The 57,200-nt window shown below is 58.1% G+C and carries 51 protein-coding genes, 2 tRNA genes and 1 other RNA gene (2 of these 54 cut by a window edge); 19 read left to right on the top strand and 35 right to left on the bottom strand.

What is annotated here, in order from left to right; genetic code table 11:
• Positions 1 to 474 carry the 5' portion of a TonB system transport protein TonB gene (gene tonB, locus ACOI7D_RS09410; protein WP_032428890.1) on the bottom strand. It extends 273 nt beyond the left edge of the window, so 474 of the gene's 747 nt are visible here — the first part of the coding sequence; it begins with the start codon at positions 472 to 474; the stop codon falls past the left edge of the window.
• A 210-nt stretch (positions 475 to 684) separates the two neighbouring features.
• Between tonB and ACOI7D_RS09405 the strand changes: the two genes are divergently transcribed.
• The gene (locus ACOI7D_RS09405) at positions 685 to 981 is read left to right on the top strand and encodes a YciI family protein (RefSeq protein ID WP_002910042.1); all 297 of its coding nucleotides are present in this window, start codon (positions 685 to 687) and stop codon (positions 979 to 981) included.
• 753 nt (positions 982 to 1,734) lie between these two features.
• Entirely contained in the window at positions 1,735 to 2,313 is a 579-nt protein-coding gene (locus ACOI7D_RS09400) for a YceI family protein (RefSeq protein ID WP_109547204.1), read from the top strand.
• A gap of 277 nt (positions 2,314 to 2,590) precedes the next feature.
• Here ACOI7D_RS09400 and ACOI7D_RS09395 read toward each other — a convergent pair whose 3' ends face one another.
• Positions 2,591 to 2,764 carry a YciY family protein gene (locus tag ACOI7D_RS09395; protein WP_023290120.1) on the bottom strand — a complete coding sequence of 58 codons (174 nt, stop codon included), beginning with the start codon at positions 2,762 to 2,764 and terminating at the stop codon, positions 2,591 to 2,593.
• 143 nt (positions 2,765 to 2,907) lie between these two features.
• On the opposite strand from ACOI7D_RS09395, the gene cls reads away from it, so the two are divergent.
• Together cls and ACOI7D_RS09385 are read left to right on the top strand one after the other, a co-directional pair.
• Positions 2,908 to 4,368 carry a cardiolipin synthase gene (cls, locus tag ACOI7D_RS09390; protein WP_023290121.1) on the top strand — a complete coding sequence of 487 codons (1,461 nt, stop codon included), beginning with the start codon at positions 2,908 to 2,910 and terminating at the stop codon, positions 4,366 to 4,368.
• 34 nt (positions 4,369 to 4,402) lie between these two features.
• Complete coding sequence (locus ACOI7D_RS09385) at positions 4,403 to 4,732, top strand: HI1450 family dsDNA-mimic protein (protein ID WP_002910079.1); 330 nt, start codon at positions 4,403 to 4,405, stop codon at positions 4,730 to 4,732.
• Positions 4,733 to 4,795: 63 nt separating this feature from the next.
• Here ACOI7D_RS09385 and ACOI7D_RS09380 read toward each other — a convergent pair whose 3' ends face one another.
• The 8 genes from ACOI7D_RS09380 to ACOI7D_RS09345 all read right to left on the bottom strand — a co-directional run bounded on the left by ACOI7D_RS09380 (position 4,796) and on the right by ACOI7D_RS09345 (position 13,058).
• A complete protein-coding gene (locus tag ACOI7D_RS09380) occupies positions 4,796 to 5,623 on the bottom strand; it encodes an ion transporter (protein WP_050533297.1) in 828 nt (275 codons plus the stop codon).
• 54 nt (positions 5,624 to 5,677) lie between these two features.
• Positions 5,678 to 6,682, bottom strand: a complete 1,005-nt coding sequence (gene oppF / locus ACOI7D_RS09375; protein WP_002910083.1) for a murein tripeptide/oligopeptide ABC transporter ATP-binding protein OppF — start codon at positions 6,680 to 6,682, stop codon at positions 5,678 to 5,680.
• Complete coding sequence (locus ACOI7D_RS09370; RefSeq protein WP_023290123.1) at positions 6,679 to 7,692, bottom strand: ABC transporter ATP-binding protein; 1,014 nt, start codon at positions 7,690 to 7,692, stop codon at positions 6,679 to 6,681. The genes oppF and ACOI7D_RS09370 overlap by 4 nt, the downstream gene beginning before the upstream one ends.
• A gap of 11 nt (positions 7,693 to 7,703) precedes the next feature.
• On the bottom strand, positions 7,704 to 8,612 hold the full coding sequence (gene oppC / locus ACOI7D_RS09365) for an oligopeptide ABC transporter permease OppC (RefSeq protein WP_061154210.1): 909 nt from the start codon (positions 8,610 to 8,612) through the stop codon (positions 7,704 to 7,706).
• A gap of 14 nt (positions 8,613 to 8,626) precedes the next feature.
• Entirely contained in the window at positions 8,627 to 9,547 is a 921-nt protein-coding gene (gene oppB, locus ACOI7D_RS09360; RefSeq protein ID WP_002910089.1) for an oligopeptide ABC transporter permease OppB, read from the bottom strand.
• 85 nt (positions 9,548 to 9,632) lie between these two features.
• Positions 9,633 to 11,267, bottom strand: coding sequence for an oligopeptide ABC transporter substrate-binding protein OppA (gene oppA / locus ACOI7D_RS09355; protein WP_023290124.1), 1,635 nt, complete (start codon positions 11,265 to 11,267; stop codon positions 9,633 to 9,635).
• 744 nt (positions 11,268 to 12,011) lie between these two features.
• Positions 12,012 to 12,659, bottom strand: a complete 648-nt coding sequence (locus tag ACOI7D_RS09350; RefSeq protein WP_002910095.1) for a YchE family NAAT transporter — start codon at positions 12,657 to 12,659, stop codon at positions 12,012 to 12,014.
• Between the two features lie 183 nt (positions 12,660 to 12,842).
• Positions 12,843 to 13,058, bottom strand: coding sequence for a hypothetical protein (locus tag ACOI7D_RS09345; RefSeq protein WP_032428896.1), 216 nt, complete (start codon positions 13,056 to 13,058; stop codon positions 12,843 to 12,845).
• Between the two features lie 77 nt (positions 13,059 to 13,135).
• Here ACOI7D_RS09345 and adhE point away from each other — a divergent pair, with 77 nt between their 5' ends.
• The gene (gene adhE, locus ACOI7D_RS09340; RefSeq protein WP_109547202.1) at positions 13,136 to 15,811 is read left to right on the top strand and encodes a bifunctional acetaldehyde-CoA/alcohol dehydrogenase; all 2,676 of its coding nucleotides are present in this window, start codon (positions 13,136 to 13,138) and stop codon (positions 15,809 to 15,811) included.
• Between the two features lie 147 nt (positions 15,812 to 15,958).
• On the opposite strand, the gene tdk is transcribed toward adhE, so the two are convergent.
• Positions 15,959 to 16,576 carry a thymidine kinase gene (gene tdk, locus ACOI7D_RS09335; protein ID WP_032429180.1) on the bottom strand — a complete coding sequence of 206 codons (618 nt, stop codon included), beginning with the start codon at positions 16,574 to 16,576 and terminating at the stop codon, positions 15,959 to 15,961.
• 7 nt (positions 16,577 to 16,583) lie between these two features.
• On the opposite strand from tdk, the gene ACOI7D_RS09330 reads away from it, so the two are divergent.
• Positions 16,584 to 16,715, top strand: a complete 132-nt coding sequence (locus tag ACOI7D_RS09330; protein ID WP_032428897.1) for a hypothetical protein — start codon at positions 16,584 to 16,586, stop codon at positions 16,713 to 16,715.
• Between the two features lie 422 nt (positions 16,716 to 17,137).
• The gene (gene hns, locus ACOI7D_RS09325) at positions 17,138 to 17,545 is read left to right on the top strand and encodes a histone-like nucleoid-structuring protein H-NS (protein ID WP_002910103.1); all 408 of its coding nucleotides are present in this window, start codon (positions 17,138 to 17,140) and stop codon (positions 17,543 to 17,545) included.
• Between the two features lie 122 nt (positions 17,546 to 17,667).
• Here hns and galU read toward each other — a convergent pair whose 3' ends face one another.
• The 3 genes from galU to rssA all read right to left on the bottom strand — a co-directional run bounded on the left by galU (position 17,668) and on the right by rssA (position 20,773).
• On the bottom strand, positions 17,668 to 18,570 hold the full coding sequence (galU, locus tag ACOI7D_RS09320; protein WP_023290127.1) for a UTP--glucose-1-phosphate uridylyltransferase GalU: 903 nt from the start codon (positions 18,568 to 18,570) through the stop codon (positions 17,668 to 17,670).
• A 197-nt stretch (positions 18,571 to 18,767) separates the two neighbouring features.
• The gene (gene rssB / locus ACOI7D_RS09315; RefSeq protein WP_023290128.1) at positions 18,768 to 19,781 is read right to left on the bottom strand and encodes a two-component system response regulator RssB; all 1,014 of its coding nucleotides are present in this window, start codon (positions 19,779 to 19,781) and stop codon (positions 18,768 to 18,770) included.
• 89 nt (positions 19,782 to 19,870) lie between these two features.
• Positions 19,871 to 20,773, bottom strand: coding sequence for a patatin-like phospholipase RssA (gene rssA, locus ACOI7D_RS09310; protein ID WP_109547201.1), 903 nt, complete (start codon positions 20,771 to 20,773; stop codon positions 19,871 to 19,873).
• A gap of 112 nt (positions 20,774 to 20,885) precedes the next feature.
• Between rssA and ACOI7D_RS09305 the strand changes: the two genes are divergently transcribed.
• From ACOI7D_RS09305 to ACOI7D_RS09285, 5 genes are all read left to right on the top strand, one after another.
• Positions 20,886 to 21,344 carry a YchJ family protein gene (locus ACOI7D_RS09305; RefSeq protein WP_117140825.1) on the top strand — a complete coding sequence of 153 codons (459 nt, stop codon included), beginning with the start codon at positions 20,886 to 20,888 and terminating at the stop codon, positions 21,342 to 21,344.
• A 42-nt stretch (positions 21,345 to 21,386) separates the two neighbouring features.
• Complete coding sequence (gene purU / locus ACOI7D_RS09300) at positions 21,387 to 22,229, top strand: formyltetrahydrofolate deformylase (RefSeq protein ID WP_004203178.1); 843 nt, start codon at positions 21,387 to 21,389, stop codon at positions 22,227 to 22,229.
• A 159-nt stretch (positions 22,230 to 22,388) separates the two neighbouring features.
• Positions 22,389 to 22,473, top strand: a tRNA-Tyr gene (locus ACOI7D_RS09295).
• Between the two features lie 39 nt (positions 22,474 to 22,512).
• A tRNA-Tyr gene (locus ACOI7D_RS09290) sits at positions 22,513 to 22,597 on the top strand.
• 44 nt (positions 22,598 to 22,641) lie between these two features.
• Positions 22,642 to 22,773, top strand: a non-coding RNA gene (locus ACOI7D_RS09285) — RtT sRNA.
• Positions 22,774 to 22,889: 116 nt separating this feature from the next.
• Here the strand turns inward: ACOI7D_RS09285 and ACOI7D_RS09280 are convergent.
• Complete coding sequence (locus ACOI7D_RS09280) at positions 22,890 to 23,333, bottom strand: Lrp/AsnC family transcriptional regulator (protein ID WP_023290130.1); 444 nt, start codon at positions 23,331 to 23,333, stop codon at positions 22,890 to 22,892.
• Positions 23,334 to 23,440: 107 nt separating this feature from the next.
• Here ACOI7D_RS09280 and ACOI7D_RS09275 point away from each other — a divergent pair, with 107 nt between their 5' ends.
• Positions 23,441 to 24,337 carry a DMT family transporter gene (locus ACOI7D_RS09275; RefSeq protein ID WP_109547199.1) on the top strand — a complete coding sequence of 299 codons (897 nt, stop codon included), beginning with the start codon at positions 23,441 to 23,443 and terminating at the stop codon, positions 24,335 to 24,337.
• On the opposite strand, the gene narI is transcribed toward ACOI7D_RS09275, so the two are convergent.
• The 5 genes from narI to ACOI7D_RS09250 form a co-directional block, all read right to left on the bottom strand.
• Positions 24,334 to 25,011 carry a respiratory nitrate reductase subunit gamma gene (gene narI / locus ACOI7D_RS09270; protein ID WP_002910189.1) on the bottom strand — a complete coding sequence of 226 codons (678 nt, stop codon included), beginning with the start codon at positions 25,009 to 25,011 and terminating at the stop codon, positions 24,334 to 24,336. The two genes, ACOI7D_RS09275 and narI, sit on opposite strands and share 4 nt — an antisense overlap.
• Positions 25,011 to 25,721, bottom strand: a complete 711-nt coding sequence (gene narJ, locus ACOI7D_RS09265) for a nitrate reductase molybdenum cofactor assembly chaperone (protein WP_109547198.1) — start codon at positions 25,719 to 25,721, stop codon at positions 25,011 to 25,013. Before narJ ends, narI begins: the two co-directional genes overlap by 1 nt.
• A complete protein-coding gene (gene narH / locus ACOI7D_RS09260) occupies positions 25,718 to 27,253 on the bottom strand; it encodes a nitrate reductase subunit beta (RefSeq protein WP_023290133.1) in 1,536 nt (511 codons plus the stop codon). Before narH ends, narJ begins: the two co-directional genes overlap by 4 nt.
• Positions 27,250 to 30,993 carry a nitrate reductase subunit alpha gene (locus tag ACOI7D_RS09255; protein WP_023290134.1) on the bottom strand — a complete coding sequence of 1,248 codons (3,744 nt, stop codon included), beginning with the start codon at positions 30,991 to 30,993 and terminating at the stop codon, positions 27,250 to 27,252. Before ACOI7D_RS09255 ends, narH begins: the two co-directional genes overlap by 4 nt.
• 405 nt (positions 30,994 to 31,398) lie before the next feature.
• Positions 31,399 to 32,787: a NarK family nitrate/nitrite MFS transporter gene (locus ACOI7D_RS09250; RefSeq protein ID WP_023290135.1), complete on the bottom strand. Its 1,389-nt coding sequence runs from the start codon at positions 32,785 to 32,787 to the stop codon at positions 31,399 to 31,401.
• 311 nt (positions 32,788 to 33,098) lie between these two features.
• On the opposite strand from ACOI7D_RS09250, the gene narX reads away from it, so the two are divergent.
• Together narX and narL are read left to right on the top strand one after the other, a co-directional pair.
• Positions 33,099 to 34,877: a nitrate/nitrite two-component system sensor histidine kinase NarX gene (gene narX / locus ACOI7D_RS09245; RefSeq protein ID WP_109547197.1), complete on the top strand. Its 1,779-nt coding sequence runs from the start codon at positions 33,099 to 33,101 to the stop codon at positions 34,875 to 34,877.
• A 10-nt stretch (positions 34,878 to 34,887) separates the two neighbouring features.
• The gene (gene narL, locus ACOI7D_RS09240; RefSeq protein WP_002910198.1) at positions 34,888 to 35,538 is read left to right on the top strand and encodes a two-component system response regulator NarL; all 651 of its coding nucleotides are present in this window, start codon (positions 34,888 to 34,890) and stop codon (positions 35,536 to 35,538) included.
• Here the strand turns inward: narL and ACOI7D_RS09235 are convergent.
• The 7 genes from ACOI7D_RS09235 to nasR form a co-directional block, all read right to left on the bottom strand.
• Positions 35,535 to 36,917 (bottom strand): YchO/YchP family invasin, encoded by a 1,383-nt coding sequence (locus ACOI7D_RS09235; protein ID WP_044524070.1) that lies wholly within the window; start codon positions 36,915 to 36,917, stop codon positions 35,535 to 35,537. The genes narL and ACOI7D_RS09235 overlap by 4 nt on opposite strands.
• A 153-nt stretch (positions 36,918 to 37,070) precedes the next feature.
• Complete coding sequence (locus tag ACOI7D_RS09230; protein WP_109547196.1) at positions 37,071 to 39,677, bottom strand: nitrate reductase; 2,607 nt, start codon at positions 39,675 to 39,677, stop codon at positions 37,071 to 37,073.
• The gene (gene nirB, locus ACOI7D_RS09225) at positions 39,677 to 43,744 is read right to left on the bottom strand and encodes a nitrite reductase large subunit NirB (protein WP_109547195.1); all 4,068 of its coding nucleotides are present in this window, start codon (positions 43,742 to 43,744) and stop codon (positions 39,677 to 39,679) included. The genes ACOI7D_RS09230 and nirB overlap by 1 nt, the downstream gene beginning before the upstream one ends.
• A gap of 10 nt (positions 43,745 to 43,754) precedes the next feature.
• The gene (locus tag ACOI7D_RS09220) at positions 43,755 to 44,543 is read right to left on the bottom strand and encodes an ABC transporter ATP-binding protein (protein ID WP_032453294.1); all 789 of its coding nucleotides are present in this window, start codon (positions 44,541 to 44,543) and stop codon (positions 43,755 to 43,757) included.
• 9 nt (positions 44,544 to 44,552) lie between these two features.
• Positions 44,553 to 45,437, bottom strand: coding sequence for a nitrate ABC transporter permease (gene ntrB, locus ACOI7D_RS09215; RefSeq protein WP_109547194.1), 885 nt, complete (start codon positions 45,435 to 45,437; stop codon positions 44,553 to 44,555).
• Between the two features lies 1 nt (position 45,438).
• Complete coding sequence (locus tag ACOI7D_RS09210; protein ID WP_109547193.1) at positions 45,439 to 46,695, bottom strand: CmpA/NrtA family ABC transporter substrate-binding protein; 1,257 nt, start codon at positions 46,693 to 46,695, stop codon at positions 45,439 to 45,441.
• A gap of 244 nt (positions 46,696 to 46,939) precedes the next feature.
• Positions 46,940 to 48,121: a nitrate regulatory protein NasR gene (gene nasR, locus ACOI7D_RS09205; RefSeq protein WP_044523872.1), complete on the bottom strand. Its 1,182-nt coding sequence runs from the start codon at positions 48,119 to 48,121 to the stop codon at positions 46,940 to 46,942.
• Positions 48,122 to 48,189: 68 nt separating this feature from the next.
• On the opposite strand from nasR, the gene ACOI7D_RS09200 reads away from it, so the two are divergent.
• Entirely contained in the window at positions 48,190 to 48,543 is a 354-nt protein-coding gene (locus ACOI7D_RS09200) for a DsrE/DsrF/TusD sulfur relay family protein (RefSeq protein ID WP_002910380.1), read from the top strand.
• Between the two features lie 238 nt (positions 48,544 to 48,781).
• Positions 48,782 to 49,024, top strand: coding sequence for a DUF1883 domain-containing protein (locus tag ACOI7D_RS09195; protein ID WP_002910387.1), 243 nt, complete (start codon positions 48,782 to 48,784; stop codon positions 49,022 to 49,024).
• Between the two features lie 56 nt (positions 49,025 to 49,080).
• Here ACOI7D_RS09195 and ACOI7D_RS09190 read toward each other — a convergent pair whose 3' ends face one another.
• A complete protein-coding gene (locus tag ACOI7D_RS09190) occupies positions 49,081 to 49,761 on the bottom strand; it encodes a gamma-glutamylcyclotransferase (RefSeq protein WP_023290144.1) in 681 nt (226 codons plus the stop codon).
• Positions 49,762 to 49,897: 136 nt separating this feature from the next.
• On the bottom strand, positions 49,898 to 50,128 hold the full coding sequence (gene chaB / locus ACOI7D_RS09185) for a putative cation transport regulator ChaB (protein ID WP_023290145.1): 231 nt from the start codon (positions 50,126 to 50,128) through the stop codon (positions 49,898 to 49,900).
• Between the two features lie 263 nt (positions 50,129 to 50,391).
• Between chaB and chaA the strand changes: the two genes are divergently transcribed.
• Positions 50,392 to 51,492 carry a sodium-potassium/proton antiporter ChaA gene (gene chaA / locus ACOI7D_RS09180; RefSeq protein ID WP_004203207.1) on the top strand — a complete coding sequence of 367 codons (1,101 nt, stop codon included), beginning with the start codon at positions 50,392 to 50,394 and terminating at the stop codon, positions 51,490 to 51,492.
• Between the two features lie 87 nt (positions 51,493 to 51,579).
• Here chaA and kdsA read toward each other — a convergent pair whose 3' ends face one another.
• The 6 genes from kdsA to hemA are packed head-to-tail and all read right to left on the bottom strand — an operon-like array spanning position 51,580 to position 56,911.
• Entirely contained in the window at positions 51,580 to 52,434 is an 855-nt protein-coding gene (kdsA, locus tag ACOI7D_RS09175; protein ID WP_002910393.1) for a 3-deoxy-8-phosphooctulonate synthase, read from the bottom strand.
• A gap of 39 nt (positions 52,435 to 52,473) precedes the next feature.
• Entirely contained in the window at positions 52,474 to 53,286 is an 813-nt protein-coding gene (sirB1, locus tag ACOI7D_RS09170) for an invasion regulator SirB1 (RefSeq protein ID WP_017899847.1), read from the bottom strand.
• A 3-nt stretch (positions 53,287 to 53,289) separates the two neighbouring features.
• Positions 53,290 to 53,682, bottom strand: coding sequence for an invasion regulator SirB2 (gene sirB2 / locus ACOI7D_RS09165; RefSeq protein ID WP_008804389.1), 393 nt, complete (start codon positions 53,680 to 53,682; stop codon positions 53,290 to 53,292).
• A complete protein-coding gene (prmC, locus tag ACOI7D_RS09160) occupies positions 53,682 to 54,530 on the bottom strand; it encodes a peptide chain release factor N(5)-glutamine methyltransferase (protein WP_050533460.1) in 849 nt (282 codons plus the stop codon). The genes sirB2 and prmC overlap by 1 nt, the downstream gene beginning before the upstream one ends.
• Positions 54,530 to 55,612, bottom strand: a complete 1,083-nt coding sequence (gene prfA, locus ACOI7D_RS09155) for a peptide chain release factor 1 (protein ID WP_004203214.1) — start codon at positions 55,610 to 55,612, stop codon at positions 54,530 to 54,532. Before prfA ends, prmC begins: the two co-directional genes overlap by 1 nt.
• A 42-nt stretch (positions 55,613 to 55,654) precedes the next feature.
• Positions 55,655 to 56,911 (bottom strand): glutamyl-tRNA reductase, encoded by a 1,257-nt coding sequence (gene hemA / locus ACOI7D_RS09150; RefSeq protein ID WP_023290148.1) that lies wholly within the window; start codon positions 56,909 to 56,911, stop codon positions 55,655 to 55,657.
• 271 nt (positions 56,912 to 57,182) lie between these two features.
• Here hemA and lolB point away from each other — a divergent pair, with 271 nt between their 5' ends.
• Positions 57,183 to 57,200 carry the beginning of a lipoprotein insertase outer membrane protein LolB gene (gene lolB / locus ACOI7D_RS09145; RefSeq protein WP_023290149.1) on the top strand. Its footprint extends 594 nt past the window's final position, so 18 of the gene's 612 nt are visible here — the first part of the coding sequence; it begins with the start codon at positions 57,183 to 57,185; its stop codon lies beyond the right edge, outside the window.

Below are 57,200 nucleotides of genomic sequence, written 5' to 3'. Positions count from 1 at the left end.
AGTGACGGTGGGTTTGGCCGCTGCGGTGGAGGTGCTCGGCGCGGTGCGCGCTGGCGTCGTATTGTTGTTTTCAAACGGTGAAGCCGGACGCGGCTCCGCTGCCGGTTTGACGTCCCGCTTCGGCTGCTCAACCTTTTTCTCCGGCCTGGGCTTCGGTTTAGGTTTGGGCTTCGGCTTAGGTTCTGGTTTATGGATCACCACCGGCGCCTCTTTCGGCGGCTCCGGGACCACCTCAGGTTCCGGCTCCGGTTCAGGTTCAACAACGGGCTGCACGACGGGTTGCGCCGCCGGGGGCGGCTCAAGATCGGCCGGCGCCACCATCGTGATCTCTATCGGCTGCGTCGGGGAAGGCTGTTCAATAACCTGATGTACCGAGGTATAAAGCAGCCCCGCCACAACGGCACCGTGGATAGCCACGGATAACAGCGTTGGCCACGGGAAGCGGCGAGGTAAATCAAGGGTCATTGCGCTCATAGTCGTTTCTGTTGAAAAATGATGCTCCGATTTTAAATGCAAATAGCAATCATATTCAATAAGCCGTCTTAACCTGAGTCAATTTTTGCCACCATTTGCGGAAAAAAGCCGCGGCGGCGGGGCATTCGACGCCGGGGCGCATCTTTGCATTGCAGTCCATCGTCGTTTAACTTAACGTAATTCGCCTGTTTAATGATAAGGAGCTTTGCCGTGCTTTACGTTATCTACGCTGAAGATATCGCCGATTCTCTGGAAAAGCGGCTCTCGGTTCGCCCCGCGCATCTTGCGCGTCTACAACTTTTACATGATGAAGGTCGGCTGCTTACCGCCGGGCCAATGCCGGCCGTTGACAGCAACGAACCGGGCGCAGCCGGATTCAGCGGCTCAACGGTGATCGCTGAGTTTGAATCGCTGGAAGCGGCTCAGGCCTGGGCTAATGACGATCCGTATATCGCCGCCGGCGTCTACCGCCAGGTCTCTGTTAAACCATATAAGAAGGTATTTTGAAAATACCCTTTTCTTTTTCTGGTTAACGGCAACAACGCACCAGGCCATCAGATGAAAGGGCGCATTTTGCTACATCACATTAAAATGTCGCCCTTTTAACCGCACGCAAGCGTTGTCTGTTATCCGCCTGAGACGCCAGGAAGATGAGCACATCCCTTCTCCTTCGACAACATCATCGACCCTCAACTCGCCTTCTGCGGCCATAGAAATTGCTGACCAAACGTCGACGCCGGGCATGATTTTGAATTGTAAATGTATTGAATCAGTCTGCAACAGAGGTCTTGCATTGGATTTAGCGCTTGCTTTACAAGCCAGCACATCCTGACATCGCCCGGTAAATCCAAAATACAGTTGAAAGAAGATCGTTAAAGAGAGATAGATGCTGACCAACAGATATAAAGGCCTGGAATAAATAAGCATGCATATCCCGTTCCGCAGGTATGGGACCCCATATCACCATCTTACTGCATTCAGAAACGAGGTGGCTTGAAAGTGTCTGAAAATAAACGGAGTGCGCTGATACAGGCATATATCAATATGGAATGAACGTCTAAAAACTACGCAACCAGATTTACGTTGCAGATGATCATTTTTTAAAGTCGATTAATTTCGCTGGGTAAACTTCACGCAGAGTAATTGTAGGGTGATTTTTGGTTGATTAAAAAATTTGAACGGGAATAACAAATGTTTTCAATAAGTGCCACATTTTTTTGGACTACCATTTATGTACCTGACGCTTATGAGGATTTTTAAGTGATTACCCTGAAAAAAACCGCATTGCTTTCTCTGCTTGCCTTATATATTCCTGTGTCACAAGCCGCAGCGACAGAATATAGCCTGGATCCGCAGCATACTTCCGTTGTTATTGCCTGGAACCATTTTGGCTTCTCTAATCCTACAGCGTATATCTCTGATGTTTCAGGGAAACTGTCTTTTGACAAAGACAACCCGGAGCAATCCTCTGTGCACGTCACGCTGCCAGTCAAAACCATTGACACTCACGTCAAAGCGTTAACGGATGAGTTTTTAGGCAAAGAGTACTTCGATGTCAACACGTATCCTGAGGCCACTTTTCAGAGCACCCGGGTGGAAAGTAAAGGCGGCAATAAATATGATGTTGAAGGTAACCTGACCATTAAGGGCATCACCAAACCGGTTGTATTGCATGCCACTTTGAATAAACAGGATATGCATCCGATGGTGAAAAAAAAGGCCATTGGTTTTGATGCCACAGGGGTAATAAAACGTTCAGACTTCAAGCTTGATAAATATGTTCCGGCGGTGAGTGATAACGTGACTATCACGTTATCCACGGAAGCCTATGCCAAATAAATTACCGCCCGCAAAAGCGGTGCGTTTTATTCAGGGTGGGTATCCTGATAGTGAGCATGACATTGAAAAACGATCGACGACCCCACGCCCTGTCCGGACTTCCACACGGCGGTGAATGCCTGTTGCGGAAAAAGGCGTTCTGTCGATAATCCCCCGTCATACCCTGACAGGCATCGCATAGATATTTCAATAGGCGATCTGGCGATGTTAAAAGGGAATGCCGCGCAGAGCGGGAAAACGACAACGGCACCGCGTTCGGTGCCGTTGTTCTGCTCGTTTAACAGTCGGGGAAGATAAACAGCAGAGCATGACGCTGCCGTTTCACCAGTCCCTTCCTGATAGCGAGGATCCGCATATTGCGGCGTGATTGGGCTTCCAGCCAACGCGCTTTACGGCGATTCACCTGTCTCAGCATGCGCCAGCGCCCTACTTCCGTTCTACTACGCTTCATTGCAACGACTCTACGAGTGAAAACAGCCCCCATTATAAACCTCTGCCGGCGACTGACCACCGCTTTCGCTGCGTTTTTATTTGCCAGAAAAATACTGATGCGTAAACTCATCACATAACGTCATTCAAAAGGATTTTACATCTATGACAACCTTTTACACGGTGGTGAACTGGCTGGTCATTCTGGGGTACTGGCTGTTGATCGCCGGTGTAACATTACGAATTCTAATGAAACGCCGCGCTGTGCCGTCCGCCATGGCATGGTTATTGATCATTTATATCCTGCCGCTGGTGGGGATTATCGCCTATCTCTCCTTTGGCGAGCTGCATCTTGGCAAGCGGCGGGCAGAACGCGCGAGGGCGATGTGGCCTTCCACAGCCAAATGGTTAAACGACCTCAAAGCCTGCAAACATATCTTTGCCGAAGATAACAGCCCGGTGGCCGAGTCCCTGTTCAAGCTTTGCGAACGGCGCCAGGGCATTGGCGGCGTAAAAGGCAACCAGCTGCAGTTGCTGACGGAATCTGACGACGTCATGCAGGCCCTGATCCGCGATATTCAACTGGCTCGCCATAACATAGAGATGGTCTTCTATATCTGGCAGCCAGGCGGTATGGCCGACAGCGTCGCCGAATCGCTAATGGCCGCCGCCCGTCGCGGGGTTCACTGCCGGTTAATGCTCGACTCCGCGGGCAGTGTGGCCTTTTTCCGTAGCCCATGGGCGGCGATGATGCGTAACGCCGGCATTGAAGTGGTCGAGGCTCTCAAGGTCAATCTGATGCGTGTGTTTCTGCGCCGGATGGACCTGCGTCAGCATCGTAAAATGGTGATGATCGATAACTATATCGCCTACACCGGCAGCATGAATCTGGTCGATCCCCGCTACTTTAAGCAGGACTCGGGGGTCGGGCAGTGGATTGACCTGATGGCGCGCATGGAAGGCCCGGTGGCGACCTCGATGGGCATCGTCTACTCCTGTGACTGGGAGATCGAGACCGGAAAGCGTATTCTGCCACCGCCGCCGGACGTCAATATCATGCCGTTTGAAGAGGCCAGTGGGCATACCATCCACACGATCGCCTCCGGTCCGGGCTTTCCGGAAGATCTGATCCATCAGGCGCTGCTCACCGCCGCCTACGCGGCGAAAGAGCATTTGATCATGACCACGCCCTACTTCGTACCCAGCGACGACCTGCTGCACGCTATCTGTACCGCCGCCCAGCGCGGCGTGGACGTGAGTATTATTTTACCGCGCAAGAACGATTCGCTGCTGGTGGGCTGGGCCAGCCGGGCCTTTTTCACCGAGCTGCTGGCGGCAGGGGTGAAGATTTACCAGTTTGAAGGCGGCCTGTTGCATACCAAGAGCGTGCTGGTCGATGGCGAACTGAGCCTGGTGGGAACCGTGAATCTGGATATGCGCAGCCTGTGGCTCAATTTTGAAATCACGCTGGTCATCGATGACGCCGGCTTCGGCAGCGATCTGGCGGCGGTTCAGGATGACTATATCTCGCGCTCGCGCCTGCTGGACGCCCGTCTCTGGTTAAAACGTCCGCTGTGGCAGCGGATCGCCGAGCGACTGTTTTACTTCTTCAGCCCGTTGCTGTAAAACGTGCCCATCAGATACCGAATGAGTAGCAATCATGGATATGGATTTAAACAACCGCCTGACCGAAGACGAAACGCTTGAGCAGGCATACGACATCTTCCTCGAACTGGCGGCCGATAACCTCGACCCGGCGGACATCATTCTGTTTAACCTGCAGTTTGAGGAGCGCGGCGGCGCCGAGCTGTTCGACCCATCCGCAGACTGGGAAGAGCATGTGGATTACGATCTGAACCCGGATTTCTTCGCCGAAGTGGTGATTGGCCTGGCGGATACCGACGGCGGGGAAATCAATGATATCTTCGCCCGCGTGCTGCTGTGCCGCGAGAAAGATCACAAACTGTGTCATATTCTGTGGCGTGAATAACGCTGACCCGCCAGTGAAAAGCCTGCCGCGTTCCACCCGGCAGGCTTTTTTTATGCCGAGGGTTTACTTCGGTAAGACATGACCGCAGGCGTGGCAAAACCGGGCGTTATCGTCATGGTCGCCCTGCTGGCACTGCGGGCATACCCGCTGCTGGCGCCGCCGGTTCAGGGCGCTGGTCATATGGGTGGTGATAAGCCCGGTCGGAATGGCAATAATGGAGTAGCCGATCAGGATGAGAATGGAGGCCAGGATGCGGCCCAGCGGCGTGTGCGGCGTAATATCCCCGTAGCCGACGGTGGTGATGGTCACAATGGCCCAATAGACCGAAGCGTTGAGCGTGGTAAAACCATACTCTGGCCCTTCTATCAGGTACATTAACGAGCCGAAAATCACCATCACAATGGCGATAAACGAATAGAACAGGATCAGTTGATGGCGCGCGCTGACAATCGCCCGCCAGAACACATTGAGCGAAGGCATAAAGCGCAACAGTTTGAGAATACGCAACGCGCGGATCGCCCGCATTGCCCGCCAGGCAAAGACATAATTGAGGCTAATTTCCGGCCACAGCCACATCACGTATAGCGGCAGGATGGTCGCTAAGTCAATAAACCCCCAGAAGCTGAAAATGTAGTGGAGCGGATTGGGCCATGTCGCAATACGCAGCAGATACTCCAGGGTAAAGACCGCGGTCACCATCAGCTCCAGCCAGACGAATACATGCCATTCATCTAATGTCAGATGATATTGCGTGCCCAGCCCCGATTCGACAAATATCACCACCACGCTGAGCAAGGCGAAAAGTCCGCACAGCCCTTCGAAGCGGCGGCCGGAACGTCGGTTTTGATCGAAAAGTAAATGATAAAGCCGCAGGCGAGCGGCAGAAAGCATACCCACTTCGTTAACCTCGCAAAAAAAAGGGCTGACCTGCGTCAGCCCCTGAGATTATAACGGGTCTACCTTAAGGCAGGAAACCGCATGGCGGAAACTGCCCTCCAGCACCGGGCGGGTTTTGGCGCACTCCGGTCCGGCGAGCGGACAGCGGGTGCGGAAGACACAGCCCGACGGCGGATTAATCGGCGAGGGTAATTCGCCCTCCAGCAGCTGGATGGTTTTCGTTTTTTCGAGGTCCGGATCGGGGATCGGCACCGCCGACATCAGCGCTTTGGTATAGGGGTGTAGCGGATTATGGTACACCTCATCGTAGGTTCCCAGCTCCACCGCATGGCCCAGATACATCACCAGTACGCGATCGGAGATGTGCTTAACCACCGCCAGATCGTGGGCGATAAATATCAGCGACAGTCCCATTTCACGCTGCAGCTGCTGCAGCAAGTTGACCACCTGAGCCTGGATGGACACATCAAGCGCGGACACCGGCTCATCGCAGATAATCAGCTTCGGCTCGAGGATCAGCGCCCGCGCAATGCCGATGCGCTGACACTGACCGCCAGAGAACTCGTGCGGATAGCGGTTGATCAGGTTAGGCAGCAGCCCGACTTTCATCATCATCGCCTTCACGCGATCGCGCACTTCCTGACGCGGCATCTTCGGATGATAGGTACGCAACGGCTCAGCGATGATTTCTCCGATGGTCATACGCGGGTTCAGCGAGGCCAGCGGATCCTGGAAGATCATCTGGATATCGCTGCGCACGTCGCGCCACTCTTCCTGCTTCATGCCCAGCAGATCTTTACCCAGCCAGGCCACTTTTCCATCGGTAGCCTTCACCAGACCAATGATGGCGCGGGCGAAAGTCGATTTACCGCAGCCGGACTCCCCCACTACGCCGAGGGTCTCACCTTCATAGAGACGCAGCGTCACGCCATCTACGGCTTTCAGCGTTTTCGACGGCTGCCAGAACCACTGTTTGCCATCTTTAATATCGAAATGCACCTTCAGGTCGGCAATTTCGAGCAGGACTTTTCGTTGTTCAGTTACGGCGTTCATAGCAGCTCCCCCACCGGTTTAAAGCAGGCGCGCAGGCGGCCTGGCGCGAACGACTCCAGCGGCGGCGCGCTGCTGCACTGTTCCATTGCGTGCGGACAGCGCGGCTGGAATGGGCAGCCCTTCGGCAAACGCAGCAGGTTTGGCGGGTTGCCCGGAATGGTCAACAACGCATCGCCTTCGGCATCCAGACGAGGAACCGCATTCAACAGCCCAATAGAGTAAGGGTGAGACGGCTGATAGAAGACATCGCGCGCCTGACCATACTCCATGGTGCGGCCCGCGTACATCACCAGCACTTTATCGCAGATCCCCGCCACCACTCCGAGGTCATGGGTGATCATAATGATGGCCGTATTAAATTCGCGTTTCAGCTCATTCAGTAACGTCATGATCTGCGCCTGCACGGTGACGTCCAGGGCGGTGGTCGGCTCATCGGCAATCAGCAGCCGGGGCCGGCAGAGCAGCGCCATGGCAATCATCACGCGCTGCCGCATCCCGCCGGAGAACTCGTGTGGGAACATCTTCATGCGCTTGCGCGCTTCCGGCATTTTTACCGCGTCGAGCATCTTCACCGATTCTTCAAACGCTTCGGCTTTGCTCAGCCCTTTATGCAGCATCAGGACTTCCATTAACTGCTCGCCCACCCGCATATACGGGTTCAGAGAGGTCATCGGATCCTGGAAAATCATCGAGATTTGCTCGGCGCGCAGTTTGTTCAGCTCACGCTCAGGCAAATTGAGGATTTGCCGACCGTTAAAGGTGGCGGAACCCCCGATTCGACCGTTGGCCGCCAGCAGTCCCATCAGGGCGAAGGCGGTCTGCGATTTACCGGAGCCGGACTCCCCGACAATACCGAGCGTCTCCCCCGCCTGCAGGGTGAAGTTCAGATCATTGACGGCGGTGACATCGCCATCCGGCGTTTTAAAGGTGACGCGAAGATCTTTCACGTCCAGCAGCAGGCCGCTGTGGCTCTGCGCTTGCGGCGCTTTTGCCGTTTCAATCATGGTCATGGCAGCGCTCCTTAGCGGTCTTTCGGGTCGAGGGCATCACGCAGACCATCGCCGATAAAGTTGAAACAGAACAGGGTCACCACCAGGAAACCCGCCGGGAACAGCAGCAGCCAGGGCGAGACTTCCATTGAGTTGGCGCCATCGCTGAGCAATGCCCCCCAGCTGCTGAGCGGCTCCTGCGTCCCCAACCCCAGGAAGCTGAGGAAGGATTCAAAGAGGATCATGCTGGGGACCAGCAGCGAGGCGTACACCACCACCACGCCCAGCACATTAGGAACGATATGGCGCAGCACGATGCTCGCTGTGGAGACCCCGCCGACCTGCGCCGCCTCAATAAACTCTTTGCGCTTCAGGCTCAAGGTCTGTCCGCGTACGATACGCGCCATATCCAGCCAGGAGACCATGCCGATAGCGACAAAAATCAACAGGATATTCTGGCCAAAAAAGGTCACCAGCAGGATAACGAAGAACATAAACGGGAAGGAGTTGAGGATCTCCAGCAGACGCATCATCACCGAATCCACTTTGCCGCCGAGATAACCGGAAAGCGAACCGTACAGCGTGCCGAGGATCACCGCCACCAGCGCCGCCGCCACCCCGACCATCAGCGAAATACGCCCGCCGATCGCCACGCGCACCAGCAGATCGCGACCGGAGGAGTCGGTCCCGAAGTAGTGGCCAGAGGCCATGTCCGGGGCGTTGGACATCATGCCCCAGTCGGTGTCGAAATAGGAGAATGACGACACCATCGGCGCTAAGGTCACGAACAGCGCAATAAGCACCAGCATAATCAGGCTGGTGACCGCGGCGCGGTTATGCATAAAGCGGCGACGCGCATCCTGCCAGAGGCTACGCCCCTCCACTTCCAGCTTCTCACTGAAGTTTTCCAGCGCCTCGCTATTTTTCTTACTTAACATCATGGCGAACTCCGGCTTCAGTAGCGAATCTTCGGATCGATAACGGCGTACAGCACGTCAACGATGGCGTTGAACAGGATAGTCAGGGCGCCAACCAGGATCGTCAGGCTGAGCACCAGCGAGTAGTCGCGGTTAAGCGCTCCGTTAACGAACAGCTGACCAATCCCCGGCAGGCCGTAAATGGTTTCAATGACCATTGAGCCCGTAATGATGCCCACGAAAGCCGGTCCCATATAGGAGAGCACCGGCAGCAGCGCCGGCTTCAGCGCATGGCGCAAAATAATGCGGCGCATCGGCAGCCCCTTCGCCCGCGCGGTGCGGATAAAGTTAGAGTGCAGCACTTCAATCATTGAGCCGCGGGTAATACGCGCGATACTGGCGATATAGGCCAGGGAAAGCGCCACCATCGGCAGGATCATAAATTTCAGCGCCCCGCCGTTCCAGCCTCCGCCCGGCAACCAGTGCAGGGTAATGGCAAAGATCATCACCAGCAGAGGCGCCACCACAAAGCTCGGAATAACCACGCCGGTCATGGCTACCCCCATCACCGCATAGTCCCAGCGGGTATTCTGCTTCAAAGCGGCAATAACGCCCGCAGCGACACCGATCACTACCGCCAGCAAAAAGGCGGCGAAGCCCAGTTTCGCGGAAACCGGGAAGCTGGCCGCCACCAGATCGTTGACCGAATAATCTTTGTATTTAAAGGAGGGACCAAAATCGCCATGCGCCAGCTGCTTCAGGTAATTGAAGTACTGCGTCATGATGGGGTCGTTTAAATGGTATTTTGCTTCAATATTCGCCATGACTTCCGGCGGTAGCGTGCGTTCCCCGGTAAAAGGACTTCCCGGAGCCAAACGCATCATGAAGAATGAGATGGTGATAAGAATAAATAGCGTCGGAATCGCTTCCAGACAGCGACGTAAGATAAATTTTAACATTGCCCGTACCTTCTGGCGTGTGCCTTTGCACTGCTCTCAAATAAGACACGATGGAGCGAGCACAGGCCCGCTCCACGTATTGCCATTAATGTTTGATAACGTAAAGGTCTTTTGTATAGACGTTATCCATCGGGTCTTTACCGGTGTAGCCACCGACCCACGGTTTCACCAGGCGGGCGTTAACATAGTAATAGACCGGTACGATCGCGCTGTCTTTATCCAGCTGCTGCTCTGCTTTCGCATAGGCCGCCGTGCGCTGTGCTTCATCGGATGCTTTTACGGATTCAGCCATAATTTTGTCGAACGCCGGGCTCTTATAGTGCGCAGTGTTCATTGAGCTGTCAGAAAGCATGGTGTTCAGGAAAGAGGTTGGCTCGTTATAGTCAGCGCACCAGCCCGCACGCGCCACGTCATAGGTGCCCTGATGACGGGTATCGAGGAACGTTTTCCACTCCTGGTTGACCAGCTTCACGTCAATGCCCAGGTTTTTACGCCACAGCGAGGCGGCGGCAATCGCCAGCTTCTTGTGCAAATCAGAGGTGTTATACAGCAGGTTGAAGGTCAACGGTTTATCGGCGCTATAGCCGGCTTCGGCCAGCAGTTTTTTCGCTTCTTCATTCCGTTTTTCCTGCGACCAGGTAAACCATTCCGGCTCGGTCAGCTTCGCGCCATCGGTATACGGCGGGGTGTAGCCGTAGGCCGGCAGATCGCCCTGTCCTTTCACCTTATTGGCAATGATATCGCGATCCAGACCCAGCTTCAGCGCGGTACGCACGCGCACGTCGGTGAACGGCGCTTTCTGGTTGTTAATTTCGTAGTAATAAGTACACAGATACGGGTCAACGTGCAGCTCGTTCGGGATCTCTTTTTTCAGTTTCTGGAAGAGCTCGATCGGCAGCTGGTTATAGGTCATATCCAGTTCACCGCTGCGATAACGGTTAACATAGGTCACTTCAGAAGAGGTCGGCAGCCAGGTGACGGTGTTGATAACGGTTTTGGCATTATCCCAGTAATGCGGGTTGCGCTCCATCACGATACGTTCGTTGACCACCCAGTCTTTCAGGGTGTAGGCGCCGTTGGTGACGATATTGCCAGGCTGCGTCCACTTCTCGCCAAACTTTTCAATCGCTGGTTTATAGACAGGAGACATCGCCGGGTTAACCAGCAGTTTGTAAAAATAGGGTACCGGCTCGCTGAGGGTGACTTCCAGCGTATGGTCGTCAATGGCTTTTACGCCCAGCTCGCCTGGGGCTTTCTTGCCGTCAATGATTTCATCAACGTTGAGGATATGACCATACTGCGGGTAGCTGGCATAAGGAGACGCTGTTTTCGGGTCTACCAGACGCTGCCAGCTATAAACGAAATCCTGGGCGGTAACCGGCTCGCCGTTAGACCATTTCGCATCTTTACGCAGATGGAAGGTCCAGACTTTGAAATCTTTATTATCCCAGCTCTCTGCCACACCAGGGATCGGGTGGCCATCTTTCGGCGAGGTATTCAGCAAGCCTTCGAACAGGTCGCGGCTAATATTCGCCTCGGGCACCCCTTCAATTTTATTCGGGTCCAGCGATTGCGGCTCGGCGCCGCTATTTCGCACCAGCGTTTGCTTATCCGAAAGCTGCACACCGGCTGGGACATCCGCTGCCATAGCCATATTGCCAGCCATGAGCGCGGATAGCACTCCTGCGGCGATCAAACGTTTTTTAGTGATGATGGTCATTGTGTTGTAACTCCAGTCATTATAATTACTGGTTTTTTAACCAGCCTGTTTTTTTCCCCGTTTTCGGGATCTGTCCAACGCAGGAGTGTTTGCGATTGGCAGATTGCTATCACCGACTTATTTATTACGACCGCTCGAACGGCAGTCTTAACGTCGATTCGTTCCCCCTCGCTGGAGGGCAGTTCAGGCGCAATGAGACGATTAAAAATGATTCTCATTTACACGCATAATTCAGCAGACGATAACGGCGGAAAGTACCAAAAGGTAAACACCTCCGCCAATGCAATTTGCAAATATGTTACCGGATTCTCTTTTATTGCCGGCTTTGCCAGCGTCACTAGCGGTTGCCACAATACGCCGATACAAAAATATTCTTATTAATCATATTATTACGACATTTACATCAGTCATCATACTGAGCAGCGACCACAAGATGATTTTTTGTACAAAAATTTAACAATAGATTACTTTTTAGCACATTCATCTGCAGCCTTGTTAAAATTACTAATATCATTTCGATGATCCGACAGCAAGCGCCAGAGAATGATGTGAAGAAAATAACATCACAGGAGGGAGAGACGTGAGGGGAATGTTAAGAGAAATATTTCATATCTTAATGAAAAACATGAAATTAATAGCGATATCGCAAAATAGTATTCCTACCGCCGGTTCCGCGCTGGTTAATAGGTTTTGCTAATAATCGCGCAGGCGTGAAGGGAGCCTCCCCGCCTGCGTGGCAACGAACTAACTCAGCAGCCCCGGGAAGAGCGCTTTAATCCCCGTCACAATAAACTCAATGCCGAGAGCCATCAGCAGCAGGCCCATAATACGGGTGATAACGTTAATCCCTGTCTGCCCCAGCAGACGCACCAGCCATGGCGCCATGCGGAAAATCCCCCAGCAGCAGAGGGCAAAGACCGCAATCGCCAGTGAAAAACCGACGAGATGCACCCAGGAGTGATACCGCGTACCCCACACGATAGTGGAACTGATTGCCCCCGGTCCGGCCATTAACGGTAGCGCGAGAGGAACGACGCCGATGCTCTCCCTCACCGCCGTCTCCGACTTCTCCTGCTTGTTCTGCTTATCTTCGCCGAGCTTACCGCTGATCATCGACATCGCGATGGTCACCACCAGGATGCCGCCGGCGATACGGAAGGAATCAATGGAGATACCAAAAATCTGCAGAATGCCATCGCCGAGAAACAGTGACGTCAGGAGGATGATCGCCACCGACAGGTTGGCGGTCAGGTTGGTCTTATTGCGCACTGCTGCCGGCTGGTAGCTGGTCATACTAATGAACACCGGAATAATGCCCACCGGGTTAACCAGGGCAAATAAGCCGATGAAAAACTTGAAATATGCAGAAAAATCGAACAGTGATTGAGTCACAATGGGCTCCGCAGCATCATCAAAATTGGCGGTTGACTGTTAACAGCATAAAATAACTGCGCGAAACATACGCTTTTTGCATGCAATATTCATTATAAATATGCATAACCCGGTGATATGTATCGAATGTTAGCTATTTGTAGTTTTAATGCTAATCGTTTTTTTAATTTCAAAACCCTCCCATTACACTTGATCGAACCGGTCAAAAAGCAGCCAGCTGAAAGGTATCAGCAGTGCCAATACTTGATCTAAATCACGTAATTTGTACTCAGAAGTGAGTAATCTTGATGACACCAACAGAGTGGAAGGCAGCAGTACCTGAAAGTTAAAAAGAGAAAGCTTTTTTAGTAAATCGGTAAAACAGCGTCCTGATTTTCCTACATAAACATTTACATGCAAGCTGTTTACAGCCTGTCTATAATGTCGAATCGAGCGACTGATTTACTAAAAAAGTTTAACATTATCAGGAGAGCATTATGGCTGTTACTAATATCGCTGAACTGAACGCGCTTGTTGAGCGTGTCAAGAAAGCCCAGCGTGAATATGCCAGTTTCACTCAAGAACAAGTCGACAAAATCTTCCGCGCCGCCGCGCTGGCCGCTGCAGATGCTCGAATCCCTCTCGCCAAAATGGCCGTTGCCGAATCCGGCATGGGCATCGTTGAAGACAAAGTGATCAAAAACCACTTCGCTTCCGAATACATTTACAACGCTTATAAAGACGAAAAAACCTGTGGCGTCCTGTCAGAAGACGACACCTTTGGTACCATCACTATCGCTGAACCTATCGGCATCATCTGCGGTATCGTACCGACCACTAACCCGACTTCAACAGCCATCTTCAAATCGCTCATCAGCCTGAAGACGCGTAACGCCATCATTTTCTCTCCGCACCCGCGTGCTAAAGAAGCCACCAACAAAGCGGCTGACATCGTCCTGCAGGCTGCCATCGCTGCCGGCGCGCCGAAAGACCTGATTGGCTGGATCGATCAGCCGTCTGTTGAACTGTCTAACGCCCTGATGCACCACCCGGACATCAACCTGATCCTTGCGACCGGTGGTCCAGGCATGGTGAAAGCAGCATACAGCTCCGGTAAACCTGCTATCGGCGTAGGTGCCGGTAACACCCCGGTGGTGATTGATGAAACGGCTGACATCAAACGCGCCGTTGCTTCCGTTCTGATGTCTAAAACCTTCGATAACGGCGTTATCTGTGCTTCTGAGCAGTCCGTTGTGGTGGTTGATTCCGTTTATGACGCGGTTCGCGAACGTTTCGCCAGCCACGGCGGCTACCTGCTGCAGGGTAAAGAGCTGAAAGCCGTTCAGGACATTATCCTGAAAAATGGCGCGCTGAACGCCGCTATCGTTGGTCAGCCTGCGGCGAAAATCGCTGAACTGGCAGGCTTCACCGTACCGGCCACGACTAAAATTCTGATTGGCGAAGTCACCGACGTTGACGAAAGCGAGCCGTTTGCTCACGAAAAACTGTCTCCGACGCTGGCGATGTATCGTGCGAAAGATTTCGAAGACGCCGTGACCAAAGCTGAAAAATTGGTCGCCATGGGCGGTATCGGTCATACCTCTTGCCTGTACACCGACCAGGATAACCAGCCGGCTCGCGTGGCTTACTTCGGCCAGATGATGAAAACGGCGCGTATCCTGATCAACACCCCGGCTTCTCAGGGTGGTATCGGTGACCTGTACAACTTCAAACTCGCTCCTTCCCTGACTCTGGGTTGTGGTTCCTGGGGTGGTAACTCCATCTCTGAAAACGTTGGTCCGAAACACCTGATCAACAAGAAAACCGTTGCTAAGCGAGCTGAAAACATGTTGTGGCACAAACTTCCGAAATCTATCTACTTCCGTCGTGGCTCCCTGCCTATCGCACTGGATGAAGTGATTACTGATGGTCACAAACGCGCGCTGATCGTGACTGACCGCTTCCTGTTCAACAACGGCTATGCCGATCAGATCACCTCCGTACTGAAAGCAGCGGGTGTTGAAACTGAAGTCTTCTTCGAAGTTGAAGCTGACCCGACGCTGACCATCGTACGTAAAGGCGCCGACCTGGCGAACTCTTTTAAACCAGACGTGATCATCGCGCTGGGCGGCGGTTCCCCGATGGATGCGGCAAAAATCATGTGGGTCATGTACGAACATCCGGAAACCCACTTCGAAGAACTGGCGCTGCGCTTTATGGACATCCGTAAACGTATCTACAAGTTCCCGAAAATGGGTGTTAAAGCCAAGATGGTGGCGATCACTACCACCTCCGGTACCGGTTCTGAAGTTACGCCGTTCGCCGTTGTGACCGATGATGCGACAGGTCAGAAATATCCGCTGGCAGACTACGCGCTGACCCCGGATATGGCCATCGTCGATGCCAACCTGGTGATGGATATGCCGAAATCGCTGTGTGCGTTCGGTGGTCTGGATGCCGTGACCCACGCCCTGGAAGCTTACGTTTCCGTGCTGGCTTCTGAGTTCTCTGACGGCCAGGCTCTGCAGGCGCTGAAACTGCTGAAAGAGTACCTGCCGGCTTCCTACCACGAAGGTTCCAAGAACCCGGTTGCCCGCGAGCGCGTACACAGTGCCGCCACCATCGCCGGTATCGCGTTTGCTAACGCCTTCCTCGGCGTGTGTCACTCCATGGCGCACAAACTGGGTTCCCAGTTCCATATTCCGCACGGTCTGGCCAACGCCCTGCTGATCTGCAACGTTATCCGCTACAACGCGAATGACAACCCGACCAAGCAGACCGCGTTCAGCCAGTACGACCGTCCGCAGGCTCGTCGTCGCTACGCTGAAATCGCCGATCACCTGGGTCTCTCCGCACCGGGCGACCGTACCGCAGCGAAAATCGAGAAGCTGCTGGCATGGCTGGAAAGCGTGAAAGCTGAGCTGGGTATTCCGAAATCTATCCGCGAAGCTGGCGTTCAGGAAGCTGACTTCCTGGCCCACGTTGATAAGCTGTCTGAAGATGCATTCGATGACCAGTGCACCGGCGCTAACCCGCGCTACCCGCTGATCTCCGAGCTGAAACAGATCCTGCTGGATACCTACTACGGTCGCGAGTTCGTCGAAGGCGAAGCAGTCGCGAAAGCCGAAGCAGCACCGGTGAAAGCTGAGAAAAAAGCGAAAAAATCCGCTTAATCGACAAGCATAAACGTTCTGCAAGCCCCGTCATCTGACGGGGCTTTTTTTTTGCCCACCGACAGCCAAGCTTTAACGCCTGCTAGCCCAACGGAGCGCAGGCAATAAAAAGGCGCCCACAGGCGCCTGGACGAGCTTCTGCGCGTATTAGCTGGGGCGGTGCTGGTTTTGTACCTGAGTTAACGAGCCGACGCTCAGCGCCTCTTTATAATGCTTACGACAAACTGACACGTACCGCTCATTGCCGCCGATGACGACCTGCTCGCCCTCGTTGTAAGGACGCCCCTCCTGATCGAGGCGCAGCACCATACTGGCCTTCCGGCCGCAGAAACAGATGGTTTTCAGCTCCACCAGCTTATCTGACCAGGCCAGTAAATACTGGCTGCCGGTAAAGAGCTCACCGCGAAAGTCTGTCCGCAAGCCATAGCAAAGCACAGGAATATCCAGCGTATCGACAACTTCAGACAGCTCATGAACCTGCTCGCGCGTCAGAAACTGGCTTTCATCCACCAGCACGCAGTGAATCGGCTTTAGCTTGTGCTCTGCGGCAATATCGTTAAATAGCGACGTCTGTGGATTATACAATCGGGCCGGCGAGGAGAGACCGATACGCGAGCTGACTTTTCCGGCGCCAAAGCGGTCATCAATCTCAGCGGTATAAACGACGGTACGCATCCCCCGCTCCTGGTAATTGTACGAAGATTGCAACAGAGCGGTCGACTTACCTGCATTCATTGCAGAGTAGTAGAAATAAAGTTGTGCCATCGGCTGCGTGACCCCAATCAAAGTGTTTTATCGCGGCGGCGATTGTACCATATTTTATGCGTACAGCCGCCCATTCGGCAGGGGTATTGTATCGCAGCTGAAGAGCCTGCAAAGCCAAAGGATTAAGAGGATGAATTGAATTTTCAGGGCCATTATTTGTACGCCCCGTTACGCTACTGGCGGGGTAACCATTGTCTTTTCGTGCTTATAGGGCGGTTACCTATGGGGCTATAAGCGGCGTCGCGCGTTGTTTTATATTAAGCCTCGTAACCAAAAATGCGCTAATACTGACGAGGGTTATTTACCCATGTAAAGGATAATTTTTCTCACCGAACCTCAGAAAAAGCATACCGTCTCAGTGTTTTAGCTTACCTTCTGCTCATCGCTATAAGGATGAAAGATGTGAAGCGGCACGGGAATTTTAACTTAAATTAATTAATTCTCGCGACAAATAACCAGTAATTTTGAATTCCTTACATTCCCCCCTATTGCACAACGCATTTTATCGCTCTATTATTAGTTCAACAAACCACCCCACAATATAAGTTTGAGATTACTACAATGAGCGAAGCACTTAAAATTTTGAACAACATCCGTACTCTTCGTGCGCAGGCAAGAGAATGCACCCTGGAAACGCTCGAAGAAATGCTGGAAAAATTAGAAGTCGTTGTTAACGAGCGCCGTGAAGAAGAAAACGCCGCCGCGGCAGAAATTGAAGAACGTACGCGTAAGCTGCAGCAATATCGTGAAATGCTGATCGCTGACGGTATTGATCCGAATGAACTGCTGAGCACCATGGCAGCCGTTAAAGCCGGTACCAAAACCAAGCGTGCTGCACGTCCGGCTAAATACAGCTATGTCGACGAAAACGGCGAAACCAAAACCTGGACCGGCCAGGGCCGTACCCCGGCGGTGATCAAAAAAGCAATGGATGAGCAAGGTAAATCACTGGACGATTTCCTGATCTAATCTCCGTTGTTACGATATAAAAAATCCCGCTGCGGCGGGATTTTTTTTGCCCCAGGGGCCGATATAAAAAACCGGGAGCGCATCTGCGACTCCCGGTTTTGTGCTTTCAGCAGCGCTGCGGATTACTTAGCAACCGCGGTTTCCAGCCAGGCTTTAAAATCGTCACCCAGCGTTTTGTGGCGAATACCATATTCGACGAACGCCTGCATGTAGCCAAGCTTATTACCGCAGTCATGGCTCTTGCCTTTCATATGATAAGCTTCGACCGTCTCTTTTTCGATCAGCATATCAATCGCGTCAGTCAGCTGAATTTCATCACCGGCCCCCGGAGGAGTCTTCGCCAGCAGCGGCCAGATATCGGCGCTGAGGACATAGCGCCCCACCACCGCCAGGTTGGACGGCGCAACGTCAGCTTTTGGCTTCTCGACCACGCCTACCATCGGCACGCTTTCTCCCGGCTTGAGAGATTCACCTTTGCAGTCAACGACACCGTAAGCGGTCACGTCGTCGACAGGCTCAACCATAATCTGGCTGGCGCCGGTCTCATCGAAACGAGAGATCATCTCTGCGAGGTTATCGCGGCTCAGATCGGATTCATATTCATCCAGAATAACGTCTGGCAGAATAACTGCGACCGGCTCATCACCCACCACCGGATGGGCGCAAAGCACCGCGTGTCCCAGACCTTTTGCCAGGCCCTGACGAACTTGCATAATGGTTACGTGCGGCGGACAAATAGACTGCACTTCTTCCAGCAGCTGGCGTTTCACACGTTTTTCCAGCATCGCTTCCAGCTCAAAACTGGTATCGAAATGGTTTTCGATAGAGTTTTTGGACGAGTGCGTTACCAGAACAATTTCAGTAATTCCTGCAGCGATACATTCATTAACAACGTACTGAATTAACGGCTTATCTACCAGCGGCAGCATTTCTTTTGGAATCGCTTTGGTGGCCGGCAGCATCCTGGTGCCTAATCCCGCAACCGGGATAACCGCTTTTCTGACTTTAGAATTAAGGGCAGCCATTGAAATCTCCTGGACTGTTTGTTTTTTAAACTTCTCGTTACAAATAACGTGTCGAGTATATCAGTCAACCGCGTATTCACTGGTCTGAAAAGCTTCCGATAGCCTCGAATTAGGACTTTTACGCATAAAACTGCTCGATGTTACCACCGCTAAAGGACAACGGGTAATCCCGTCTGCTTAGATATAAATGCAATTGCTCACTCCGCAGACAACATTAAGCGTAAACGGCCTCCCGCCCCCCAAATTTGGCACTGCCATGAGGTACAGCGTTGACTAATTTGATTAAGGTAAGCATCACCCAGGGTGCCCAAAGGAACGCCATTGCTAATCTGAATTTGATGCTCACCGGTATTCAGCGTGCCATTAAGTCCCGCCGACACCAGAATTAAATTCTTCAGTCCGCTGTGGTAATACCCCACTAACAAAGGAAACTGGCCGGGAAGGTTTGCCTGACGCAGGAGCTGATTCACCTGTTTTAGCAGACTCCCCATTTCTGGTAGCCGTTGTCCCTGATGCGCCAGCTGCTCCTGTAGCAAGCCATTGAACAACGCGCGCAATAATAAAGCGGCCAGGACGCCATTATCTCCTGCCCGTGTGACATCCAGACAATAGAAGGCCAAATCATTGTCCGAGAGCGGGGCGATATCGAGTACCAGACCGGGTTTATCCGCCGACACCAGCTGGCGATAATGAATGCGGCAGTGCGACATTTCCTGTTGCACCGGCGGCTGTAATTCCTGCAGTAATCGTGAAGCCGCAATGGGATTACTGACCAGCGCGTCCCAGTCCTCAAATAATCGCTCTTCCTCTTCCACCCGTGAACTGAACATCGCAGGATAGAGGCAGGCATAAACGGTTTCGCGCAGGCGATCGAAATCTTTTACTGGCTTTAACAACACGTCCTGAACGCCAAGCCGCAATGCTTTGGCTATATCGGCCATGTTTTCGGTAGCGGAAATCATCAGGATCGGTAGCTGCTCGCCGCGATTACGCAACGTCTCCACCAGCTCCAGACCGTTCATTCTCGGCATCGAAATGTCGCAAATCATCAGGTCCGGATGCACCTCCGTCATTTTATGCAGGGCATCCTTGCCATCTTCCGCCTGGAAGGTTGTTGCTCCCAGCGAGGTCAGCCATCCATGCAAGAGTGAGCGGAAAACGGGTTCGTCTTCAACTATCAGAATCTGTTTTCCCGCCAATGGCTGCGTCATGATATCTCCCCTGGCTGACGATAATTCAATAGTGGCACGCTATTCTCACTATCGCCTGTCAGAATTTGCTTAAGTCAGGTACTCGTGCGTCAAATCGCGGTACGCACTAAGGGTAATAATTCATCCATTTTCTTTTCTACCGCCAACTGCCCTGCGGTAATCGCCTCGCCGGCGCGATGGAAATCAAGCGTCGAGACTTGCGGACAGTACGGTTGCAACAGGATATCCGGCGGGTCACCCGCCATACGATTGCGTTTAAGACGGTTCTCCAGGACCTGGATAGAGGTGGTCATGATCTCCATCGCCGTCGGCGTCACGGCCATACGGCGGGAACTCATTTGCGTCAAGCGTGCGCGCAGACGAGTATGCCATGGCCCCTCCTTCGCTTCGGCTTCCCGCCGCGGCGTTTCGAGGGAGAATAAATCCTGCTGCATAAGGTGGGCATCATGTTGCAAATCCACGGCAATCACGATATCCGCCCCCATTGCCCGCGTAAGCGATACGGGAACCGGATTGACCACCGCGCCATCGACCAGCCAGTAACCGTTATGCCTGACCGGCGACATTAACCCCGGCATACTGCAGGAGGCTCGAATCGCTAAGTGCAGATCGCCTTCGGTAAACCACAGCTCCCGGCCAGTGCTTAAATTTGTCGCGACGGCGGCAAATCGCCGCTCGCAGTGTTCGATATCGGTCACGGGCATGATGCGGCGATAATGATTGAACACCTTTTCACCCCGCAGTAGTCCACCGCGGCGCCAGGAGAGGTCCATCAGTTTCAGAACGTCCCAGTTACTGAAAGAGCAGACCCAGGACTCAAGGGCCGGGAGTCGGTTACAGGCATACGCCGCCCCTACCAGCGAACCGATAGAGCAACCGGCCACGATATCAATCTCAATGCCGGCCTGCTGGAGGGCGTTGATGACGCCAATATGCGACCATCCGCGGGCGGCGCCCGCACCTAACGCCAGACCAATTTTAAGCTTTCTCATTAGTACTGATAACTATCCTTCCACTCTGAGCGTGGCAACATTGTCACGGCTCAGTTAACATAAAGCCCTTTGGCGTAGAAGCGCCGTTACTCTTTCTTCCATGGAGGCAATTTTGTCGCAATTATGCCCCTGTGGCAGCGCACTGGAGTATAGCTCATGTTGCCAGCGATATCTGTCCGGCGCTGAGCTTGCGCCAGGCCCGTCACAGCTTATGCGCTCCCGTTACAGCGCGTTCGTCATGAAAGATGCCGACTATCTGATCAAAACCTGGCATCCGTCCTGTCAGGCGCAGCAGTTTCGCGCCGAACTGGAGAAAGGCTTTGCCCACACCGAATGGCTGGGCTTAACCCTGTTCGCCAGCGATGATGGACGAGCCGCCAATGAAGGCTTTGTCAGCTTTATCGCCCGCTTTAATGACAATAACCGCCCGGGCGCCATTATTGAACGTTCCAGATTCTTAAAAGAAAATGGACAGTGGTACTATATCGACGGGACACGGCCGCTGATTGGCCGTAACGACCCCTGCCCTTGCGGTACAGGTAAAAAATTTAAAAAATGCTGCGGCCAGTAACGCTACCGCAGCGCTTGCAAACACTACAGGATTTTCCTCGCGATGCATTCATTACAACGTAAAGTACTACGCACTATTTGCCCTGATCAGAAAGGCCTCATCGCGCGTATCACCAATATCTGCTACAAGCACGAACTTAACATTGTGCAGAACAACGAATTTGTTGACCACCGTACCGGTCGTTTCTTTATGCGCACCGAACTGGAAGGCATTTTCAACGACGCTATTCTGCTGGCCGATCTGGACAGCGCCCTGCCGGAAGGCTCGATTCGTGAACTCAATCCGGCAGGCCGCCGCCGGGTAGTGATTCTGGTGACGAAAGAGGCGCACTGCCTCGGCGATCTGCTGATGAAAGCCAACTACGGCGGGCTGGATGTCGACATTGCCGCGGTTATTGGCAACCATGACACCCTGCGCCCGCTGGTGGAACGTTTTGGCATCCCGTTTGAACTGGTCAGCCATGAAGGGCTGAGCCGCGAAGAGCACGACAAGCAGATGGGCGACGCGATTGCCGCCCACGAACCGGATTACGTGGTGCTGGCCAAGTATATGCGCGTTCTTACGCCGGAATTTGTCGCTCGTTTCCCGAACAAGATCATTAATATTCACCACTCGTTCCTGCCGGCGTTTATCGGCGCGCGTCCGTATCATCAGGCCTATGAGCGCGGCGTGAAGATCATCGGCGCCACCGCCCACTACGTGAATGATAACCTGGACGAAGGTCCCATCATTATGCAGGACGTTATTCACGTCGATCATACTTATACCGCAGAAGATATGATGCGTGCCGGGCGCGATGTCGAAAAAAACGTATTGAGCCGGGCGCTGTATCAGGTCCTGGCGCAGCGCGTCTTCGTCTACGGTAACCGGACGATTATTCTTTAATCGACTGAGAAATGAATTGGTTAGCTTTCCGGCGTTACGGGTAAAAATCAGGCAACCAGTTTATTTTTGTCAAAGGAATGCTTTACAGGGGCGCATCATTTGGTATGATGCGCCCCGCTTCCCGAGAAGGAAGCAGGCCAGTACTAAGCATTACCCCGTGGTGGGGTTCCCGAGCGGCCAAAGGGAGCAGACTGTAAATCTGCCGTCATCGACTTCGAAGGTTCGAATCCTTCCCCCACCACCATTCACTTTGCTGAATAGCCTACAATTTGATTTTACCCCTGGTGGGGTTCCCGAGCGGCCAAAGGGAGCAGACTGTAAATCTGCCGTCATCGACTTCGAAGGTTCGAATCCTTCCCCCACCACCATCTTCTTAAAAAACTCCCCAATTCGACTACTCGACGATCTTTTATATTCTGCCCCACGGGGAAGGATGAGAAGCTTCGACTCAGGTTCGACTCGAGCGTAGCGAGAGAACGTTGCCGCAGGCAACGGCCCGAAGGGCGAGGCGCGTTAGCGCCGAGTCATCCTTCCCCCACCATTCTCGCGCTCTCTGCAACCACCTGTACTGCTACCTCCTCGCTCGCGCTTCGCTTAGCGAGGCTACAGATGGTGCCGTTTGGCAGCCCGGACTGGTGCGCCTCACTGCCTCCGGGAAACTCACAGCGGGGGCAGTCGTCTCTTCACCGGCGAACTTTTCACCACCGAGGTATTGCACTGAGCAAATTCAGCCAGGCCGTCAAGCAGCGTATCCAGTTGGGCAATATCACGCACCACCAGTCGCATCACGAAACAATCCTCTCCGGTCACTTTGTCACTTTCGATGCACTCCGGCATCGCCTGGATATATTTATCCACCTTCTGCAGCAGACCAGGCAGCGGCCGGACCCGCACCAGCGCCTGCAGGCTGTAGCCCAGCGCGGCGAGATTCACCCGCGCCCCATAGCCCTGGATCACCCCCCGCTCCTCCAGGCGCTTCACCCGCTCGGCGGTGCTCGGCGAAGTCAGCCCCACCCGCGCGCTCAATACCTTCAACGAGACTCTGGCGTCCTGAGTCAGGCAAGCGAGGATCGCCCGGTCAATTTCATCAAGTAAGTCATTCATGGTTTTTACCTAATTATGAAAGGAATTTCCCCCTGCTTACCTTAATTCAGCCATGTCAGGCTGTCAGGATTTTTCGCACAATAATGGAAAACTTCTGGAGGTGAAATATGCAACTTACCCACGGCGTCTGGCAAATGAGCCTGGCGATGATAATTTCTGGCTCGATCGGCGCGTTCGTGCTGCTCTCTGGTTTGCCGGTAATTGATGTGGTGTTCTGGCGCTGCCTGATTGGCGCGCTCACCCTGCTGCTGTTTATCGTTCTCAACCGCCAACCCTTCAGTCGTCTCACGCGCTTCACCCTCGCCCTCGCGGTGCTTGGCGGCATTGCGCTGGTCATCAACTGGCTGCTGCTTTTTGCCGCCTACTCGCGTATTTCAATTGGCATGGCCACGGTGGTCTACAACACCCAGCCGTTTATGCTGGTACTGATGGGCATGGTGCTGGGGGAGCGAGTCAGCGCCGTAAAATGGGGATGGTTACTGCTGGCCTTCGGCGGCGTGGTGATCCTGCTGTCAAGCGAGCTTGCCCCGGCGCACGGCGATAGTCTCGCGACCGGCGTTTTGCTGGCATTAGGCGCAGCATTTTTCTATGCTCTGACCGCCATTATCGCCCGCAAACTGCATCCGCTCCCTGCTCAGCATATCGCCTTTATTCAGGTGCTGGTCGGCGTCGTGATGCTGCTGCCGCTGGTGCAAATGCCCGAGTTTTCTGCCAGCTTTCCCTGGCGCTATCTGCTGATCCTCGGCGTCGTCCATACCGGGATCATGTATCAGCTTTTATATAGCGCGATACAGAAGCTGCCAACGCCCATTACCGGTTCACTCTCCTTTATTTATCCACTGGTGGCGATGGGGGTCGACTATCTGGTCTTCCACCATGCGTTAACCCCTGTGCAGTGGTGCGGCGGGATGCTGATTCTGTTTGCCGCCGCGGGGAATAACCTCGGCTGGGGCGAAAAAAAACCCCGCCAGAGCGGGGTCAGTCAGCAGTCGCGGGCCAGTTAGCGACGGGCGCGAACAATCTGGTATTTGCGCGTCAGGTACTCTACCGGCGCGCTCCAGATATGAACCAGACGGGAGAACGGGAACAGCAGGAACAGGGTCATACCCAGCACCAGGTGGACGCGGAAGATAAACGCCACGCCATCCAGGTGCTGCGACGCACCGCCGTGGAAGGTGACCACCGACTGCGCCCAGCCGACCAGCTTCATCATTTCGCTGCCGTCCATATGCTGGGCTGAGAACGGGATCGTCAGCAGGCCCAACGCACACTGCACCATCAGCAGGGAGAGGATCAGAATATCCGCGCCGGTGGTGGTGGCGCGAACGCGCGGGCTGAGCAGACGACGCTTGAGCAGCAGTAAACCGCCCACCAGGGTCATCACGCCGCAGGCGCCGCCGGCGATCATCGCCATCTTCTGCTTGACGTCGATCGGCAGAAAGGATTCATACATCCAGTGCGGCGTCAGCATGCCGAGGAAGTGGCCGGCGAAAATGCCGAGGATGCCGATATGAAACAGATTCGACGCCAGATTCATCCCTTTACGGTCCAGCATCTGGCTGGAGGCCGCGCGCCAGGTGTACTGACCGTAGTCATAGCGCAGCCAGCTGCCGATCAGAAACACCGAGCCCGCAATGTACGGATAAATGTCAAAGAAGAACATATTAAGGAAGTGCATTATTGCTGTCCTCCGTTAGAGATATTCAGATATTGCGGGGCCACGGCTCCGGCAAAACGACGCTGGTGAGCGGAAATCTCCGACTCGCCGCAGCCCTGGTCGGCAAAGAATTTAACCTGTTCTTCTTCCCAGACTGCGTCCAGCGCCTGCGGCGTATCGTCGCGGGCTTCGTCGGCAATCTTCTCCGCCACCTTCTGGCTGTCGACCTGAGTGTTGGCCAGCTTCAGCAGCAGCTCGAACAGCACCGCATAGCGGCTCTCGCGCTGCTGCAGGCGCGCGCTGAGCAGGCCGAGGATCGGCGCGACGTCCCGCAGGCCGCCAAGGGCTTCCTCTTCCGGCAGCTGCGCCAGATACTCCAGATACAGCGGCAGATGATCCGGCAGCTCATGGCTATCGAACAGCAGACCGTGGCGCTCATACTGCGCCATCAGGTCAACCATCGCCTGGCCGCGATCGCGGGATTCGCCGTGCACGTGTTCAAACAGCAGCAGCGAGGTGGCCCGGCCGCGGTCAAACAGTTCGCTGTAGGCCGCCTGGGCATCCAGCGGATCCTGAGCCAGCAGATCGCGCAGAAAAACGCCCAGCGCGTGAGCATCTTCTTTGCCGAGTTTCTCCGATGACGCGAGCGCCTCGAACATCTCCTGCTGATGCTGCCATAAGGCAGCGTCAGGGTATTCGAGCAAACGCGACACAATCACAAGTTCAATCATGCGTGCGGCTCCGTTTTGCTGGTCACGTCGATGGCGTCGATGCGACGGCTGTTGAACAGGTTGAACTGGCTGTCAGAGCCGTGGCAGCCGTCGCCAAAGCTAAAGCCGCAGCCATTTTTCTCCGGAAACGCTTCCCGCGCCTGTTCCCGATGGCTGCTCGGCACCACGAAACGATCTTCGTAGTTGGCGATCGCCAGGTAGCGGTACATCTCCTGAGCCTGCGCTTCGCTTAAGCCCACCTCTTCCAGCGCGCGGGTATCGACAACGCCGTCAACGGTTTCCGCCCGCTTATAGTGACGCATCGCCAGCATCCGCTTCAGGGCCAACAGGACCGGTTGGGTATCGCCGGCGGTCAGCAGATTCGCCAGATACTGCACCGGAATACGCAGGCTTTCCACGTCCGGCAGGATCCCGTTGCTGCCCAGTTCGCCGGCATCGGCGGCGGACTGAATCGGCGACAGCGGCGGCACGTACCAAACCATCGGCAGGGTGCGATATTCCGGGTGCAGCGGCAGGGCCAGCTTCCAGTCCATCGCCATTTTCCAGACCGGCGACTGCTGCGCGGCTTCAATCACGCCCTGCGGTACGCCATCTTTCAGCGCCTGCTCAATCACTTTCGGGTCGTTCGGATCGAGGAACACGTCCAGTTGACGCTGATAGAGATCTTTCTCGTTCTCGGTGCTGGCGGCATTTTCGATCGCGTCCGCGTCATACAGCAGGACGCCGAGGTAGCGGATTCGGCCCACGCAGGTTTCGGAGCATACCGTCGGCATTCCGGATTCAATACGCGGGTAGCAGAAGATGCACTTCTCAGATTTCCCGCTCTTCCAGTTGAAGTAGATCTTCTTGTACGGGCAGCCGGTGATGCACATCCGCCAGCCGCGGCACTTGTCCTGGTCGATCAGCACGATGCCGTCTTCTTCACGCTTATAGATGGCGCCGCTCGGGCAGGTTGCGACGCACGCCGGATTCAGGCAGTGCTCGCACAGGCGCGGCAGATACATCATGAAGGTGTTCTCGAACTGGCCGTACATCGCCTTCTGCATGTTGTCGAAGTTCTGGTCTTTGGCGCGCTTTTCAAACTCGCCGCCGAGGATCTCTTCCCAGTTCGGACCGCTGGTGATCTTGTCCATCCGCTGGCCGGTGATCAGCGAGCGCGGACGGGCGATCGGCTGGTGTTTACTCTCCGGGGCGTTATGCAGGTTCTGGTAGTCGTAATCGAACGGCTCGTAGTAATCATCAATGCCCGGCAGATGCGGGTTCGCGAAGATTTTACCTAACAGCATCGCGCGGTTGCCCATGCGCGGCTGCAGCTTGCCGTTGATTTTGCGGATCCAGCCGCCCTTCCATTTCTCCTGGTTTTCCCAGTCGTTCGGAAAACCGACGCCAGGCTTACTCTCCACGTTATTGAACCAGGCGTACTCCATCCCTTCCCGGCTGGTCCAGACGTTTTTACAGGTTACCGAGCAGGTGTGGCAGCCGATGCATTTATCGAGATTCAGCACCATGCCGACTTGTGAACGAATTTTCATTTTACGCTCTCCTGTACCTGGTCATTGCCTTCGCCGTCTAACCAGTTAATGTTCTTCATCTTACGTACCACCACAAACTCATCGCGGTTGGAGCCGACGGTGCCGTAGTAGTTAAAGCCATAGGCCAGATGGCCATAGCCGCCGATCATATGGGTCGGTTTCGGCGTAATACGGGTAACCGAGTTATGGATCCCGCCGCGCTGACCGGTGACTTCAGAGCCAGGCAGGTTCACGATGCGTTCCTGCGCGTGGTACATCATGGTCATCCCGGCCGGCACGCGCTGGCTCACCACCGCGCGCGCCGTCAGGGCGCCGTTGGCGTTGAACACTTCGATCCAGTCGTTATCTTCGATACCCAGATCTTTCGCATCCGCCTCGCTCATCCAGACGATCGGACCGCCGCGTGACAGGGTCAGCATCAGCAGGTTATCGCTGTAGGTCGAGTGGATACCCCATTTCTGGTGCGGCGTCAGGAAGTTCAGCGCCTTCTCCGGGTTGCCGTTGGACTTCTCGCCCATCACCGCTTTCACCGAGCGGGTGTCAATCGGCGGACGATAAACCAGCAGGCTCTCGCCAAAGTCGCGCATCCACTGGTGATCCTGATACAGCGACTGACGACCGGACAGGGTACGCCATGGGATCAGCTCGTGAACGTTGGTGTATCCGGCGTTATAGGAGACGTGTTCGTCTTCCAGCCCGGACCAGGTCGGGCTGGAGATGATTTTCCGCGGCTGCGCCTGAATATCGCGGAAACGGATCTTCTCGTCTTCTTTGTTCAGCGCCAGGTGCGCGTGCTCGCGGCCGGTGATTTCGCTCAGCGCTTTCCACGCCTTCACCGCCACCTGACCGTTCGTTTCCGGCGCCAGGGTGAGGATCATCTCCGCGGCGTCGATGGCCGTTTCCAGCTTCGGCTGACCTTTCGCCGGGCCTTCGGCCTTGGTGTAGTTGAGCTTACGCAGCAGGTCCATTTCGCTCTGGGTATTCCAGGCGATGCCTTTCCCGCCGTTGCCGATGGTTTCCAGCAGCGGGCCAATGGAGGTGAAGCGCTCATAAGTCGCCGGATAATCACGCTCGACCGGAATAATATGCGGGGCGGTTTTCCCCGGAATCAGGTCACATTCGCCCTTCTTCCAGTCTTTGACGTCCAGCGGCTGCGCCATTTCCGCGGCGGAATCATGCTGGATCGGCAGCGTAACGACGTCGGTTTCTTTACCGAGGTGGCCCACGCACACTTCAGAGAATTTCTTCGCGATACCTTTATAGATATCCCAGTCGCTCTTCGATTCCCAGGCCGGGTCAACGGCCGCCGACAGCGGATGAATAAACGGATGCATATCCGAGGTATTCATGTCGTCTTTTTCGTACCAGGTGGCGGTCGGCAGCACGATGTCGGAGTAGAGACAGGTGCTCGACAGACGGAAGTCGAGGGTCACCACCAGGTCCAGTTTGCCGTCGAGGCCGTTATCGCGCCATTCGACTTCTTCCGGCTTCACGCCGCCCTGCTTGCCAAGGTCTTTACCCTGAATGCCGTTCTCCGTACCCAACAGGTACTTGAGCATGTACTCATGGCCTTTACCGGAAGAGCCCAGCAGGTTGGAACGCCAGATAAACAGGTTACGCGGATGGTTTTTTCCGTTTTCCGGCTGCTCTGCCGCAAAGCGAATCGATCCCTCCTTCAGAGATTTGACGGTGTAATCCACCGGCGTCATGCCCGCTTTTTTCGCCTCATCGGCGATGCGCAGCGGGTTTACGCCCAGCTGCGGCGCCGACGGCAGCCAGCCCATCCGCTCGGCGCGGACGTTGAAGTCGATCAGATGGCCGCTGTAGCGGGATTTATCCGCCATCGGCGAGAGCAGCTCCTGCGCGGTCACGCTTTCATAGCGCCACTGGCTGGAGTGGTTATAGAAGTACGAGGTGCTGTTCATATGACGTGCCGGGCGTTGCCAGTCAAGGGCGAACGCCAGCGGCTGCCAGCCGGTCTGCGGACGCAGTTTTTCCTGGCCCACATAGTGCGCCCAACCGCCGCCGCTCTGGCCGACGCAACCGCAGAAGATCAGCATGTTGATCAGACCGCGGTAGTTCATGTCGAGGTGGAACCAGTGGTTGAGACCCGCCCCGACGATAATCATCGACCGACCATGGGTTTTATCGGCGTTATCGGCAAACTCGCGGGCGGTACGGATAATATGCGCGCGGGAGACGCCGGTAATTTTCTCCGCCCAGGCCGGAGTGTAGGCTTTCACTTCATCATAGCTGGCGGCGCAGTTGTCATCGTTCAGACCGCGCTCCAGGCCATAGTTGGCCATGGTCAGGTCGTACACGGTGGTCACCAGGGCGGTGGAGCCGTCAGCCAGCTGCAGGCGTTTAACCGGTAGTTTGTGCAGCAGAATGTTTTCCAGCGCGACTTTGTTGAAGTGTTCAGAACCTTCGCCGCCGAAGTACGGGAAGCCGACGTCCGCGACCTCGTCATGGCTGCCCAGCAGGCTCAGACGCAGCTCAATCTCTTCGCCGGTTTTACCGTCGCGCTGTTCGAGGTTCCATTTGCCTTTGTCGCCCCAGCGGAATCCGAGGGAACCGTTCGGCACGGTCAGATCGCCCTTCTCATCAAAGGCGACGGTTTTCCATTCCGGATTCTTCTCCTGACCAAGGGAATCCACGAGGTCGGACGCGCGCAGCGTGCGGCCGGCGGCGTAATAGCCGTCGCGCTCCTCAAGCATCACCAGCATCGGCATGTCGGTGTAGCGACGCACATAATCGGTGAAGTACTGGCTCGGTTTATCAAGATGGAACTCACGCAGCATCACGTGGCCCATCGCCAGCGCCATCGCGGCATCGGTACCCTGCTTCGGCGCCAGCCACAGATCGCAGAGCTTGGCGATTTCGGCGTAGTCCGGGGTGATGGCGACAGTTTTGGTCCCTTTATAGCGAACTTCGGTAAAGAAGTGCGCATCCGGGGTACGGGTCTGCGGCACGTTGGAGCCCCAGGCGATGATATAGCTGGAGTTGTACCAGTCGGCGGATTCCGGCACGTCGGTCTGCTCGCCCCAGGTCATCGGCGAGGCCGGCGGCAGGTCGCAGTACCAGTCGTAGAAGCTCAGGCAGGTACCGCCGATCAGCGACAGGTAACGAGCGCCGGAGGCGTAGGAGACCATCGACATCGCCGGGATCGGCGAGAAGCCGGCCACGCGATCCGGACCGTAAGTTTTCACGGTATAGACGTTGGAGGCGGCAATCAGCTCATTCACTTCCTGCCAGGAGGAGCGGACAAACCCGCCGCGACCGCGAGCCTGCTTGAAGCTTTTCGCTTTGTCGGCGTCTTCGATAATCGAGGCCCATGCCTCAACCGGATCGCTATGCTGGACCTTCGCTTCCCGCCACATCTTCATCAGGCGTTTGCGCATCAGCGGGTATTTCAGGCGGTTCGCGCTGTAGAGATACCAGGAGTAGCTGGCGCCGCGCGGGCAGCCGCGTGGTTCGTGGTTTGGCAGGTCCGGACGGGTGCGCGGATAGTCCGTTTGCTGGGTTTCCCAGGTCACCAGTCCGTTTTTGACATAAATCTTCCAGCTGCATGAACCGGTGCAGTTGACACCGTGAGTGGAACGCACAATTTTGTCATGCTGCCAACGTTGACGGTATCCATCCTCCCAGTCCCGGTTGGTGTTTAGAAGCTGGCCGTGCCCATCGGCAAAGGTTTCACCCTTCTGTTTGAAGTAGCGAAACCGGTCCAGGAATTTACTCATCGGGTTTCTCCTGATATGGAGCCTGACGGCTCTCTGATAAATCGACATTGCTGGATTTGCAGCGAAGGTAACGCTATGAAAGCGGACGGGAATTGATAGCGATCAATACGGACTGGCTTGTTATCGCGGCGGAAATGGGCATTTACCACCAAGGTGGTAGGAACCTAGATTTTTTAACTTAATGTTTTTTAATGGTTTTTATCGAAAAATTGGTCACCAGGCGCGGAATTGTTCACCAGGGAGGTATTAAGGGGTAGAGCAGTGACGCTGGTAAGCCGTCCCTTCCCGGCTCAGTGGCCAATACGCATACAATAACCTATTAGTATGTTGTAACTAAATAGACCGGTAAAAAAAGGCGCCTCCTCCGGGAGTACGCCTATACGAAGCAACATCGACGATAGCGAATTACTGACGCTTACGGCCGTATACCGCCCAGGTGATGATCACGCAGGCGATATAGAAGATCAGGAAGACTTTCATCGCGCCGGCCGGCGAGCCGGTCAGATCCAGCGAGATACCGAACGCCTTCGGAATAAAGAAGCCACCGATGGCACCAATGGCGGAGATAAAGCCCAGCGCCGCCGCGGTATCGGTCGCCGCCTCGCGCATCGCCTGGGCTTCGCTGCCGCCCTGGGCCTTCACCCGGTCCATGGTCAGCTTACGGAAGATCACGGAGATCATCTGGAAGGTGGAGGCGCTCCCCAGCCCGGCGGTCAGGAACAGCACCATAAATACCGCGAAGAAGGCGATGAAGTTACCGCCCTGGCCGTTGGTCGGCAGGGTCAGGAACAGCAGCGCACAGAAGACAGCCATCACCACAAAGTTGACCAGCGTTACGCGGGTACCGCCGAGACGGTCGGAGATCGCCCCGCCCATCGAACGTGCCAGCGCGCCAATAAACGGACCGAAGAAGGCGTAGTGCAGGATCTGCACGTCCGGGAACTGGGTCTTTGACAGCATCGCGAAACCGGCGGAGAAACCGATAAAGGAGCCGAAGGTCGCCAGATAGAGCAGCGCCATGATCCACAGGTGCAGGCGTTTGAGCACCGGCAGCTGTTCGCTCAGCGAGGCTTTAGAAGCCGACAGGTCGTTCATAAAGAACCACGCCGCCAGGGTGAAAATAATCAGGAAAGGTACCCAGATCCACGCGGCGTTTTCCAGATACAGCATTGAGCCGTCCGGCTGCTCGCTGCCGGTCCCGCCAAAAATGGCAAACACCGAGACCGACACCACCAGCGGCGCGACCAGCTGCATCACGCTGACGCCCATATTACCAAGGCCGCCGTTGACGCCCAGCGCCCCGCCCTGCTTCGCTTTCGGGAAGAAGAAGCTGATATTGGCCATACTGGAGGCGAAGTTGGCCCCGGCGAAGCCGCACAGCAGAGAGATGATCACGAAGACGCTAAACGGCGTGGAGGTATCCTGGACCGCAAAGCCCAGCCACACGCACGGCACAATCATGATCCCGGTACTGAACGCCGTCCAGCGGCGGCCGCCGAACAGCGGTACCATGAAAGCGTAAGGCACGCGCAACAAAGCGCCTGACAGCGCCGGCAGCGCGGTCAGCATAAACAGCTGATCGGTCGTAAACTGAAAGCCCACTTTGTTGAGGTTAACGGCAACGGCGCTGAACAACATCCACACGCAGAACGCCAGTAACAGACAGGGAACGGAGATCCATAAATTGCGGCTCGCCACATGGTGGCCGCGCTGTTGCCAGAATTCAGGATCTTCAGGCCGCCAGTCGGTAATGACCGAGCGGTTAGCCTTCTCCGGGAGGGAAGATTGACTCATAGATACCTCTGATTATTCATTTTTCCTGCCGCTACCTTAGGGGTTGCCCCGGGCGGTAAGTTGATATAAATCAAAGGAAAAGCGCGCGCTAATTTGTGCGAAAATAAACCATGCTCCGAAGTGAGTAGAGAATGGTGGGAAAAAAAGTGTGGTTTTTCACACGGCTGCCGGGATGCGTCTAACCCCTCTCCCAACGGCGCCTACCACCGACAATTAAGGAGTAACTCTTTGTGGGTATGGGTATACTCCAGGGGATAGCCGAGAATAAGCGCCACTCCCGGGGACACGACCGGTCAGGAGCCACGCATTCCATGTTAAAACGTCTTTTTACCCCGCTGACGCTGGTCAATCAACTGGCGTTGATCGTCCTGCTTGCCACCCTTACTGGCGTCGCCGGTATGGCGATCTCCGCGCGCCTGGTCAACGGCGTGCAGGGCAGCGCGCACGCCATTAACAAAGCCGGGTCATTACGCATGCAGAGCTACCGGCTGCTGGCGGCGATCCCGCTGAATGAACACGACCAAAAGCTGGTCGATGATATGACCGCCACCGTCTTCAGTCCGGAGCTGCAAAACTCCGCCCGCCGCGACGGGCAGGAGCGCCAGCTGCAGGCCCTGCAGCAGTACTGGCAGCTGGCGCTGGCTCCCGGCATGCAGCGCGCGGTCAACCAGGCGGAGGTCGCCCAGGATGTCGCCGACTTTGTCGATCGTATCGACCAGCTGGTCACCGCATTCGACCATACCACCGAGCAGCGTATCGAACGGGTGGTCTGGATCCATCGCCTCCTCGCCATCGGCATGGCGCTGCTGCTGATCTTCACCATCATCTGGCTACGCGCCCGCCTGCTGCGGCCATGGAAACAGCTGCTGAGCATGGCGCGAGCGGTGAGCCAGCGTGATTTCACCCAGCGGGCGCACATCAGCGGACGCAACGAAATGGCGACTCTTGGCATGGCGCTAAATAACATGTCGGAAGAGCTGGCGGAAAGCTACGCCGTGCTGGAGCGCCGGGTGCAGGAGAAGACCGCCGGGCTGGAACAGAAGAACGAGATCCTCGCCTTCTTATGGCAGGCCAACCGCCGGCTGCACGCCAACGCCCCGCTCTGTGAACGCATTTCGCCGGTGCTGAACGGTCTGCAGGGTCTGACGCTGCTGCGCGATATCGAGGTGCGGGTCTACGATCTGGAAGATGAAGACAACCATCAGGAGTTTACCTGCCACTCGGATAATGAATGTGATGACATGGGCTGCTACCTCTGCCCACGCAACCTGCCGCCGCTACCGGATGGCGGCACAACGCTGAAGTGGCGGCTGTCGGATGCGCATAATCAGTACGGCATCCTGCTGGCGACGCTGCCGGTTGGCCGTCATCTCAGCCACGATCAGCAGCAGCTGGTGGATACGTTGGTTGAACAACTGACCAGCACCCTGGCGCTGGACCGCCATCAGGAGAAACAGCAGCAGCTGATCGTTATGGAAGAGCGGGCCACTATCGCTCGCGAGCTGCATGACTCCATCGCCCAGTCGCTATCCTGTATGAAGATGCAGGTCAGCTGCCTGCAGATGCAGGGCGACGCCTTGCCGGCGGAGAGCCGCCAGCTGCTGGGGCAGATACGTAACGAGCTGAATACCTCCTGGGCCCAGCTGCGTGAGCTGTTGACCACCTTCCGCCTGCAGCTGACCGAGCCAGGCCTGCGCCCGGCACTGGAGGCCAGCTGTCAGGAGTACAGCGCCCACTTCGGCTTTACGGTGCAGCTTGATTATCAGCTCCCACCGCGCTTTGTGCCGTCGCATCAGGCCATTCACCTGCTGCAGATCGCCCGCGAAGCGTTAAGCAATGCCCTGAAGCATGCCTGCGCGACCCAAGTCACCGTGACGGTGTCACAACGCGATAATCAGGTCCGTCTGGTGGTGGCGGATAACGGCCGCGGCGTGCCGGACCACGCCGAGCGGAGTAACCATTACGGTTTAATCATTATGCGGGATCGCGCGCAAAGTCTGCGCGGCGACTGTCAGGTTCGGCGCCGGGAAACCGGCGGGACCGAAGTGATCGTCACGTTTATCCCGGAAAAAACGTTTTCCATCCAATAAGGAGACCCCCATGAGTCAACAGGAACGGGCAACCATCCTTCTCATTGACGACCATCCGATGCTGCGCACCGGCGTGAAACAACTGATCAGCATGGCGCCGGACATCCAGGTGATTGGCGAAGCCAGCAATGGCGCGCAAGGTATCGAGCTGGCGGAGTCGCTGGATCCGGACCTGATCCTGCTGGACCTCAATATGCCGGGCATGAACGGTCTGGAGACGCTGGACAAACTGCGTGAGAAATCGCTGTCTGGCCGGGTGGTGGTCTTCAGCGTCTCTAACCATGAAGAGGACGTTGTTACCGCCCTCAAGCGCGGCGCTGATGGCTATCTGCTGAAAGACATGGAGCCGGAAGATCTGCTGAAAGCGCTGCAGCAGGCCGCCGCCGGCGAGATGGTATTAAGCGAAGCGTTAACCCCGGTGCTGGCCGCCAGCCTGCGCGCCAACCGCGCCACCTCCGATCGCGACATCAGCCAGCTGACCCCGCGCGAGCGCGACATCCTCAAGCTGATCGCCCAGGGGCTGCCGAACAAAATGATCGCCCGCCGGCTGGATATCACCGAAAGCACCGTCAAAGTGCACGTCAAGCACATGCTGAAGAAAATGAAGCTCAAATCCCGGGTGGAAGCCGCGGTATGGGTCCACCAGGAGCGAATTTTTTAAGGCGAGTCCGTCCACGAGACGCCAGGCGCGGTGAACTTGACCAGCGGCTCAGTCAGCGCCAGGACGATCTCATTGGAGGAGACGCGCTGCCCCTGTTTATCCTCTACCACCACCGACAGGCGCCAGCGGTTCGCGGCGCCCGGTTCACTGTTCCACACCGGCATAATCACGCTCCAGCCATCGGGGCTGCTGGCATCCACCGGCGGCGTCAGGCTGAGTGCCTGGGTGTCGCCCTGCCAGTGCAGCGACTTGATGCCGTGCAGACTATGGATCTGCAGCTTCAGCTGCACCGTCTCCCCGGACTGTAGATCCCAGGGCGGCGTGGCCAGATAGACCGTCAGATTTTTGCGCTGCCGATACTCCACCACCGGCAGATTATCCCGCTCCGGGCTGTCGAAGCGGCTGCCGCGCAGCGAGTTGCTGAACGCCACCTCGTCCGCCGCCAGCTGCTGCTTGAGCGGCACGCCAAAGCGGTAGTTGAGCTTCAGGCCAACGTTGTTCTGGCTGACGCCATTTTCCCCTTGCTTATGCTTGGCGGTCACGGTGACCAGCGGGACCGGGGTATAATTGAGCCCGACGGAGACGGCCACCGGGTTATGGTAGCCTGTGCCGGTGTGAAACAGATCGACGCTGTCGCCGAAGTACTGTTCGACGCTGACGCTGGTATTGATGTGCTCATAAAACGGCAGCCGCGCCTGGGCGGTAACGTCATACCCCGCGGCCATCCGCTGCTCCTGAGTTTGATTCTCCCGCAGCTGCCAGTCGCCCAGCGGATGATAGTAGTTTGCCGACAGGCGGAGATATTCCCCCCACGCCTCGGCGCCGACGCTGCCGCGGGCCAGGCTTTCGCTCAGCACCTTGTCATAAAACGAGTTATAGCCCAGCAGCCAGCCGCCGACCCGCCAGCGCTGGCCAAGCCCAATATTGCCCACCAGATCGTTCTCGCGCCGGGTTACCGAATACTGGTTCCACGTCAGGTAGCGATCGTTATCCTGCAATGGCACGAACCAGCTCCCTTTACTGCCGGTGAACTTCCCCTCTTTATCGACCAGCAGGTCGACATTGGCGTTGCCCCACGGCGAGAGCCAACTCTCCAGCTGATGGCTCACTTCATTGCCGAGTTTGTTGATGGCGAACATCTGCGCCTGCTCGCCCGCCGTCAGTCCGTTATCGCTCATGCTGGCCTCGCCGAACTTCTTCGCCACTTCGGCAAAGTGTCTGGCGTCGTCATCGACCTGCGGGGCGATCCCCAAATCGGGCAAGGGATCTTCTCCCTGGGGCGTAAGAGCGGTGTCGCTGGCGGTCAGCGCCCAGACGGGAGCGCCCGGCAGCAGCAGGAGAAAGATCAGGGATGGCAGCAAACGGTACGACACAGGCATCAACAGGTTTTGCGCGGGCTCGCAGAAAAAATTGGAAGATAGTTTTAGTTTATCGTTTTTTCCCTTCTCCCGCAGCCCTGCGGACAATTCCAGGAATATGCTGAAACCGGTTGGGCAAAGAGTCGCCCAACCACAGAAGGTGCCGCCGCGCCGTTACGCCCCGGCGCGGGCCGGTTGCGCCGTCAGCAGCGCGTTGAGCTCCGGCACGCAGGAGCCGCAGTTGGTCCCGCACTTAAGCCTGGCGCCCAAAGCCCCAACGCTGGCGCAGCCGCTGGCGATGGCCTCGCCGATCGCCCGCTCCCCCACCCCAAAACAGCTGCAGACGATCCGCCCCGGCGGCGCGGCGGCGGCGTCCGGTCGGCCGCTGAGCAACGCATGGCGCCGGGCGGCATCGGACGGCGGCGCGGCGAAGGCGGCGCTTATCCCTGCGCTATCCACCGCCGGCTCGCGCGCATCGCTCCACCAGCCCAGCATCAGCCTCCCCTGATGCCACGCCAGCAGGTTCCACACCGCGCCGCCGTCTGCTATCTGCAGCTGCCAGCCGCGCTGCGCGCACCAGACGCTGAGCCACTGTCGGGCTGACGCCTCCCCGGCCAGCGAGTAGTGCAATACGCCCGCCGCCGCCCGCCGCCGCCAGTGCCAGGCCGCAGGAAACGGCAGCGGTTCGCGACAAAACAGTTCGCTATGCCAGGCAGGCTGCCAGGGGGCGATGGCCACCGCCGCCTGTTTACTCTCCGGCTGGGCGGAATGGGGGTCCGTGACGGCGGCCAGCAGATTATTCACCCGCCCCTGGCGGGCGAACTGATTGTTCCAGTGCATTGGGACAAACAGCGAGCCGGGGCGCTGGCCTTCGCTGATCGCCACTTTCGCCACCATCACCCCATGGCGCGACCAGATCCGCGCCAGCCCGCCGGCGACAAGCTGGTAGCGAACGGCGTCCTGCGGCGCCACCTCCACCACCGGCTCCGCGATATGCTGCATCAGCCGCGGCACGGCGCCGGTGCGGGTCATGGTGTGCCACTGATCGCGGATCCGCCCGCTGTTGAGGATCAGCGGATAAAAGACATCGGTTGCCGCCCGGGTCGGCTGAGGCGTCACTGGCACCATCCGCAGCCTGCCATCGCTATGCCAGCCGCGCGTAACATCCCAGGCGGCGCGGCGGCGGCTGACCGGCCAGCGTACCGGCGCCATGGCGTCCCATGCCTCGCGGCTGAGATCCGCCAGCGCGCCGATATCAAACGCCCGCTGGCCGTCGTTTTCGAAACCGGACAGCGCCGCATGCTCGCGGAAGACGTCATGCGGATGCTGCCAGGCAAACGCCTCGCGATACCCCAGCGCCTGCCCTACTCTGGCGATGATCCACCAGTCCGCTTTCGCCTCCCCCGGCGGCGGCAGGAAGCTACGCTGACGGGAGATGCGCCGCTCCGAGTTGGTGACCGTGCCATTTTTCTCGCCCCAGGCCAGCGCCGGAAAGCGAATGTGGGCGAATTGTCCGGTATCCGTCTCAGCGGCGACATCCGAGACGATCACCAGCGGACAGCCGGCCAGCGCCTGGCTCACCGCGTGGCTGTCGGGGAGCGACACCACCGGGTTGGTGCCCATGATCCACACCGCTTTCACCTCGCCGCGGCCGATGGCGGCAAACAGCTCCACGGCGGTCAGCCCCGGGGTCTGCGCCAGCCGCTCGGTTCCCCAAAAGCGGGCCAGCCGCTGCAGATCGTCTGGCACAAAATCCATGTGCGCCGCCAGCATCGTCGCCAACCCGCCGACTTCGCGCCCGCCCATGGCGTTGGGTTGACCGGTCAGCGAAAAGGGGCCGCAGCCGCGGCGGCCATACTTTCCGCTGGCCAGATGGACGTTGATGATGGCATTACATTTGTCGCTGCCGCTGGCTGACTGGTTAATTCCCATGGTGTAGAGGGTGATGGCCCGCGGGGCGGCGATAAAATCGCGATAGAAACCCGCCACCTCATCGGCGGGCAGGCCGCAAAAAGCCGCCACTTTCGCCACGTCCCAGCCGCGAGCGGCGGCCAGCGCCTGCGGGCCGTCGCGAAAACCGTCGACGCAGGCCCCGGCCTGCGCCAGGGCGTTAAGCAACCCCACGAACAGCCCGCCGTCGCTTCCCGGCGCCAGCGCCAGATGGCGATCGGCGATCTCGCAGGTGGCGGTGCGCCGGGGGTCGATCGCCACGATCTGCAGCCGGGGATTATCCCGCTTCGCCTGCGCCAGACGCTGGTACAGCACCGGGTGCGCCCAGGCGGCGTTCGAGCCGACCAGCACCACCAGATCGCTGTTTTCCACATCCTCATAGCTACAGGGCACCACGTCGGCGCCAAAGGCCCGCTTGTAGCCGGTCACCGCCGACGACATGCACAGCCGCGAATTGGTGTCGATGTTCGCCGCGCCGATAAATCCCTTCATCAGCTTGTTGGCGGCATAGTAATCCTCCGTCAACAGCTGGCCGGAGGCGTAGAAGGCCACCGCCTGCGGACCGTGCTGGTCGATAACCTGTTGCAGGCGGGAAGCGGTCTCCGCCAGCGCCTGAGACCAGGCCACCGGCTGGCCGTCCACCTCCGGCGCCAGCAGCCGCCCCGCCAGACCCATGGTCTCCCCTAGTGCCGCCCCTTTGACGCACAGGCGGCCGAGGTTGGCCGGGTGCTGATCGTCGCCGCGCACGCTCACCTGACCCGCGTCATCCACGCTCGCCAGCACGCCGCAGCCTACGCCGCAGTAGGGACAGGTCGTTCGGATGGTCTTCATCAGGAGGCCTCCGCTCGCGCCAGCAGCTGCTGGCTGCCCACCCACACTTTGCCGTTTTCCACTTTCACCGGCCAGGCGCGCACTGCCTGTTCACCGCCGTCGCACGGCCAGCCGTCGCGCAGGCGAATCCGCTGTTTGTACAGCGGGGAGATCACCACCGGTTCCCCGCCGACGTCCCCTAACAGCCCCCGCGACAACACGTTGGCCGCGCTGCCCGGCTCGCGGTTGTCCAGGGCATACACCCGATCGCCGAAGCGGAACAGGGCGATCTGCCGCTCCCCTAACCGGGCGCCGATCCCCGCCTGCGCCGGGATAGCGTCAAGGTCGCAAATCGCCTGCCACGGCCGGGATGGGAGTTCGCCTTCAGGCAACGCTTCAGCAGGCAACGGCTGCGGCTGACCGCGCAGATCGTGGCGCTGCACCGCCTCGTCGGGCTGGTCGCTGTTCACGAAGGAACGGAACAGCGCCAGGCGCTGGGGATCGTTGAGCGTGGTCTGCCACTCGCACTGGTAGCTGTCGACGATGCGGGCCATCTCCTGTTCCAGCTCCTCGCCAATGCCGAGACTGTCCTCCAGCACCACCTGCCGCAGGTAGGCCACGCCACCCTCCAGGTTGTCCATCCAGGTGCTGGTCCGCTGCAGGCGATCGGCGGTGCGGATATAGAACATCAGCAGACGATCGATGCTGCGGATCAGCGTCGCTTCGTCGAGGTCGCTGGCAAACAGGTCGGCGTGACGCGGCTTCATTCCGCCGTTGCCGCAGACGTAGAGATTCCAGCCTTTGTCGGTGGCAATCACCCCGATGTCTTTGCCCTGGGCTTCGGCGCATTCGCGGGTGCAGCCGGAGACCGCCATCTTGATTTTGTGCGGGGCGCGCAGCCCTTTATAGCGATGCTCGAGCCGCACCGCGAGCCCGGTGGAGTCCTGTACGCCGTAGCGACACCAGGTTGCGCCGACGCAGGACTTCACCGTGCGCAGCGACTTGCCATAGGCGTGGCCGGTTTCAAACCCGGCGTCGGCCAGCTCGCGCCAGATCGCCGGCAGCTGTTCCAGCCGCGCGCCAAACAGGTCGATGCGCTGGCCGCCGGTCACTTTGCTGTAGAGCTGGTAACGTTTGGCGATCTGCCCGATGGCGATCAGCCCGTCCGGGGTCACTTCCCCTGCCGCCATCCGCGGCACCACCGAATAGGTGCCGTCCTTCTGAATGTTGGCGAAATAGCGGTCATTGGTATCCTGCAGCGGCAGGTGCGCCGGCTTCAACAGGTATTCGTTCCAGCAGGAGGCCAGCACCGAGGCCACCAGCGGTTTACAAACCTCGCAGCCGTGCCCCTGGCCGTAGCGGCTAATCAGCTGCTCGAAGGTATGGATATGGTTGACCCGCACCAGATGGTAGATCTCCTGACGCGACCACGGGAAATGCTCGCAGACGTCTTTTTTCACTTCGACGCCCTGCGCCGCCAGCTGGTGCTCCATCACCTGTTTCACCAGCGCGCTGCAGCCGCCGCAGCCGGTGGCCGCTCTGGTGCAGCTTTTTATCGCCGCCATATCCCCCGCGCCATTGTTCACCGCCTGGCAGATATCGCCTTTGCTGACGCTATGGCAGGAGCAGATCGGCGCGCTGTCGGGCAGCGCCGCCACCCCCAGCGCCTTCGGCGCGGACCCCTCCAGCGCCGGCAGGATCAGGCTCTCCGGACGCGGCGGCAGCGCCATGCCGTTCAGCATCATCTGCAGCAGCGTGGCGTAGTCGTTGGCGTCCCCCACCAACACGCCGCCAAGCAGGGCTTTGCCGTCCTGACTGACGACGATTTTTTTGTAAACCTGCTGCGGACCGTCGGTCCATTGATAGCTCTGGCAGCCCGGCGTGCGCCCCTGCGCATCGCCAAACGAGGCTACGTCAACCCCCAGCAGCTTCAGTTTGGTGCTCATGTCGGCGCCGCTAAAGCAGGCGTCCTCTCCTGCGAGGGTGGCCGCGGCGATCCGCGCCATCTGATAACCCGGCGCCACCAGGCCGTAAATTTTATTATCCCACAGGGCGCATTCGCCTATCGCCAGCACGTCCGGGTCAGTGGTGCGGCACTGGCCGTCGATGCCAATCCCCCCGCGCTCGCCAACCTGCAGCGCGCAGCCGCGGGCCAGCGCGTCCTGCGGGCGGATCCCTGCCGAGAAGACCACCATGTCGGCCGCCAGCGTGCCGCCGTCGGCAAAGTTCAGCCGCAGGCCATCGGCCTCGCGCACGATGGCGGTGGTGGCTTTGCTGGTATGCACCCCCACACCGAGGGCGACGATCTTCTCCCGCAGCATCGCCGCCCCGCCGTTATCCAACTGGACGGCCATCAGGTTCGGGGCAAACTCCACCACGTGCGTCTCCAGCCCCAGCTGTTTCAGGGCGTTGGCGGCCTCCAGCCCGAGCAGGCCGCCCCCGATCACCACCCCGGTCTTCGCCGCGGCGGCATGGGCGGCGATACGGTCGAGATCGTCAAGGGTGCGATAGACAAAGCACCCGTCGAGATCGTTGCCAGGGATCGGCGGAACAAAGGGATAGGAGCCGGTCGCCAGAACCAGTTTATCCCAGTGGGTTTCATGCCCCTCGGCGTCCCGCACCAGCCGCGCGTCGCGGTCGATCGTCGCCACCGCCTTGCCGAGGCGGAGTTCGATGCCGTGCTGGTGAAAGAAATCATCGGCCACCAGCGACAGCGATTCGGCGCTGCGTCCGGCGAAATATTCGGAGAGATGCACCCGATCGTAGGCGGCGTAACGCTCTTCGCCAAACACCACGATACGATATTGCTGATGCAGGTTGCGGCTCACGCATTGTTCGAGAAAATGGTGGCCGACCATGCCATGTCCCACCAGCACTAATACAGGTTTCGTCATCGTCATTATTCCTGCAGCCTGCGGCTGCGTTGAAGAAGGGTCAAAAAGCCAGTCCGCGGTGGCGGGCTCGTCGCTTTCCAGGCGCGCGGTGAGCGCGGCGGCGGTGGTACAGTCGCCCATCAGCAGCACGCCGCGCAGGCGGCCGTCGCGCAGCAGCAGGCGACGATAGTGCCGGTCGATGGGATCCCAGCTGGTATAGATGTCATCCTGTTCGCCGGCCTGCTGTTCGCCGACGCTAAAGAGTTCAATGCCGGTGACCTTCAGGCGGGTCCCGGCGTCCTGCCAGACAAAGCCCTCGCCGGGGGCGCCGCACAGGCGATCCGCCAGCACCTCGGCCTGGCGCAGGCAGGGAGCCACCAGCCCCCAGGTCTGGCCGTCAATTTCGCAACACTCGCCAATGGCGCTGATCCCCGGCAGCGAGGCGGCCATCTGGCGGTCAACCACGATCCCCTGCTGACACAGCACGCCGGACTGCGCCGCCAGACGGCTGTTGGGCTGCACGCCGGTCGCCAGCACCACTCGGGCGGCGCGGAATACGCGCCCGTCCGCCAGCCGCACGCCGTCGGCGTCGATGGCGGCGATGAGGCACTCCAGCACGCAGCGAATGCCGCGCGCTTCAAGCTGCTGCCTGAGCTCATCGGCGGCAAAGGCGTCGATCAGCGGCGCCATTAAGCCGCTGCCGCGATGCAGGAGTGTGACCTCCCCGCCGCGGCGACGCAGCGCCGCCGCCGCTTCCACGCCCAGAACCCCACCGCCAATCACCACCGCCGGGCCGGGTATCGCCAGAATACGTTCCACGTCCGCCAGGGTGCGGAAGGGCATAACCTGCGGACGATCAATGCCCGGCAGCGGCGGGATAAAGGGCCGCGAGCCGGTGGCGAAAACCAGCTCGTCCCACGGCAGCCAGGCGTCAGCGATGCGCAGCCGCCGTTGCGCAACATCCACTTCATCCACCGCCTCGCCAGACCGCAGACACACCCCGTGCCGGGTGTACCACTCCGCCGGCAGCAACGGGATCTGCGATGCCATTTTTTCGCCAGCCAGCAGCGGCGAGAGCTGGATGCGGTTATAGGCCGGGTGCGGCTCGTCGCCGACGACGGTAATGGCAAAACGCGCAGGGTCGCGCTCAACCAGCCGCTGCACCAGCCGGGTGGCCGCCATGCCGTTACCGATCACCACCAGTCGCCGCGTCATGACCGCCTCCTTATGCCGCTTTCGGCTGTTTTTCATACAGGAAATGGAGGATCTGCTGGCGCAGATGGTGGTACCGGCTGTCGTCCGCCAGCTGAACGCGATGGCGCGGACGCGGCAGATCGACCGCGAGGATCTCGCCGACCGTCGCCGCCGGGCCGTTGGTCATCATCAGCACCCTGTCGGAAAGCAGCACCGCTTCATCAACGTCGTGAGTGATCATGACGATGGTGGTATTGAGCTCCTGCTGGATATGCATCACCGTGTCCTGGAGGTGAGCGCGGGTCAGCGCGTCCAGGGCGCCGAAGGGCTCATCAAGCAGCAGCACTTTCGGCTTCATCGCCAGCGCCCGGGCGATACCCACCCGCTGCTTCATGCCGCCGGAGATCTCCCCGGGCCGTTTATGCAGCGCATGACCCATCTGCACGCGCGCGAGGTTGTGTTCAATCCACTCCCGACGCTCATGCTTGCTCATGGTGCGACGGAACACCTGATCCACCGCCAGCGCCACATTGTCGAAACAGCTCAGCCACGGCAGCAGCGAGTGGTTCTGGAAAACCACCGCCCGCTCCGGCCCGGGCCCGGCGATTTCCCGGTTATCGCACAGCAGTCCGCCCTCGGTAGGGGTCGTGATCCCGGCGATCAGATTCAGCAGGGTCGATTTTCCGCACCCCGAGTGGCCGATCAGGCTAATGGTCTCCCCTTCGACGATATCGAAGGAGACATTCTGCAGCGCCAGAAACTCGCCGCTGGCGGTGTTGAAGCGCTGGCTGACGGCCTGCACCTGAATTAATGGTTTCATGTTGGCTCCTTATTTTTCCTGCCAGCTAAAGCGGCGGGCGAGCAGCATCAGGCCCTGCTCCAGCAGCAGGCCGACGACGCCGATAATGACGATGGCGATGATGATGTTTTCCACATTGAGGTTGTTCCACTCGTTCCAGATCCAGAAGCCGATCCCCAGCCCGCCGGTGAGCATTTCCGCCGCCACGATCACCAGCCAGGCGATGCCGATGGAGAGGCGCACGCCGGTGAGCACCGCCGGCAGCACCGCCGGAAAGAGAATTTTGCGCATCACCGTCCACTCTGAGAGCTGGAGGACGCGGGCGACGTTGAGATAGTCCTGCGGGATCCGCCGCACGCCTTCCGCGGTGTTGATCACCATCGGCCAGATGGAGCAGATAAAAATGGTCCAGCTGGAGGCTGGCTCCGCCTTCTGGAACAGCAGCAGGCCAATCGGCAGCCAGGCCAGCGGGCTGACCGGGCGCAGCAGAGCAATCAGCGGATTAAACATGCGGGCGAAGAATAGCGAGCGGCCGATCAAAAACCCCAGCGGAATGCCCGCCAGCGCCGCCAGGCCGAAGCCCACCGCCACGCGCTGCAGGGAGGCCAGCACGTTCCAGCCGATCCCCATGTCATTCGGCCCGTCCTGATAGAACGGATCGGCGAACAGCGTCAGCGCCGAGTCCAGCGTGCTCAGCGGGGTGGGAAAGCCTTTGCTGTGCATCGCCGCCAGCTGCCAGGCCAGCAGCAGCACCCCCAGCCCCAGCAGCGGGGGCAGCAGGCGCTGGATGAGCTCACGCAGCCAGCGCGTGACGGTCGGCGTGGTGCGCCGGACCTGCACCGGCGGCAGGATAATGACTTCGCCAGGCGCGTTCTCCACGCTGACGACCGGTTGCTTACGTTGTGCCTGCTTCATCTCATGCCCCCTTACGTTGAATAGCGAAATGGCGGGCGTAGCCTTCCGGGTCAGACCCGTTCCAGACCGTACCGTCCATCAGTGTGCTGCTGCGCATCGTGGCTGCCGGTGTACTGATCCCGCCGACCGCCTGGGCGGCCGCCTGCCAGACGTCGATGCGGTTAAGGCGCGACGCCACCGCGAGGTAATCCGGAGCCTGCTTCAGCAGCCCCCAGCGACGAAACTGGGTGAGGAACCACATCCCGTCCGACAGCCAGGGGAAGCTCACCTCTCCCTCGGCGTAAAAGCGCATCGGATGGGCATCCTGCCAGAGGCGGCCGAGGCCGTTGTCATACTCCCCAAGCATCCGACCGGTGAGGTACTGCTCTTTGGTATTGAGCCAGCCGCGTCTGGCGAGCAGGCGGGCCGTCTCCCGGGTGTTCTCCGCCGAGGCGGCGATCCAGCGCTGCGCCTCCATCAGGGCCGCCACCAGCGCGCGGGCGGTGTTCGGGTGGCGTTCCACCCAGTCGCGACGGGCGCCCAGCACCTTTTCAGGATGCTCAGGCCAGATATCCTGGGAAGTGGCCGCGGTGAAGCCGATACGGTCGTTAATGGCGCGGGCGTTCCACGGCTCGCCGACGCAAAAGCCGCTCATATTGCCGATGCGCATGTTCATCACCATCTGCGGCGGCGGCACCACGACGGTGCGCACATCGTTAAAGGGATCGATGCCGGCGCTCGCCAGCCAGTAGTAAAGCCACATGGCATGGGTGCCGGTGGGAAAGGTATGGGCGAAGGTGTAGCTGCCCGGCGCGCTGCGGTCGATCAGCCGCTTCAGTCCGCCGAGGTCGGTCACCCCTTTCTCCTGCAGTTCGCTGGAGAGGGTGATGGCCTGACCATTGCGGTTGAGGGTCATCAGATTAGCCATCGCCTGCGGCTTGCTGGCGATCCCCAGTTCAAGACCGTACAGCAGGCCATAGAGAATATGCGCCGCGTCCAGTTCACCGGCCACCAGCTTGTCGCGCACCGCCGCCCAGCTGGCCTCCTTACTCGGCGCCAGGGTAATGCCATATTTTTTGTCAAACCCCTTCGCCGCGGCGATGGCCAGCGGCGCACAGTCGGTCAGCGGAATAAACCCTACCCGCACGGTGGTTTGCTCCGGTCTGTCCGAGCCGCCGGCCCATGCGGCCTGCATCACGCCTGGCAGCAGCATCGCGCCGCCCAGCGCGGCCCCTGCCTGCAGCAAGCGCCGCCGTGAAATTGAAAACTTATCGCTCATATCCGCTCCACACGCGCAAAAAAAAAGCGCCCGACAGTGCATATGCACTGCAGGACGCCTTTATCCACGGACACCCGAACCGCCATTGGTTCGTCGCCCGGACTTTTATTCACTCACTTATACTAATGCAAAGGGGATGCCAGCTTTGGCTAAGGCGCGCTGGCGGGCTTTTCCTTTCGCTCTGGTCGGTTTGTCAGGCAAAAGTGCACCGCCGACAGGCAGCGAATGCCCATCGATTGTGCATCTACTCCTTTGGGGTTAATGGCCAGATCGCCTTGACCATCAGCAGCGCGCGGGCTATCTCAACCATCCGCTGATTCTTGTCCATGGCCATCTTGCGCAGCGTTTGCCAGGCCTGCTCCTCCGGCATCCCCTGATGAGTCATCAGCAGGCTTTTCGCTTTTTCGATCAGCTTGCGTTCCTCGAGCGCGTCTTTCAGCGAAGCCAGCTGGCTGGAGAGCTGCTGCAGCTCATAGGCCTGCTGGCGCACCAGCGGCAGCAGCTGTTTATCCAGCCGCGGCGTCACGCTGTCGCTCTCCTCCCCAGCCAGCCAGCCAGGCGCGTCGTCTTCTAACAGCGCGTCGGTGGCGTCCAGCAGATCGTCGATCAGTTGCTCTTCCACTTCGCGCAGTTGCTCAAGCCGCTGGGTTTGCAGGCCGAACCAGCGCAGCGCCGTTTCCCCGCCGTCCGCCGCCGGCTGGCGGGTGCAGGCGATCCGCCGCAGTTGCTCGATGTCCAGACCGGCCTGGCACTCGGTCGTAAACAGCTGGACCGTCGCCGGACTGCCCAGCGCCTGGAAGCTGTCAAAGCAGGGCTGCTGACCGTCAATACGGTCCACCAGCTGCTGGCGCAGGCTGTCGCTGAACTCGCCGCGGGTAAAGCCCAATGCTCCCAGCGCGCGCTCCTGGCCCACCAGCTCTTTTCCCTGCATAAAGCTGTACAGGGCGACCATACGCCCGGCTACCGACGGGTCGTCAATGCTGTCATTGAGCTGAGGGACGATATTCAGCAGATGGCGGATAATACGGCTGAACTGCTCCGTCGCGGCTTCAGCGGCGACCTGCCGGCGGCTGACCTGCTCACGCAGCGCCGGGAGCTGCGCCAGATCGCCGACCGCCCGGGCGATGCGCCAGCACAGCGCGCTGCCGGCGACCGCGCGCGCCCGTTCGAGGGCGGCATAGAACAAGGCCAGCCGCTCATCAACCAGCGCCCCACCCGCCCGACACTCCGCCGCGTACAGCTGACCGCCCGAGCAAAGAAAAATATTCGACGCCCCGCGCTCGCACTGCAGCATATGCACCAGCGCGCTGAGCTGACTTGCCAGCTCGCCCAGCCGGGCAAGTTGCTGAAGCTGTTGTTTTTGCAGGCGGCGCGCCAGCTGCAGCCAGGCCGTCGCCTCGTCCGCGTGACCAGTTGTATTATTCATACCCCTCCTCCGGGTTAACGCTTTATACTGCGGTAAAGCAATAACCGTGCCTTTAAGAAGGAGTTTGTATGCAACGTATTGTGATTATCGCCAACGGCGCCGCCTACGGCAGTGAATCCCTGTTCAACAGCCTGCGCCTGGCCATTGCCCTGCGCGAACAGCAGTCCGACCTCGATCTCAAGCTGTTTTTGATGTCCGACGCCGTCACCGCCGGGCTGCGCGGGCAGAAGCCGGCGGAAGGGTATAATGTGCAGCAGATGCTGGAGATCCTCACCGCCCAGCAGGTTCCCGTTAAGCTGTGCAAGACCTGCGCGGACGGCCGCGGGGTCAGCGCACTGCCGCTGGTTGATGGGGTGGAGGTTGGCACTCTCGTTGAGCTGGCCCAGTGGACCCTGGCGGCAGATAAAGTGCTGACCTTCTAAATCTGCGCCGCCGAACGGGAGGAAATATCAGGTTTCGCCGCCTGAAGAGGTGAAAAAAACGTTAGCTGAATGCTTTCAGGAACAACGTCATTTTTGTTTAATCTTTATCCCTTTTTTTGATCAAAATCAGCATCCCGACCCGCGCCGTTTGGTGTGATGCACAGAGCAAAGTGTGAACAATATCACGCGAGGACTAGGTGGGCAGGATGCTGTAGCGGGACAGAAACGGGGTACAAAAATGGCGATGGTAAAAGCAAGTTTGACGTTGTTTGGCGGTGACACGCTGGTGGTGCGGTGCTCAGAGCGCTGCCATATTCATCTGATGAGCGCGAAGGTTCCTGGCGACAGCCATGCGGATATTCTGAGCGTGCAGGATCGGGACAGCGCCTATCTGACGGTGCCCTACAGCGGCACCTGGAACGTGCTTATCGACAGTCACAGCCAGTCACTGGAGCACTCCATCAGCTACGTTCCGGCCTGACAGTCACTGCCTTAACACACGCCCGGCCATGCCGGGCGTTTTTCTTTTCTGCGCGCTCAGGCCAGGCCCGGCGTCGGGCTGTCGCCCAACAGCGCGCGGACGCTGGCCACCAGATCATCAAGACTGGCGTCGTGCATCCCGAGCTTACTCAACGCCTGCTCCAGCGAAAACAGGTACTGCGCGTTGGTGCCGAGCGGCCCGCTGGCCCGGGCGATCAGCGGAGCAATGACCTGGGCGCTGGTATCCGGCTCAAACAGCGGATGACGCGGATCCATAATAAACACCAGCGCATTTACCGTCCGCCCGTCGTCCAGCTCCAGCTTGCACCAGGTGGGCAGATAGCAGCCGGTAATCATCTCCCGTTTCCACAGCAGCGTCAGCTCTTCTTCCAGCGTGTCGTCCGGCAGACGATAAGCGACGCCGGTGGTTCGACCGCCCTCTTTCAGGGCCAGCATGCGTCCCGGCTGGCAGGCGCTCCCGCGCCCGGCGGTCAACCGCAGGCAAAACGCGCGGTGCCAGCCCGGCAGCGTGCCAGTGCAGGACTCGCGATAATTGAGCGCCGGGTTCCAGATAAGCGAACCGTAGCCAAAGATCCATACTGAGCCATCATCCGGGCGGCAGGCCAGCGTCGCCGCCAGCGAGGCTGCGCGTTGTTCTGCCGACCAGAGTAGCGATTCCTCAATAGCGCCAAACGCTGTCTTACAATCCGCATTCATCAAGAAATCACGAGTTAACACTGTTTACTACCTCCGCCACTGCCCGCTTCCCGGCGTTCGTCTCATGCATCCGTCAATATTGCTGAAATATTATCCAGCTTTATCTTTCAATAAGCAATCAGCGGGGCGCTGGCAAGCATAAAAGCGGCGTCAGCAATTATTTTTTCTTATGCCACTTATCGTCATCGCCTTTCTCGTAACTATTCTTCACCGCCGCCCAGGCGACTTTGTGCGCCGTCTCTTCACGGCTGGCGTCATCGCGCCGCTCGTCTTTATCTTTATATTGATCCCAGGCGCTGTTAAACGCTTCTTTATAAATTTCCTGCGCATGGGCAGGCAGAACATGCTGAACGCTGTCGGGGAGCTCTTGTTTACTGTTATAGGGCATAATGACCTCCTGTTTGAGCATAAAATTTAAGTCTGGAACGCAGGCGGCAGGCTATCAAGCCGATGATGAGTTAAAAATGGATTTTAGTAATTATCTGAATAATAAATATAAAAATAGCGTAATCGCAAATTATAATAAACTAATCAAGATATCTCGCGATACCCGTAAACTTAAGTAAAAATACAGCAGAAACTTAGCAAAATCTGTTACTTTATCGCCCTGCGTTTTTATAATTATAACACCTGCATAAATGGAGATGGTTCATGACCCATGCACATGAGGCGGTAAAAACCCGCCATAAGGAGTCTTCCCTCGTCTTTCCGGTGCTGGCGCTGGCAGTGCTGTTTTTCTGGGGCAGCAGCCAGTCACTGCCAGTGGTTATCGCGATTAATATCCTCGCGCTGGTCGGTATTTTAAGCAGCGCCTTCAGCGTGGTCCGCCACGCCGACGTCCTCGCCCACCGCCTGGGCGAACCCTACGGCTCCCTGATTCTCAGCCTGTCGGTGGTTATCCTTGAGGTCAGTCTGATCTCCGCGTTGATGGCCACCGGCGACGCCGCGCCGACCCTGATGCGTGATACGCTCTACTCCATCATTATGATCGTCACCGGCGGTCTGGTCGGTTTCTCCCTGCTGCTGGGCGGGCGTAAATTCGCCACCCAATATATGAATCTGTTCGGCATTAAGCAGTACCTTATCGCCCTGTTTCCGCTGGCGATTATCGTGCTGGTGTTTCCCATGGCGCTGCCGGGCGCGAACTTCAGCACCGGGCAATCGCTGCTGGTGGCGGTGATTTCGGCGGCCATGTACGGCGTTTTCCTGCTTATTCAGACCAAAACCCATCAGAGTCTGTTTGTTTACGAGCATGAAGACGACGGCGATGATGACGACCCGCACCACGGTAAACCGTCCGCCCACAGCAGCGGGTGGCATACCGCCTGGCTGCTGGTGCACCTGGTGGCGGTGATCGCCGTCACTAAAATGAACGCCAACCCGTTGGAAACGCTGTTGACCAGCATGAATGCCCCGGTGGCCTTCACCGGCTTCCTCGTGGCCTTGCTGATCCTGTCGCCGGAAGGCCTTGGCGCGCTCAAAGCGGTGCTCAACAATCAGGTACAGCGGGCGATGAACCTGTTCTTCGGCTCCGTGCTGGCCACCATCTCGCTGACGGTCCCGGTGGTCACCCTCATCGCCTTCCTGACCGGCAATGAGCTGCGCTTTGGCCTTGGCGCGCCGGAGATGGTGGTGATGGTCGCCTCGCTGGTGCTGTGTCATATCTCCTTCTCCACCGGACGCACCAATGTGCTGAACGGCGCGGCCCATCTGGCGCTGTTCGCCGCCTACCTGATGACCATTTTCGCCTGACCCCGCGTTCCCGTCCGGCGGAGTCCGGGCGAAAAAAAAGCCTGCCGGTTTTGACGCCGGCAGGCTTTTTCAGTGATGCGGTCAGGCTTACTTGCTGGTATCCAGCTCGTCGAAGCTTTTCACCAGATCGTCAATCGCTTTCATCTGCTTGAGGAACGGCTCCAGTTTATCCAGCGGCAGCGCGGACGGGCCGTCGCATTTCGCGTGGTCCGGATCCGGATGCGCTTCGATAAACAGACCGGCGATACCCACCGCCATACCGGCGCGGGCCAGCTCGCTCACCTGCGCGCGGCGACCGCCGGAGGCAGCGCCAAACGGGTCGCGGCACTGCAGCGCGTGGGTGACGTCGAAAATAACCGGCGAGTTGTTGGAGGCTTTCTTCATCACGCCGAAGCCGAGCATATCCACCACCAGGTTGTCGTAACCGAAGTTCGCGCCGCGGTCGCAGAGGATCACTTTGTCGTTACCACCTTCGATGAATTTATCGACGATGTTGCCCATCTGACCCGGGCTGACGAACTGCGGTTTCTTGACGTTGATCACCGCTCCGGTTTTGGCCATCGCTTCCACCAGGTCAGTCTGGCGCGCGAGGAAGGCGGGAAGCTGGATCACGTCCACGACGTCAGCCACCGGCTGCGCCTGGCTGGCTTCATGAACGTCGGTGATGATTTTCACGCCAAAGGTCTGCTTCAGCTCCTGGAAAATCTTCATCCCTTCTTCCAGACCCGGCCCACGATAGGAGTGAATGGAGGAACGGTTGGCTTTATCAAAGGAGGCTTTGAAGACGTAGGGGATGCCAAGCTTCTGCGTAACGGTGACGTAATGTTCGCAGATGCGCATCGCCAGATCGCGTGACTCCAGCACGTTCATCCCGCCGAACAGCACGAACGGCAGGTCATTCGCTACGTTGATATCACCAATACTAACCACTTTCTGTTTCATAAATTCGCCTTATCAGGGTGTAACCGGAATGGTTCCAGACTAATGCAATGTAATTTGTTTGTGCGAAATCGTGTTGATTTGTGCGCGGATCATCTCGCTGATCGGATCCTCCGGACACTGCTCGACAAAATAGCTCAGGTCCAGCAGCGCCACGTGATCGCAATCCAGCTGGGCGTATATCAGCCCGCGGTCGCGGATCTCATACGGATCTTCCGGGTTAAACTGCAGCAGCGCTTCGCTGGCGCGCAGGGCCAGCTCCATCTGCCGCTCTTCCATCAGCGCCGACTTCAGGGTGTCCAGCAGCTTGCGGATCACCTCGGCGTTATCCGCTTCGTCGAGATCTTCATTAAACAGTTCCGCCACCGGCCCGATGTTGCCCTTCAGCCATACCTCCAGGGTATGTTCGTCGAGAGTTTCTCCGTTGAACGGATTAATCAGCCACATCTCTTCGCTGGTTTCCGGGTCCGCGCGCAGCAGCATCTGGGTCGGGAAGATCACCGGCACCACCGGCAGCCCCAGGCGCTGAGCGATCCACAGCAGGATCGCGCCTAATGACACCGCGCTACCCTGGCGGTTGACCAGCACTTTATCGAGCCATAGCGCGTCGGATAGACGATAAACGCCCTGCGAGGCGCCAAAGCCCCACTCCTCGTAAAACAGCGCCAGCAGGCGTTCTATCTGGCGTTCCTGGTCCCACGAAGGCGCAATCTCCTCCTGCGCGAGGCGCAGCAGCCGCTGCAGCTCTTCCTCGACAAAACGCGTCGGAAAATCGTCGCGGACCTGTTCAGAAATGAGGACCATGCCATCACACAATGGCGCTTTGTTAAATTCGAAATCCGCTAATGACCCCATGACCTACCCCAGTATCGGTATTCTTGTGATGGCGAGTTGAATGATGATAAACAACACCACCAGCGCCAGCAGGAACGCGATAAAGCGGCTCTGCTGGCTGCGCGGACGACGACGGCCCAGCGCGATAAAACCTAATGCGATGTAAATGATAACGCCAAACAGCTTTTCAGTCAGCCATGCGCCGTCTTCTGTGAACGGCAGGTAGTGCGTTATCGCCATTAATCCCGCACCGCTGAGAAACAGCAGCGTATCGCTGCAGTGCGGCGCAATTCGCACCCACCGCTGGTTCAGCAGCGGGCTCTGGTGATACATCCACCAGTAACGTAAAACGAACAATCCTACCGACACCACCACGCTGGCGATGTGCAGGTAGAGGACAGCCGTGAATAAGTTCATCAGCCAACGTTCTCCATGTCGGGTAAACGTCCGAGGGTCAGACGCTCATTGTCGCCATAGTCGCGGCAGGTCGCGACATCCAGATAGCCCGCCTCGCGGAACAGGGCGCGTACCGCTTCGCCCTGGGTCCAGCCATGCTCCAGCAGCATCCAGCCGCCGGGCTGCAGATACTGCCGCCCCTCGCGGATAATCTGCGCCAGATCGGCCAGCCCCTGGTCGCCTGCCACCAGCGCCGTCAACGGTTCAAAACGCACATCGCCTTCGGCAAGATGCGGGTCGGCGGCGTCGATATAGGGGGGATTGCTGACGATCATGGCGAAGCGCTGCCCGGCCAGCGCACTGAACCAGTCGCTTTGCCGTATCGTCACGTTAGCGATGCCCAGATGGGCGGCATTACGCAACGCCAGCGCCACGGCGTCCGGCATCACGTCCACCGCGATCACTTCACAGTCAGGACGTTCGCTGGCCAGCGCCAGGGCAATGGCGCCGGTCCCGGTGCCGAGGTCGAGAATACGGCACGCCGCGACGGGCAGACGCGCCAGCGCCTGCTCCACCAGACATTCGGTATCCGGGCGGGGGATCAGCGTCGCCGGGGAGACAAACAGCGGCAGCGACCAGAACTCCCGCTGCCCGACCAGATGGGCGATGGGCTCCCCGCGCTGGCGTCGCTGCAGGAGCGCCTCCAGCGTCGTCGCCTCGTCGGCGGACAGCGTCGTTTCGCCGAAGGCCAGGATCCAGGTGCGCGCCCGACCGGTGACGTGTCCCAGCAGGATCTCGGCGTCGCGTCGCGGACTGTCGCTCTCCGCCAGGCGGGCGATTGCCTGCTGCAGCCAGGCCTGAAAGGTCATCATTCCTGCTCGGACAGCGCCGCCAGCTGATCGGCCTGGTGTTCCTGGACTATCGGCTCAATCAGCATGTCGAGTTTGCCCTCCATCGCCTCATCGAGACGGTAAAGGGTCAGGTTGATGCGGTGGTCGGTCACGCGGCCCTGCGGGAAGTTGTAGGTACGGTTGCGATCGCTGCGGTCGCCGCTGCCCAGCAGGTTGCGGCGCGTGGAGGCTTCCGCCTGCTGACGCTTGGCCACTTCGGCGGCGCGGATCCGCGCCCCCAGCACCGACAGCGCCTTGGCTTTGTTTTTATGCTGGGAACGTTCGTCCTGACACTCCACCACGATGCCGGTGGGCAGGTGGGTAATACGGATCGCCGAGTCGGTGGTGTTAACGTGCTGACCGCCCGCGCCGGAGGAACGGAACGTATCGATGCGCAGATCCGCCGGGTTGATATCCGGCATTTCCGCCTCCGGCAGCTCCGGCATCACCGCCACCGTACAGGCGGAGGTGTGGATACGCCCCTGCGACTCGGTGGCCGGCACGCGCTGCACGCGATGGCCGCCGGATTCAAATTTGAGCCGGCCATAGACGCCGTCGCCGCTGATCTTGGCGATCACCTCTTTAAAGCCGCCGTGTTCACCTTCGTTGGCGCTGAGGATCTCCACCTGCCAGCGGCGCGATTCCGCGTAACGGGTGTACATGCGGAACAGGTCGCCGGCAAACAGCGCCGCTTCATCGCCGCCGGTCCCGGCGCGCACTTCCACGAAGGCGTTACGCTCGTCATCAGGATCTTTCGGCAGGAGCAGGACCTGTAGCTGTTGCTCCAGCTGTTCGCCTTTATCTTTGGCGTCCCGCAGCTCTTCCTGCGCCATTTCGCGCATTTCCGGATCGTCGAGCATCATCTGTGCGGTTTCAATATCCTCCTGCACCTGACGCCAGTCGGTATAGCAGCGCGCCACATCGCTTAGTTGAGCATACTCCCGCGACAGCGCGCGGAATTTATCCTGATCGGCAATCGTCGCGGCATCGCCGAGCAGCGCCTGCACTTCTTCGTGGCGCTCGTACAACGCTTCCAGTTTGGCAACAATAGAAGACTTCATAGGCGTGAATTCACCCTGTCCTGAAAATAAGAGAAAGGTGCGCTATTCCAGCCCGAGGCTGTTGCGCAGAATATGCAGGCGTTCGTCGTCCCCGTCACGGGCGGCCTGCTGAAGTGATTTGGTTGGTGCGTGGATCAGGCGGTTGGTGAGCTTACGCGCCAGATCCTGCATAATTTCCTGGGCATCACCGCCCTGCTCCAGCGCGGCCAGCGCCTTCGCCGTCAGCTCCTCACGGACCTGCTCGGACTGAGAACGGTATTCGCGAATGGTCTCGCTGGCGCTCTGCGCGCGCAGCCAGGCCATAAATTCGCTGGTCTCCTGCTCGACGATCGATTCCGCCTGCACCGCCGCGGCCTTACGCTGCGCCAGGTTATGCTGAATGATGTTTTGCAGATCGTCGACGCTGTAGAGGTAAGCGTTAGCCAGTTTGCCGACCTCCGGTTCGACGTCGCGCGGGACGGCGATATCCACCAGCAGCATCGGCTGGTTGCGCCGCGCCTTGAGCGCACGCTCCACCATGCCTTTGCCGATGATCGGCAGCGGGCTGGCGGTGGAGCTGATAATGATGTCGGCCTCTTTCAGCCGTTCGTCGATATCGCTGAGGGCAATCACCTCGGCGCCCACTTCTTCCGCCAGCGCCTGGGCGCGTTCACGAGTGCGGTTGGCGATCACCATTTTGCGCACGTGATGTTCGCGAAGATGGCGCGCCACCAGTTCGATGGTTTCACCGGCGCCTACCAGCAGCACCGTCACGCTCGACAGGGATTCAAAGATTTGCCGCGCCAGGGTACAGGCGGCGAACGCGACGGAAACGGCGCTGGCGCCGATATCGGTTTCAGTACGCACGCGCTTGGCCACCGAGAACGATTTCTGGAACATCCGCTCCAGTTCGCTGACGTTAAGATGGCCGCGGCTGGAATCGGCGAAGGCTTTTTTCACCTGACCGAGGATCTGCGGTTCGCCCAGCACCAGCGAATCAAGGCCGCTGGCGACGCGCATCAGATGGCTGACGGCGTCGTTATCCTGGTGCCAGTAGAGGCTTTTACGCAGGTCTTCTTCATTGAGGCCGTGGTAATCGCACAGCCAGCGGATCAGCGCTTCCTGCAGGTTATCCTGCTCTTCTACGCTGAGATAGAGTTCCGTGCGGTTGCAGGTCGACAGCACCACCCCACCCTGCACCATCGGCTGAGCCAGCAAGCTCTCCAGCGCCTTATCGAGCGTTTCCGGCGAAAACGCAACGCGTTCTCGCAGGGCGACCGGAGCTGTTTTGTGATTGATGCCAAGAGCTAAAAGGGTCATTGTGAGGGAGTAGTACCAGCGTTGCTAAGGTTAGTCTGAGTGCATCATACAGGATGCGCGTAATCAATAAAAGAGAGGCTCCCCTTTTGGAGTAATAGCCAAAGCAAGACCGCCATTAAGGTTAATTTTTTGATTTCAGACAACTTGAACGTAGACGCTATCGCCCGGCGACGCTAGCATTAAGGATTATAAATGTAACCTGCTACACAAATCGGCCCGCTGTTCCCCTGCCGCCGGATTTCACTGTAGACATCAAGGATTTGTCATCATTATGAATCGACTGTTCCGC

Source organism: Klebsiella sp. C360, from assembly GCF_048822415.1.
Classification (GTDB): domain Bacteria; phylum Pseudomonadota; class Gammaproteobacteria; order Enterobacterales; family Enterobacteriaceae; genus Klebsiella; species Klebsiella quasipneumoniae.
The sequence above is the reverse complement of the archived record's forward strand: the minus strand, read 5'-3'. Positions and strand labels throughout refer to the sequence as shown.

What these genes read in the sequence shown, in the direction of transcription:
- oppB (WP_002910089.1), bottom strand. Translation starts at nt 9,547, where the DNA reads ATGTTAAAATTTATCTTACGTCGCTGTCTGGAAGCGATTCCGACGCTA.
- rssA (WP_109547201.1), bottom strand. Translation starts at nt 20,773, where the DNA reads ATGAGAAAGCTTAAAATTGGTCTGGCGTTAGGTGCGGGCGCCGCCCGC.
- nasR (WP_044523872.1), bottom strand. Translation starts at nt 48,121, where the DNA reads ATGAATAATACAACTGGTCACGCGGACGAGGCGACGGCCTGGCTGCAG.
- narX (WP_109547197.1), top strand. Translation starts at nt 33,099, where the DNA reads ATGTTAAAACGTCTTTTTACCCCGCTGACGCTGGTCAATCAACTGGCG.
- ACOI7D_RS09200 (WP_002910380.1), top strand. Translation starts at nt 48,190, where the DNA reads ATGCAACGTATTGTGATTATCGCCAACGGCGCCGCCTACGGCAGTGAA.
- ACOI7D_RS09195 (WP_002910387.1), top strand. Translation starts at nt 48,782, where the DNA reads ATGGCGATGGTAAAAGCAAGTTTGACGTTGTTTGGCGGTGACACGCTG.
- ACOI7D_RS09395 (WP_023290120.1), bottom strand. Translation starts at nt 2,764, where the DNA reads ATGAAGCGTAGTAGAACGGAAGTAGGGCGCTGGCGCATGCTGAGACAG.
- narL (WP_002910198.1), top strand. Translation starts at nt 34,888, where the DNA reads ATGAGTCAACAGGAACGGGCAACCATCCTTCTCATTGACGACCATCCG.
- ACOI7D_RS09230 (WP_109547196.1), bottom strand. Translation starts at nt 39,677, where the DNA reads ATGAAGACCATCCGAACGACCTGTCCCTACTGCGGCGTAGGCTGCGGC.
- narH (WP_023290133.1), bottom strand. Translation starts at nt 27,253, where the DNA reads ATGAAAATTCGTTCACAAGTCGGCATGGTGCTGAATCTCGATAAATGC.
- chaB (WP_023290145.1), bottom strand. Translation starts at nt 50,128, where the DNA reads ATGCCCTATAACAGTAAACAAGAGCTCCCCGACAGCGTTCAGCATGTT.
- ACOI7D_RS09385 (WP_002910079.1), top strand. Translation starts at nt 4,403, where the DNA reads ATGGATATGGATTTAAACAACCGCCTGACCGAAGACGAAACGCTTGAG.
- ACOI7D_RS09275 (WP_109547199.1), top strand. Translation starts at nt 23,441, where the DNA reads ATGCAACTTACCCACGGCGTCTGGCAAATGAGCCTGGCGATGATAATT.
- narJ (WP_109547198.1), bottom strand. Translation starts at nt 25,721, where the DNA reads ATGATTGAACTTGTGATTGTGTCGCGTTTGCTCGAATACCCTGACGCT.
- hns (WP_002910103.1), top strand. Translation starts at nt 17,138, where the DNA reads ATGAGCGAAGCACTTAAAATTTTGAACAACATCCGTACTCTTCGTGCG.
- kdsA (WP_002910393.1), bottom strand. Translation starts at nt 52,434, where the DNA reads ATGAAACAGAAAGTGGTTAGTATTGGTGATATCAACGTAGCGAATGAC.
- sirB1 (WP_017899847.1), bottom strand. Translation starts at nt 53,286, where the DNA reads ATGGGGTCATTAGCGGATTTCGAATTTAACAAAGCGCCATTGTGTGAT.
- ACOI7D_RS09280 (WP_023290130.1), bottom strand. Translation starts at nt 23,333, where the DNA reads ATGAATGACTTACTTGATGAAATTGACCGGGCGATCCTCGCTTGCCTG.
- rssB (WP_023290128.1), bottom strand. Translation starts at nt 19,781, where the DNA reads ATGACGCAGCCATTGGCGGGAAAACAGATTCTGATAGTTGAAGACGAA.
- ACOI7D_RS09250 (WP_023290135.1), bottom strand. Translation starts at nt 32,787, where the DNA reads ATGAGTCAATCTTCCCTCCCGGAGAAGGCTAACCGCTCGGTCATTACC.
- ACOI7D_RS09220 (WP_032453294.1), bottom strand. Translation starts at nt 44,543, where the DNA reads ATGAAACCATTAATTCAGGTGCAGGCCGTCAGCCAGCGCTTCAACACC.
- ntrB (WP_109547194.1), bottom strand. Translation starts at nt 45,437, where the DNA reads ATGAAGCAGGCACAACGTAAGCAACCGGTCGTCAGCGTGGAGAACGCG.
- cls (WP_023290121.1), top strand. Translation starts at nt 2,908, where the DNA reads ATGACAACCTTTTACACGGTGGTGAACTGGCTGGTCATTCTGGGGTAC.
- ACOI7D_RS09380 (WP_050533297.1), bottom strand. Translation starts at nt 5,623, where the DNA reads ATGCTTTCTGCCGCTCGCCTGCGGCTTTATCATTTACTTTTCGATCAA.
- oppF (WP_002910083.1), bottom strand. Translation starts at nt 6,682, where the DNA reads ATGAACGCCGTAACTGAACAACGAAAAGTCCTGCTCGAAATTGCCGAC.
- ACOI7D_RS09210 (WP_109547193.1), bottom strand. Translation starts at nt 46,695, where the DNA reads ATGAGCGATAAGTTTTCAATTTCACGGCGGCGCTTGCTGCAGGCAGGG.
- narI (WP_002910189.1), bottom strand. Translation starts at nt 25,011, where the DNA reads ATGCACTTCCTTAATATGTTCTTCTTTGACATTTATCCGTACATTGCG.
- ACOI7D_RS09370 (WP_023290123.1), bottom strand. Translation starts at nt 7,692, where the DNA reads ATGACCATGATTGAAACGGCAAAAGCGCCGCAAGCGCAGAGCCACAGC.
- tdk (WP_032429180.1), bottom strand. Translation starts at nt 16,576, where the DNA reads ATGGCACAACTTTATTTCTACTACTCTGCAATGAATGCAGGTAAGTCG.
- adhE (WP_109547202.1), top strand. Translation starts at nt 13,136, where the DNA reads ATGGCTGTTACTAATATCGCTGAACTGAACGCGCTTGTTGAGCGTGTC.
- hemA (WP_023290148.1), bottom strand. Translation starts at nt 56,911, where the DNA reads ATGACCCTTTTAGCTCTTGGCATCAATCACAAAACAGCTCCGGTCGCC.
- sirB2 (WP_008804389.1), bottom strand. Translation starts at nt 53,682, where the DNA reads ATGAACTTATTCACGGCTGTCCTCTACCTGCACATCGCCAGCGTGGTG.
- oppA (WP_023290124.1), bottom strand. Translation starts at nt 11,267, where the DNA reads ATGACCATCATCACTAAAAAACGTTTGATCGCCGCAGGAGTGCTATCC.
- galU (WP_023290127.1), bottom strand. Translation starts at nt 18,570, where the DNA reads ATGGCTGCCCTTAATTCTAAAGTCAGAAAAGCGGTTATCCCGGTTGCG.
- purU (WP_004203178.1), top strand. Translation starts at nt 21,387, where the DNA reads ATGCATTCATTACAACGTAAAGTACTACGCACTATTTGCCCTGATCAG.
- ACOI7D_RS09235 (WP_044524070.1), bottom strand. Translation starts at nt 36,917, where the DNA reads ATGCCTGTGTCGTACCGTTTGCTGCCATCCCTGATCTTTCTCCTGCTG.
- nirB (WP_109547195.1), bottom strand. Translation starts at nt 43,744, where the DNA reads ATGACGCGGCGACTGGTGGTGATCGGTAACGGCATGGCGGCCACCCGG.
- prmC (WP_050533460.1), bottom strand. Translation starts at nt 54,530, where the DNA reads ATGACCTTTCAGGCCTGGCTGCAGCAGGCAATCGCCCGCCTGGCGGAG.
- prfA (WP_004203214.1), bottom strand. Translation starts at nt 55,612, where the DNA reads ATGAAGTCTTCTATTGTTGCCAAACTGGAAGCGTTGTACGAGCGCCAC.
- chaA (WP_004203207.1), top strand. Translation starts at nt 50,392, where the DNA reads ATGACCCATGCACATGAGGCGGTAAAAACCCGCCATAAGGAGTCTTCC.
- ACOI7D_RS09255 (WP_023290134.1), bottom strand. Translation starts at nt 30,993, where the DNA reads ATGAGTAAATTCCTGGACCGGTTTCGCTACTTCAAACAGAAGGGTGAA.
- oppC (WP_061154210.1), bottom strand. Translation starts at nt 8,612, where the DNA reads ATGATGTTAAGTAAGAAAAATAGCGAGGCGCTGGAAAACTTCAGTGAG.